This window comes from Cysteiniphilum halobium (genome assembly GCF_003574425.1).
Lineage (GTDB): Bacteria > Pseudomonadota > Gammaproteobacteria > Francisellales > Francisellaceae > Caedibacter > Caedibacter halobius.
Genome location: NZ_QLIU01000028.1, coordinates 1 through 57,671, shown reverse-complemented (window position 1 = coordinate 57,671; position 57,671 = coordinate 1). Strand labels below are relative to the sequence as shown.

Below are 57,671 nucleotides of genomic sequence, written 5' to 3'. Positions count from 1 at the left end.
AATTAATACATTTTTGTCGCCAGAAATTGGGGATGTTTTTTGACCTATTAAAAAGTGAATATGCTTTGTTCGAGACTATGATAAATAAGGAATCTAAAAAATAGTTGACTACGATAATTTTGCAGTCATGTATCGATACATCGCTGCAAAATTCTTTTGTGCGTTTATAAAAAGCATGTTATCGTAGCTATACTTATGCTTAACTTAAGTGTCATTTTTATGCAATTAAATACACGCTACGGTCAGTTTGGGGGTTGTTATGCGCCTGAGAGCTTGATGCCGATTTTGACAGAGATTGAGAAAGGCTTTATTACCATTCAACAAGATGAGTCTTTTCAATTAGAGTTTCAATGTTTATTAAAAGACTATGCAGGGCGTGAGACACCGATTACCTATATACGTAACTTATCAGATAAATATGGTGCTAATATTTATCTTAAACGCGAGGATTTGTTACATGGTGGTGCGCATAAAACCAATAATACTATTGGACAGATGCTATTAGCTAAATATCTTGGTAAAAAGCGCGTGATTGCTGAAACGGGAGCCGGTCAGCATGGTGTGGCAACAGCAATGACAGGTGCTATGCTTGGCCTTCAGGTTGAGATCTACATGGGCGCTGTGGATATTGCTCGACAAAAGCCAAATGTTGAGCGGATGAAATTATTTGGTGCCAAAGTCCATAGTGTATCATCAGGTAGTGCAACACTAAAAGATGCGATAAATGATGCAATGCGTGATTGGATTACCAATGCAGAAGATACTTATTACTGTTTTGGCACTGCGGCAGGACCACACCCATTTCCGGCGTTAGTGCGTTATTTCCAAGAAGTTATTGGTAAAGAAGCACGCGCGCAGATGCTTAAAGCAACTAATGCTTTGCCTGATGCAGTCATTGCTTGTGTCGGCGGAGGTAGCAACGCCATTGGCATATTTAGTGGTTTTTTAAGTGATGACAAGGTTGCCATTTATGGCGCAGAACCTGCGGGTAAAGGGCTTGAAACTGGTGAGCATGCTGCAACGATGAATAAAGGTGAGATAGGTGTATTTCATGGTATGCAGTCATTATTCTTACAAGACAAAGATGGGCAAATCAAAGAGCCATATTCAATCTCAGCAGGATTGGACTACCCAGGGATTGGACCTGAGCATGTTTATTTGCAACAGAACAAACGTGCTACTTATCTCACCATTACCGATGATGAAGCAATTGCTGCATTTGAAGTGTTATCAAAGAACGAAGGTATTATTCCAGCATTTGAGTCAGCGCACGCACTAGCTCTGGCGTTTCAATTGGCGCAGTCACAGTTAAAGGGTAAGACCATATTAGTGAATTTATCAGGGCGAGGTGACAAAGATTTACAAAGTTATTTTAGATATAAAGGGCTTTCCGATGAGTAATCGATTTGATAAATTATTTAAAGATCATAGCAAAAAAGTGCTTATGCCATTTTTTACACTGGGGGACCCCAATTTTGATGAAAGCTTGTATATTATCGATGTGGCAATTGATGCAGGAATTCAGGCGATTGAACTTGGTTTTCCATTTTCAGATCCCATAGCGGATGGGCCAACCAATCAGCGATCAATGGAAAGAGCATTAAAGTCAGGTATGACATTTGATCGTTGTATTAATATGCTTAGTATTATTCGCCAAAAGTATCCTAATATTGCAATTGGGTTACTTATTTATTATAACTTGTTGTTTAAGCAAGGCGAAAGTGCTTATCAGAAACTTCAAAGTGTTGGCATTGACGGTGTGGTCTGTGCCGATTTACCTTTAGAAGAGTCAAAAGAGCATGAAGATTTACTTAAGAAATACAATATTGGTGCGGTACAAATGGTTGCACCCAATTCATCAGATGAGCGTGTGAAACAATTGGCTAATCACAGTAGTGCATTTAATTATGTTTTAAGTGGTTTTGGTACCACTGGTGTAAAAAGTGAGATTGCACCGCAAACGATTACACGGATCAAGCATGTGCGCAAACTTATTAATCAGCCAATGGTAGTTGGGTTTGGTATTTCAAAGCCTGAACATGTTCACGCAGTATGGCAAGCCGGTGGCAATGCGGCGATTGTTGGTAGTTACTTTACTTCATTAATTGAGCAGCATTTAGATGATACGAAGTTATCAGCCGATAAGATACGTCAGTTTATTAAGGCATTGAAGTAATTAATAATAAAAAATAAATTGACTCAACTTCTTACCTCTCCCCTTGTGGGAGAGGTCGTGCAGCTTCTGCTGCACGGGTGAGGGGGTAATTGTAATTCAATTTATTTTTTATTGCACGTTGCACTCCTTGAGCGAAGTCGAAGGCAAGAGAAAGAAAAGAAACTAATGGCTTCGACTGACGTTCAGCCAACATTTATACATTGATGCTTCATAATAACTCTAGCAATATTTCTCCTAGCTTATTAATGGTCTTAATATCAGTGTTCAGTGGTGGCAACCAATAAATGGTATTCCCCAATGGACGCATTAGTGCGCCTTTTTCAATGACTCTTTGGTACAGCTTGTAACCTGCGCGTGGTTCTGTGGTTTTTAGATCCGCGGCAACAACACCACCCAGACTGCGAACGTTATGCAATTTTTGAGTATTTTGAGCAATTTCAAGCATCATATTATGCATCGTTGGCGCTAATGTTTTATTAACATAGTCAAGTATGTGCTCACGTTCAAAAATATAGAGTGTTTCTAAAGCAACTCTTGAGGCCAATGTATTACCACTATGTGTATGTGAATGCATAAAGGCCTTTTGTGTTGCATAATCATCATAAAAAAGGGCATAAATATCATCATGTGTTAAGCAAATACTTAAAGGGAGCATGCCTGAAGTAATGCCTTTGGATAAAGAGATAAAATCAGGTGTGATATCAGCATATTCACAAGCGAGCATTTTGCCTGTGCGCCCAATACCGGTCATAATTTCATCCGCAATTAAATAAATATCATTCTCTTTGCACCACTTAGCTAATCTTGCTAAGTAATCTTTGCTGTAAATCAGCATACCACCGGCACCTTGAATAAGAGGTTCAATAATGACAGCATTGAGTTGATCTTTAATTGCATCTAATTGCGCTTGTGACTTTTGCCAAGCACTCTGCGCATCACTCCAAAGCGGGTCATTAATACCTGTAACATAAGGAATATCTTGTAAGAAAGTGCACTCAAATAACAGTGATTGGTAAGCTTGCTTATACAAACCTAAGTCGCTCACACTTAATGTGGCACATGTTTCACCATGATAACCGTTTTGCAGTGCGGCAAAGTGAGTTTTATTTAACTGCCCTTTGATGACACGTGCATGAATACTCATTTTCATTGCCATCTCAACAGCACATGAGCCATCACTGGCAAAAAGAGCCTTATCAGTATGGGTAAGCTTGCATAGTTTTTGTGTTAGTTGTTCGATAACTGAGTTTGTTGTATTAGCTAAAATAGTATGCTCAAGTTCGCTTAATTGCTGCACTAAAGCTTGTTGTAAGTAGGGATGGCAATGACCCAGTGATTTACACCACCAACTTGAGATTGCATCAATTATTGGTTTGCCATTGTGATAGATAAAACTGCCTTGGGCTTTAGTAATGTTAAGTGGTGAGAATGTTTCATAATCTTTCATTTGCGAGCAAGGGTGCCAAAGATTGGTCGAATACATTTTTTGTAAACCTTATTTAAATTATAAGTTGACTAACGCGGCAAGTATATCTAGATTGTTGCCGATGTGAAAGCGTAACAACGTAAAAATAAAGGATAGCAGGAATGCCAACGATTAATTTAAATTATGCACAAAGTTTGTATTATAAACCATTTAATGCGTTATTGTTTGAAGCACAAACAGTGCATCGTGAGAATTTCGCCGATGAAATGGAGCTATGTGTATTATTAAGTATTAAAACAGGCAGTTGTCCTGAGGATTGTAAATATTGTCCACAAAGCGGACATTATAATGCAGGTGTTCAGAAAGAAAAGTTAATGGATGTGGAAAATATCGTAGCACAGGCTCAAAGAGCTAAGGATCTTGGTGCTAAGCGTTTTTGTATGGGGGCAGCATGGCGTAACCCACCTGAAAAAGCGATGCCGCAACTGATTGAAATCATTCAATCTATTAAGTCATTAGGGTTAGAAACCTGTATGACTTTAGGAATGTTATCAAAAACTCAAGCCACGAAATTAGCCAAAGCTGGCCTTGATTATTATAATCATAACTTGGACACTTCAGAGGCGTTTTATAAAGAGATTATTAGTACCAGAGATTATCAGTCACGCTTGGATACGCTGGAAGAAGTCGCAAATGCTGGTATGAAAGTTTGCTGTGGCGGAATTCTTGGGATGGGTGAGACGATTGATGATCGTTTGCAAATGCTGGTGACTTTGGCAAACTTAAAAACACCACCTGCCAGTGTGCCAATCAATCAGCTTATTCCAATACCAGGTACACCATTGGGGAATAAACTAAAAAAAGCAGAAATAGATAGCTTTGACTTTGTGCGCACGATTGCTGTGGCAAGGATCCTGATGCCAAGCTCAAAAGTTCGCTTATCGGCAGGTCGCTCGCAAATGAGTGATGAAATGCAAGCTTTAGCATTTCTAGCCGGTGCAAACTCTATTTTTTATGGTGATAAACTATTAACGGCAGCTAATCCTTCAAAAAATGATGATCTTAAACTTCTTAATACGCTCGGGTTTAAAATAACAAAAAACAGTGAGGAGCATCATGAGCTGCTTAGCGAATGATAGCCTTTATCAAGATCATTTAACAACAATTAAGCAAAACGGGTGTTATCGTCAACGCTTGTTTACGCAAATACAAGATAAGTTTATCCACATTGACCAACACACTTTAATAAACTTTAGTAGTAATGACTACTTGGGATTATCACAACATGTAGAGGTTAAGAAAAAGGCACAGCAAGCGATTGATCGTTATGGTATTGGCAGTACATCATCAGCTATTGTCTCAGGTAGTCATTATCTAATTGAGTCGCTAGAGCATGATATGGCAGCATTTGTCGGTTATCCACGCGCCTTACTGTTTAACTCAGGCTACCATGCTAATTTGGCGGTAATGAGTTTGCTAGCAAGAAAAGTAAAAGAAGCAAAGGATAGTCAGACAATTATTGCTGATAAATTAATTCATGCCTCTATTTTGGATGGTATTGCTTTGTCCGGAGCTAAGCTTAAGCGTTATCCTCATCAAAGTATTAATAGTTTACATGATATCTTACAAAGGCATCCAGAGGCTAGATATGTTGTAACGGAAGGTGTTTTTAGTATGGATGGGGATATTTCACCTTTAGCCAAGCTTGCTAGTGCGGGGAACACGCAGCTTATTGTTGATGATGCACATGGTTTTGGTGTGATAGGGCAATTGGGGAAAGGTGCCGTAAGTCATGCCAATTTAAATATTAAAGATGTACCCATCATGATAGTGCCATGTGGTAAAGCATTAGGTGCCATGGGCGCATTTGTTTGTGGAAGTGATAAGCTTATTACATTGTTGATGCAAACAGCGCGTAGTTATATCTATAGTACGGCACTTGCAACTCCAATTGTTGCTGCATTAAATGCCAGTTTACATCTTATAATGAAAGGTGATCACTTACGTGAAAAGCTGTTTGAGAATATTAGCTTTTTTAACCAATATGCGCAAAAGCTTGGACTTAATGTCGTTTCACATGATCTAACAGCGATTCGCAGTATCATAATTGGCGATAATCAACAAACTGAAAAAGTGCAAAGTATACTTAAAAATAAAGGATTTTATGTTTCCTGCATTCGTCCACCTACAGTGCCGCAAAATAGTGCACGATTACGCATATCGCTAACAGCATTGCATGATATGCATGATATTCAACAATTATTGGATGAATTGATGCGTGTTTTATAATATTCAAAATCATTTATTTTTATCGGGGTGGGGATTTAAAGCAAGTTTATGGCAAGTATTTCATCCTGAAATTTCAGCGAAGCAATGTGTAGATATGCCTTGTTTTGCAAGTGCAAATCAAGAGCAAGTATTGCAGTATTTATCTGTAAAACTAGCAAAAACAAAGGTCATTCATGCATGGTCACATAGTGGTTTGTGGTTATTGAAACTTATACAGCAAAATAAGCTGGAGGTTAAAGATAAAAGTATTTATTGCTATGGGTTGCCACTATTATGGCAGTTTGCCAGTGCTCAGAAACAACAGGCATTTGTACGACAATATGAATTAAATCCAAATAAATTATCACAGAAGTTTTTAAAACTTATTACTTTTCCTAAGTTTAATAAACTTGAAGATCTAATGCCGTATTGTCTATTACCGGATGCAGAGCAATACCACAGTCAATTAAATTATTTAAAGTGGATGTTTGCCTTTACTGAAACAATGACCGTAACGGATGCAGTTGCCTTGTGTAAAAAGACTGGAATTAATGTGTTTCTAGCAGAAAATGATTCTATTGTTAATAGTGTATTATTAGCTAAGTTATTTAATAGTAAGCTCATTAAGGATCACAGTCATCTGGAGCTATTACACTGTGCTTTGAATGAGGCCGGTGTATGTTAAAATCACCACGCATAAGCTTTAGTGCAGCTAAAGATAGCTACCATCAGCATGACCAAGTGCAACGTAAGGTAGATAAACATTTAAAAGGTATGGCATTTGAGTATCTTGTGCAATTTCAAAATACACAAAATATATTAGAATTAGGCTGTGGTGATGGCATTTCTAGTATTGATATAGCAAAAAAACTTATGCCACTGACTTATGATGCTGTTGATATTGCTGATGCTTTAATTGAAAAAGCCAAAGAGATATATATTGATAAATTGCCTATGTCAAAGCACATATTTAATTTTATGCAGGGTGATTTTAATCAATCACATTTTTGGCAATCATTACCTCCAAAAAAATATAACGTTATTTATAGCAATATGGCATTACAGTGGTCTAGCTGTTTATTGACGTTATTCAAGCGTATTGATCAAGTATTAACGATCAATGGCATATTTGTCTTTTCTATTCCACTTCATGGCACCTTTAAAGAACTTGAAAAAATTGTGCGTATTAATGCATTTACAAATCATCATGAGCTACAGTCTTTTTTTAAGATATTTGGTTGGCGGTGTCTAAACATTGAGAGACAAAGCATTCAATTAGAGTTTGTTAATAGAATGGCACAATTTAAACATTTAAAAAGCACGGGTGTTAATAGTTATTTAGGATGTAAAAAACCAGCAATAAAAAGGCTTTGGAAATATCTGCATGATGATAAGGATGAATTGACAACGTTAAGTTATGAGGTTGGATTGTATGTGATTATAAAACAATCTTTGTAGGGGTAATTCATGAATTACCCCTACGATGAAATATGTATCGTGCAATTTACGAATTGCCCGTGATGGTGTGTATATCCGACAATTGATGAATTCGGCATATATTAGGCGATTTGTGAACTGCTCTCATCACCTTAAAATTATATGGTTGGGTTATGTGTGATTATAAAATAATTCCTGTAGGGGTAATTCACGAATTACCCCGTGTATAATCAGGCAATTCGTGAATTTCCTCTACGGCGGGTTCTGTTATTACCAAATACCGTAGGAATGTATTGCATATGCCCTGTGGTAAAACATTAAACACAATAAGGAAAACAGATGAATATAACTTTATTAAAACATCATAAGAGAATCGCCATTATCGGTACTGATACCGAAGTTGGTAAAACTTATGTATGTGTATACTTGATGAATCAATTAAAGAAGCAGGGCTTAACAGTTGCTGGATTAAAACCAATGGCGTCAGGTGCCTTTATTAAAGATGGTCACTTAGTCAATGAAGATGCGTTGGCTTTGCAAAAAGCGTCTTCTATGTCACTTCCTTATGAATGGATAAACCCCAATGTCTATGAACCAGCAATTGCACCACACATTGCCGCAGAGCAAGAAAATAGCATATTAAATGTTGAAAAACTCATTGTGCAAACCAAACATTCTCTAGCACAAATCAATAGTGATATTACCTTTATTGAGGGAGCAGGAGGTTTATTAACACCGCTGAACTATCAGGAAACATGGGTGGATTACTTAAAGGTATTGGATATCCCTGTGCTTTTGGTTGTCGGTATGAAGCTTGGCTGTATTAATCATGCCTTATTAACAGAAAGCTATTTAAAACAACAGCAGATCCCTTGTATTGGCTGGATTGCTAATTGCATTGATCCTGGTATGCATGTTTTGAAAGAGAATATTCTAACATTGGAGCGAATGTTAAATATCCCTAAAATAACTGACATTCAATTTAATCTGTAAATGGTTAACGCATATGGGTGTTAATAGTCTGATTTTATAATGGTATTTGCTCTACTTTGATTTTTATTTGTTTATTTTCTTCCTTTTAAAGGCGCTATCATTTTTATGTAATTTTTATAACAATTGTCCGATATTTTTGTCGCGCATGCTCACTTTTTTCGGTAAATTACTGTGAGGACTGATGAATAGGATATTGCTGAATGTTATCAAGTACACTTAAATTTTCGGTGTATTACATTAAATTAAGGGGAAAGGTATGAAATCAACTAAATTAAAACGCGATTTAAAAACGCGTCATTTAACGATGATTGCGTTAGGTGGCACCATTGGTACTGGATTATTTCTTGCAAGTGGATCAGCGATTTCGCAGGCAGGACCAGGTGGCGCGTTGATTGGTTATGCGCTAGTTGCATTGATTGTATATATGTTGATGACCAGTCTAGGTGAGATGTCAACTTATGCGCCATGCACAGGCTCGTTTAACAAGTATTCAGAGAAGTTTGTCGATCCAGCGCTTGGATTTGCCATGGGTTGGAATTATTGGTTTAACTGGGCGATGACAATCTCTGCTGATTTACTGGGTGCGGGATTATTGATGCAGTTTTGGTTTCCTGAGATACCTGTGGTGTTATGGAGTGCTATTTTCTTTGTCATTATTCTTGCTGTTAATTTATTTTCGGTATCAATGTATGGCGAGTCAGAATACTGGTTGTCATTTATTAAAGTATCCTTTGTGATCATTTTTATTTTAGTCGGCGCGTTGGCTATTTTTGGTATTAGTGAGAATGGTCATGCTGTTGGGTTTCAAAACTGGCATGTTGCAGATGCGCCATTTAATGGTGGGTTGTTTACGATTTTAGGCGTGTTTTTGATTGCAGGGTATTCCTTTCAAGGTACTGAAATCGTGGGTGTTGCAGCAGGGGAAGCAAAAGATCCAAGAAAAGCAATCCCCAGAGCGATTCGTAGCACTTTTTGGCGATTAACCTTATTTTATATATGCGCATTAGGTATCATTGGCTTTTTGGTTCCCTATACAGCAAGTTGGTTAGCTAATCCTGAGTCTAATGTAGCCATGAGCCCATTTACCATGGTCTTTCAAAGTACTGGATTCACCTATGCAGCAACCCTCGTTAATATTGTTTTGGTAACTGCTGTTTTGTCAGCAGCTAATTCGTGTATTTATACGTCATCACGTACCTTATGGTATTTATCTAAATCTAAGCAGGCGCCTAAAGTCTTATCCAAAACCAATCGTCGCGGTGTGCCTGTCATTGGTGTACTAGTAACTTCTATTTTGGGTGCAACCTTTTTCTTAGCGTCTTTTATCGGTAATGGTGCAATTTTTAACTGGTTGGTTAACTTGATTAGTTTATCTGGATACATAGGTTGGTTGAGTATTTCTATTAGTCATTTACGTTTTCGCCGCGCATATATCAAACAAGGGCGCTCATTGAATGATTTGACTTATAAATCAAAGTTTTACCCATATGGTCCGATTATTTCGATTATTGCTTTGATTATTATGATGTTTGGCGCACAAGTCGAACAAGTAATATCAGGCACGGCAACGTGGGGGGCTTTCTTTGCAACTTATAGTGGGGTTATTTTATTTATTGTTTTATATTTGGGATACAAATGGCGTAAGCGTACAAAGTTTGCACGCTCTAAGACGTCTGATATTGATTTTTTCCATAAAGAAGCGCATCAAAGTGCATTTTAAGCCATATCGCTAATGATACGCGGCATTTTAATCAAAAAAATAACAGCCATGCTAGCAGTCAAATAGGCAAATAATACAACGATCATGCCGTTATGATAGCTAGAACCAACATATAGATAGTTTATTGCTGCTTGTGATTGACTTGCGCGGATGACATAGCCAACAAATGGCTGAAAAATAAAACCTGAAATAACAACGGCCATATTATTAAAACCAATAGCAGTAGCGCGATGTTCAAGTTTATTGTTGCATGAGACCAAAGAGAAGCTTAATGCTTGTCCAGCACACGCAGCACTTGCTGTAAAAAATAATATAATAAGGACTGTTACATTAGTAATTGGTGCTAACGTAATAAACCCAAAAGCAATGACACCAAGTACTGCGCAAAGAACAAGTATGGGCTTGACATGCCCCATTTTATCGGCAAGAAAGCCGAATAAAGGACTACCAACGGCAATGCCAACCCACATGAAAGTAACAATGGTTGCGGCAACTGAAAAAGGAACATTAAAATACTGTTCAACATAAGGAATGCCATAAAGTGAAGCAACAACTGCCATTGGCATCCACAGTAAACAAGCATAAATTGCAATCATCCACGTTTGAGATTGGCGAGCAACAGACTTGAAAGTAAGCCATAAACTTGTTACGGGTTTAGTTGTTAGATGTTTGTTGGGAAGCTTTAGATAGAAAAACATGATCATCAGTAGAATCAAACCAAAGCCGCTGATAATCATCATTGTTGCGCGCCAGCCAAAGTGATCAATCAGTGGGATAAGTGGTAAAGCACCACACATAGCACCCAATGCTGCAAGCATTTGAATAACACCTGCAATTAAAGTGAAATAGCGTTTACTCAAAACATGACTGGCAACGACAAGGACACCAATAAAAGCAAAGGCTGAGCCAAAGCCCATAAAAATACGTGCGCAAGCTGCAAGATAAAAGTTTGGTGCTAACCCAAATAGAAATCCGCCAATAACACAAATTAAAAGTGGTAGCATAATCACGTTACGTGCGGAGAATCGATCATAGATTAGACCTGTTGGAATCTGCATTAAAGTATACGTAATAAAATAAGCCCCAGAGGTGACACCAAGCCAGAATATATCAATGTGTAAGCTACTCATGAGGTTTTCGGTCATAATGCCTGGAGAGACTTGAAGCGCCATTTCAAAAAAAAGAAACAGTGCGGCTAAAATAAATACAAGTACTGATTTAAACATAAGGTTATCCTGTTAATTGTTTATGTATCTTCACTTAAAAATGCGAAATACCAAGATGCCTAATTAAAGATAAACTGACACTTGAATAACATAGGTTGACTGCAAAGTGCAGTAGATCTTAATTAAGCTTAATACATCGACAACAATAAAAGATATCAATAGAGATAGCAGCATAGACACTTAAGCTACATAACTGTGTGTGTAGATATTTATCATGCTGCATTTAAGTTTTTTTTACCCAAAAGGTCAGTGACTAGAAAGATAGACTACCCTGAAAAAAATAAAATACAAAATGTTTTTTGTATCTTGATTTAATTGAGATGTAATTGGAAATGAGAATCTTAGTAACTCCAGTTAGTAATTGTTTATTTTGATTTTACACGTTATAAACTGCGGGAAAACAAATTTTTAATCCGTTGACACAAACGTTAAAACACATTACCCTTTGCGCATATGATACCAAGCCAGTACTATTTTGATGTTAAAAGTCAGTAAACTTGCTGATTATGCTGTGATGATCGTGCTCAAATTTGCGCAAAATCCGCAAGGACTATACAGCGCCACTGATCTTATTAGCTTAACAGGGCTTAATTTGCCAACTGTGCGTAAAGTGCTTAAACTATTAAGCCTAAAGGGTATTTTGCTTGCCAAACGTGGTGCCGAAGGTGGCTATGCTTTGGCTTGCCATGTTAGTGAGATTTCAGTACTTGATATTGTTGAAGCAATTGATGGGAAATTGGCATTTACTGAGTGTTGCAGTGTAGGATTTGTATCATGTTCTGTAAACGATTGCCAGATGGGTGGGTATTGGCATGTGATTAACAAAAAAGTGCGTGAAACTTTAAGTACATTTAAGGTGCTGGAGTTAATGAACACAACATCTTATTAAGTTAAATAAACCAAACTAAGATAAGAAAACAGTAAAGAGATCATGCGACATGGCGGATGAAAAAATAAATAAAATGCTTGATCAGGAATATAAGCATGGCTTTGTGACTGAGATTGAACAGGAACGTTTTCGCGATGGCTTGGATGAAGATATTATTCGTCAGATTTCCAAGCGTAAAAATGAGCCTGAATTTATGCTTAAATGGCGTCTACAAGCTTACCATAAATGGCTAGAGATGAAGGAACCAACATGGGCGCATGTGAGTTATGCGCCCATTGATTATCAAGCGATTAGTTACTATGCAGCGCCCAAATCGGCAGCTGATAAACCAAAAAGCTTAGATGAAGTTGATCCGGAGTTAATTGAGACCTATAACAAATTAGGTATTCCTTTACATGAGCAAGAAATGCTCGCCGGTGTTGCGGTGGATGCAGTTTTTGATTCGGTTTCTGTGGTTACCACTTTTAAAGAAAAGTTAGCTGAAGCTGGTGTGATATTTTGTCCAATTTCAGAGGCGTTGCAGAAATATCCTGAGCTTATTGAGAAATATATTGGTTCAGTTGTGCCACAAACGGATAATTATTTTGCGGCATTAAACTCAGCGGTATTTAGCGATGGTTCGTTTGTATATATTCCAAAAGGTGTGCGTTGTCCAATGGAGTTATCAACGTATTTTCGCATTAATGCTTCTAATACTGGACAGTTTGAACGCACTTTGATTATTGCCGATGAAGGCAGTTATGTCAGCTATTTAGAAGGATGTACAGCACCAATGCGTGATGAAAATCAGCTGCATGCTGCAGTAGTTGAATTAGTAGCACTAAAAGATGCTGAAATTAAATATTCCACTGTCCAGAACTGGTACCCAGGAGATAAAGATGGTAAAGGAGGGATCTATAACTTTGTAACCAAGCGTGGTGTATGCAAGGGAGATAACGCCAAAATCTCGTGGACACAAGTTGAAACAGGTTCCTCTATTACTTGGAAATATCCATCTGTCATCCTTCGTGGTGACAATAGTGTGGGCGAATTTTACTCCGTGGCATTAACGCGTCATGCACAGCAAGCTGATACCGGTACTAAAATGATTCATATGGGTAAAAACACTAAGAGTACGATTATTTCAAAAGGTATTTCCGCCGGGCGCGCACAAAATGCTTATCGTGGATTGGTGCGCATGTTGCCAACAGCTGATAATGCACGAAATTTCTCACAATGTGATTCGTTACTCATAGGGCATGAGTGTGGTGCGCATACTTACCCGTATATTGAAAACAAATCAAAAACAGCACAAATTGAGCATGAAGCAACGACGTCTAAGATCTCTGATGAGCAACTTTTTTATTGTCGACAACGCGGTATGTCAGAAGAAGATGCAGTGGCGATGATTGTCAATGGTTTTTGTAAAGATGTTTTTAAGAAGTTACCTCTTGAGTTTGCCGTTGAAGCACAAAAGTTGATGGAAGTTAGCTTAGAAGGAGCAATAGGGTAGCTTCATATAGGGTGTTGAAAGGCAAGAGAAGTAGATAAGACTGTAAGAAAGTAAAAAAGTAAAATAAAAAGTAGAAAGATAAAAGCGAAGTAACGATATGTTGTTAGAGATTAAAAATTTACATGCTCAAGTTGAGGATAAAGTAATCTTAAAAGGGATTAATCTGCAGATTAAATCCGGTGAAGTACATGCAATTATGGGACCAAATGGTGCAGGTAAAAGTACTTTGGGTAATGTGCTTTCGGGTAAACCTAGTTATGAAATAACCAAAGGAGAAGTGCTGCTAAATGGTCAAAATATCTTTGAACTAGACCCTTCGGAGCGGGCACATGCTGGGATGTTTTTAAGTTTTCAATATCCTGTTGAAATCCCTGGAGTGAGTAACACACAATTTCTAAAAACGGCAGTCAATAGTACACGCAAAGCCAAGGGGCAAAGTGAGCTTGATGCCATGAGCTTTATGAAAAAATTACGTGCTAATATGGATATCCTTGAAATGGATCAAAAATATATGAAACGTGGCGTTAACGAAGGTTTTTCAGGTGGCGAAAAGAAGCGTAATGAAATGCTGCAAATGATGATGCTCGAGCCTAAAATATGTATTTTAGATGAGACAGATTCAGGACTGGATATCGATGCTTTGCAGGTGGTATCAAAGGGTGCAAATCACATGCGCAATGGCGAGCGTGGGTTTATTGTTATTACCCATTACCAGCGTCTGTTAAATTATATTGCGCCTGATTTTGTCCATGTTTTAGCAGATGGTAAAATTGTCAAATCAGGAGGGCGAGAGCTCGCACTTGAGCTTGAAGATAAAGGTTATGCTTGGATCAATGACTAAGGAGCACGATATGTTGCAATTAGAACAGCCGATTTCAAAGCTTAATCTGGCAGATGAGGCAATTAAACAGCGTGAAAATGCATGGCAAGCATTTATTGATCAAGGTTTTCCAAATAAAAAGAATGAACGTTGGCGTTATACCGATTTAACTTCTTTGTATAAAAAGTATGATATTGCTCAAGTCAAGCTTGGATTGAATACAAATCTTGACGAGACATTGTCAATGATTAATCTAAGTACTGATATGCATAATATTATCTTTGTTGATGGGCAGCTTGCTTATATTGATAAAATTGATGGTGTGACTATTCAGGATAGTTTGTCTCTACAGCCCCAGATAGAAAATGATGATGCGCTGTCTAATTTAAACATTGCCTCGTATTTAGGTGGTGTGACGATTCAGGTTAGGAAAAACACGCGTCTAACAAAACCTATTATTATGACTTATCTACATACTGATAATAGTCAGAAGATGCTGGTTAACTACCAGCATACTTTAGTAATTGATGAATATGTAGAGTGTATGATTTGTGAAAATTTTATTGCATTGGGTGACTCATATTCAGCAGTGAATATTTGTAGCAATATTCATCTTAAAGAGGGAGCCAAGTGCCGCTATGACGCTTTGGAAAGTAAAAGTGTAGAGCAGTTATTGGTTACGCATAAACTGAATATTTCCATAGGCAAAAATGCATATTATGAAACGTTTCAAATGGCAGCTTATGCGGCGCTTAAGCGTATTGAGTTTAGTGTGGATTTATACAGTGAGGGTGCTGTTTTTAATGCCAAGGGAATATATGCTTTGGCACATAACGCAAAAGTAGATTATCACTTTAACGTTAAACATAATGCATCCAATACACAAAGCGATGTCGCATTTCGAGGTGTTGTTGGTGGCAAAGCATCGGCAACTTTCAATGCAAAAGCCTATGTTGCTAAAGATTTACATAGCGTAAAGGCGCTGCAAAATAACCGTAATATTCAGTTGACTAATACTGCTGAGATCAATACCAAACCTGAGCTTGAAATTTATTCCGATGATGTCGTTTGTAGTCATGGAGCAACGATCGGTCAGCTTGATCCGCAAGTTTTATTTTACTTACAATCACGTGGAATTAATAAGGGTCAGGCAACGAGCTTGCTCATCGAGGGCTTTGTCAAGGAGCTTATTACTTTGCTTGATCGTGATGAATCAACGATTGAGAGTTATCTGAATAGCCTTGAAGGCCATATTAAGTATTTAGTTTAAACAAATGCACTAAAGGCTTTAGTATGTTTGACGAGATCAAAACTATGATAGCTATAACTTGCTACCTTTTCAGTGATAAAGGGATCTTCTTGCAATAATACTTTGATTTCCTCTAAGTTACCTGATGCCAGTATCACACCTCCGTTGTATAAGCTATTTGGACCTGAGGCAATAAATAACCCTTTTTCATAACCGCGATCTAAGAATGTGCGATGTCTTGAGCGAACTTGATCTACAATTTCAGCAGGTGCGGTATAGGTGATAGTAATAATATGGATTTGTTTCATTGGGTTAACTCGAACTAACATCATGTAAGGCTAATTTTGTCATAGTTATTAAGCTATTTGTACTTTTTTTTCAAGAAACTAAAGCGTAAAATGGCACCAGCAATTTTGCTTATTAGTGGTAAAGACAGTTTTCATGAAGTATTTTGATTTAAAAGCGCTAAAAAAAGATAAGATTTTCACTGAGTCACGCAAGCTTATGTCCCTATCGCTTTGGCGAAGGCGTTTGATCTTCTGGGGAGGGGCAATTCTTGTTGGGCTGATTTGTGTATTATTTGCTTATCTGTGCGATAACTTAAATGACAGTTTTAATGAGTTAAGTCAAGATCATCCATATTGGCCTTTGTTTATTATGCCGATTGGTTTTATGGTGATTATCTATTTGCTTAAAACGTATTTTGATGGTGCTGAAGGCAGTGGTATCCCGCAGGTGATGACCGCTCTTAAAGTCAAGAATATGCAACGACGCAGCAAATTGATATCACTACGTATTGCGTTGGGCAAGTTTTTATTAACTGCATTAGGCTTTTTAAGTGGTGCTTCGATTGGACGCGAGGGTCCAACTATTCAGCTAAGTGCATCGGTTATGCATTTTTTAGGGAGGTTGGAGAAGTTTAATCGTGAGGATACTGAGAAAGGCTTATTGTTAGCTGGAGGGGCAGCAGGGATTGCAGCAGCCTTTAATGCCCCTTTAGCAGGAGTTGTTTTTGCTATTGAAGAATTAGCTGGCTCTTTTGATAAAGGGATTACTGGTACCATGATCACTACGGTAGTACTATGTGGTTTTGTATCATTAGAGATTATGGGCAATTATGCCTACTTCGGTGCAAGCTCTGCAACCTTAGATATTTTAGGTGGTGGCTGGATTGTGCTTATTATTGTTGCTGTCGTTTGTGGTTTTTTAGGAGGACTCTTTAGTCGGATGCTGTTACTTCTATCAGCAGCTGTGGCGCAAATAGTTCGCAAGCATCCTGTGTTATTTGCAGGTAGCATTGGCTTTGTTATTGCCGTAATTGGTGTATGTACTAGTGGCGTGATCTATGGCAGTAGCAAAGAAACAGCAGTAGCTCTACTAAATGGTCATGAGGTACATGTGTCCATTTTCTTTGGATTGTGGAAAATGATTGCGACTTTACTGTCGTTTGTTAGTGGTATTCCAGGTGGTATTTTTGCACCATCGTTATCTGCAGGTGCTGGATTTGGGCATATGATGAGTGGTTTTTTTGATCCTAAATATGCAGGTGCAATTATCTTAATTGGTACGGTTGCTTATTTCTCAGGTGTAGTACAAAGCCCCATTACTTGCTTTATTATTGTGTCTGAGATGACGCAAAATGTCTCAAGTGGAATGCTTTTACCAATTATGTTGGCAGCACTTCTAGGCACAGCTTCCTCACGTGTAATTTGTAAAGAGCCGATTTATCATATGCTGTCACTGCGTTATTTAGATAAGTTGCGTGAACAGAAATAGAAAAAGAAGTTATTTAATAGGTTTTAGTTATTAGTGTTTGATCAATCATTATTTCATAAAAAACGTCAACAGTATGAGAGGCGTTTTGTGCATGACAGTTTTATAAAAAATGAAATCGCTGAGCGTTTATTAGATAAATTAAGCTTTATCAAATTAAATCCTGAACATATTTTTGTTGAAGGGTTAGACGCACATTTAGCAGTGATCAAAGAGATCTATCCAAATGCCGTAATAAATAATCATACGTTGGATAAAGAGGTGTCTTATGATGTGATTATTTCGCATTGTAAAATTCAGCAAGTGGCAAATATCAATGTGCAACTAAGAAACTGGCATAAGCAATTAAAACCGCAAGGGGTGTTGGTTTTTACCAGTTTTGGCAGCACTAGTTTACAAGAGATAAAAAAAGCCTGGCAGTTAATCGATGGCATGGTACACATCAATCAGATGCTGGATATGCATGATATGGGTGATGTGTTAAATAAAGAACAATACCAAAGTGTGGTGATGGATGCCGAGACGATTAAGTTTCAGTATGAAACGATTAAAACCTTGCTTGGTGATATTCGTGCATTAAATGAACCATTAGCAGATACGAAAATGCGTAAAACTTTGATAGGTAAAAACCGCTGGCAAAATTTTTGTCAGCGGTTGGAAAAGCTTGGATTATCAGCAAGCTATGAGGTGTTTTATGGTTATGGCTATAAGGGCAATGAATTGATTGCTAGAAAAGAAACCAATAGCGAGGCAATGATTCGTTTTGATCAATTAAAAGATGCGCTTAAACATAAAAAATAACTACTCACAGACAATTTCATCCTGAAAGGCAATGCCATCTTCTGCTCTCAAATCATTAGAGTTTACTATACAAGTTTTTCCATCTTTGGTTTCAAGGGTGAGTTTGTTGCCTAATATGACATCGATTTGTGCAAAGCCATCGTCATCTGTTTCAGATGGCTCGAGTCCGCCAGTGACTTTGGCATAGCTGAGTATTTCACCTTGCATGTTGACAAAGTTGCCCATAATTAAAATGGCGGGTTTAGCATTGAGCTCAATGGTTTCTATATTGCCTGGGTAAAGTGTAACATCGCGATCATTATGAGGAACACTTAATGTCACCTCATGTGATTGTACTTGCACATTATGCTCTTTGTAGACTGACATTGGCACGAAATAACTTTGATTATTATCAATTACTGCATTTTCTTTGCCATCAACATAGATTGTGTATTTACTAGGAATATCTGCATTAATATAGATAAGTACACCACTGCGATTGTCTGAGCCACTAACTCCCCAGTTGGTCATTGGTGTATACGCAAGTGAGCTTGATGTCTGAATGTTGTAGCTAATGACAGGCTTATTATGTTTGGATTGTGCTAAATTTAGCTGCTGTAAAGTATTAAAGTATCGGTTGCTGGTGCTTGCGTATTGTGAGTAGTATTGAGTGTTATGGTTAACTTCAGTACTAAGCCCTATATCATTTTGATAGTCATTCCCTGTAAACTCTTTGCCAACGTTGAATTTAACATTCTCTTCTCTTTGTATTGGCTTTTCACTTTGTTGACTTATTTGACTTTCAAGACCTGCGACCATATACCAGCCATTTTGCGTACCAAAGCTCCATGTCAGTTGCAAGAAGGCGCTTTTGTTACTCTCTGAGTGATCCAAGGATAGTGAAAGTGTCAAGTAGTTGTTATCACCAAAGCTAAAGGTTTTAGAAACGTCAAAGCCAATATCGTGTTGGAAATTATTATCAACATAGGCATAGCTTAATGAAGTTGTGAAATTAATCTCATGCCAGTTAAAGGATAGTGATGTGCCGATATTTGTATTACTAGTCTGTGTGTCTTCAAAGTATTGATTGATATAATTGCTACTATTGTCTTTAACCCAAATTTGTCTAAAAAAAGTATTTAGTGTCACGCCTGAGATATTGCCAGCAACAGAGAAAGCAAGACCAAGATCACCAAAATTACTTACTGCAAATGAGTTATAAAGGCTTAAATGTGATAACTCCATCATTAGCATAAACTCGCCAATAGCTTCTTGTTGATTAAACATTGTCAGATGTTCACCAACACCAAAAGATTTACTTAAGCGCTGCTTAGCCTCAAAAGTTAGGACATTAAGATCAGTTAATGTAGGAAAAATTGTACCTGAAATAAGCTCAGCTAAACGACCATAGCTAATATAATAATTAGGTAAAGTCAAAAGTGGCAGAGCATTTGTTTTAATAAAGTAGACTTGTTTATTGGAGGTTTGGTTGGTTAATGTGCGTGTTTCAAGGCGCAGCATATAGGCGCCTGATGGAAAGCTGCGTGTATCAAGAAAATGATTTCCCGGTGGAAAGTATTGCGTATCGATCAAGGTATTACCTCGGTAAACATCAACATAACTTGGTACAATAATATTGACTTCAACCGGCGTGGCAATTTGCTCATTTAGATTGGTTAAAAGCTCAAGATTGGTTTGTAAGCTAGCACCAACAATTTGCAAGCTTGGGATAATCATCGTGCCTACTGTGTCTTGCAAACCTAGAGATAGATGATATTGTTTATGACGCCAATTTAGATCGAAATCACGAAATTGAAACTGCTTAATCGGCGGTTGTCCAGGGGTAATAGAGTAGGTGAAGTTATCCTTGTAGTCTAAATGCCAGTTACCATAACCTAAATAACCGTTGTGATTTACAGCCATTGAGTGGTTTTGATCATTATTACCTGATAAACCAAGCTGCAATAGATTAAGCGTGCCAAAGCCTGCGGTCGAGTTTTGTAAAAATTTAGCAGGAACAGCATCTTGTGCCAGAAGATATTTAGGATTAATAAAAAGTTGTGCGCGATAATTGTTGCGATCAAAAATAACCCCCAGTACTTGTGGGCGAATAAAGCCGCAATTGGAGCCATTACTGCAATTACGGTCGGCATTGGTTTTTTGTGATGTTGATATTTCCTCTAGTAGCAAATGTTGTGCAGTTTTCGTGATATACGGTTTAAGTTTTTGTAAAATAAGATCAGGCTCATCAAACGTAATCTCATCATCATTAAAAGTTGCAGTTGTTTCTAATAGTTTTTCTTTACCAAAAACAATAGTGACAAGACTTGTTTCATCATCTTCAATAAAGTCTTCAAAGCCAGGCGGTAAGTCTGATGCGGCAGCCACTTTAGGGACGATGCCAACAAACAAACAGTGACTTAATATAAGGCCAAAATATATCAAAAGGCGTTTTATTTTCTTTTTCCCGCAATAGGGCTGATAAAAAGTCATAACTTATCTGCTTTGCAGAATTAATGAGAGTTGATAACGCCCAGCCTTAGCATGTTGAATCGTATACTTAGAGAATTTAATCGCAATTGTTTCATAGAGTTGACATTCATTAAAGTCATGATTATTCGTTTGAATACCTTGAATTTGGTTGTAGGGTATTTCAATTTTGTTAATTAAAATCTGATAGGGAAGGTTGCCTTGATTATCTAAACCTTTAGCAATGAAACTACCCTCATTGGTAGTAATGCGCAAAGGAAAGCGCTTATTACCTTTGTGATAAGCACAGAAAGTTCCTAAAGAGATAATTTGATCTCTACCTTTAGTGATCATATCTGCACTAATAACAACTTTTTCATTAAGTGTCAGATTGCCAACTACAAAGCGCGGATTTTCCTGCTCCTTTTTGGCTGGGCGCTCATAGTATTTGGAGTTGTTTTTAAACTGATAGGCGTTTACTATCATGGGGGGTACAGTAGCAATAAAAAAAGCAAAATAAAGATATTTGCCTAGTTTGGTCATTTAATCTGCCCCTATTTACGATCAATTATTAGCTGATTGCAATATTGGCAATATAATGGATAGATCCCTGAACATCAATCCCTGCTGCATCCTCAGCAACCTCTGTTTTGTCATTAGCTGATTTTTTATACTCACTAATAACGAGTTGGAGTTTCATTGGTTTAGTGACATTACCTTTTTTACGCACAGAAATACGCTTATTATTGCCAGAGCCTAAATTACGAATCAAGATAGGACTAATAATAACAGGTAGTGTTTTAAGTTCATTATTGCTGTAGGTGATGACGTGTTCAGGGTCGGTTACATTTTTGACTTGCACAATAAAAGTCCCACTTTCATTGCCAATATTGGTTAATGGAATATAGTCACGTTTAACTTTTTGATTGATCACAATATTCGGTTTAACAACATCAAGTACCGCACCGGCAAATAGTGATGATGTAGCGGTAATGAATAAAAAAATACTTGCAAGGATACGCGTTAATTTCATAGTTTATTCCTTTTTAGTAAGTTTATGTATAACAAAAAGGGACTCTAAAAAGATATCCCTTAAGTTCTTACCTATGTACTGAAAAAATTAATTGAATATGTGTTGTTATGCAACACTTAAATTCAAAGAGGCACTATATGTCCCTGCTTTAGCATTGCGAATATCCGTACCTTTGAATGTCATGAAAACGGCTTCTTTTGTTTTGCAACCAGATGGCAAATCATTGGCATCAACAGTTAATTCATTTTTACCGTATTTTACGGCGGTTTTATTGATGACAAGTGTATAAGGTAGCTGACCTTCACCTTTGGTGCCAACAACGGCAAACTTCTTCTCATTGTTTGAAACATCAACCGTTACTTTGCCATTTTTATCATTGGTGTATGTGCAAAACTCAGCTAATTCAAAAGTTTTGTCTTTGCCTGCAGCAACATCAGCAGATGAAATGACAATCTTTTGATTCATGCTTAGATCACCTAGAATGTTCTTGGATTCAACAACTACCTGTGATTTGCCTGCTTCTTTAGCAAAAGCTGAAGTGGATAACAAAGCACCTATTGTTAATGCTACGACTAAAACTCTCTTCATAAATTATGCTCCTTTATTTCTTATTATTTTCCTGAAGATTTTAGATAAAATCTAATCTACTGATACGTAACTTATAACAATTTGTGTAACAGCACATTTATTATTGCGTAGGTTTATTAATTCTGTAAAGTGATAACAAACAAAAAATGCCAGTACTCGTCTGGATAGGGTAGGAAATTCTGTGAAACGAGCTAGCAATAGGTTACACTAACTTTGCTTTAAAATGTTAAGTTAAATAGGAAGTATTGACAGTTATGTCAAACAGACCAAAAAGATCACTATATCAAGAAAAAGATTATTATCGTGGTGTATACGAGCCGCATCCAAAAGAGCATTTCTCTGCCTTTCGTCGTGATTATGCGCGTGTGATACACTCGGCTTCTTTTCGGCGCTTGCAAGGGAAAACGCAGATTTTTCCATGTTCTGAGAGTGAGTTTTTTAGGAATCGTTTAACCCATTCGCTTGAGGTGGCACAAGTTGCTAAATCCATTGCAACAGGAATTAATTTGCGTTTTGATTTAGATTTAGATACTGATTTGGTTGAAACAGCAGCTCTGTGCCACGATATTGGACATCCGCCATTTGGACATAATGGTGAAAAAGCATTACATGACAAAATGCGGGAGTTCGGTGGCTTTGAAGGCAATGCACAAACCTTGAGGCTACTAGCAAAAACCGAGAAGAAAGTTTTTAAAGGAGAAGGTCCTATTCACTCGGGAAAAGATAATCGTTTTGGCTTGAACTTAACGCATCGCACGCTAGCAGCAATACTTAAATATGACAAAGAGATTCCTAGCTATATTATCAATTTAAGTGACCAACCAATAAAAGGTTATTATGCCAGTGAACAAGCCATGGTCGATAAAATCAAACAACATGTATTATTTGGCTATTCTCATGATATTTTGCATGGGCGCAAATTTAAAACGATAGAATGTTCAATTATGGATTTGGCGGATGATATTGCTTATTCGACTTATGATATTGAAGATGCATTTAAAGGTGGCTTCCTAGATCCTTTATCAATGGTTAATGCGGAGGAAAAAGTACTGATAAAAGTGCAACAACAAGCTAAGGTTGATGGCCTTAATTTGTCCATTGCCGATATTAAGATGATTTTAAAGTCAATTTTTGAAGGTATTATAGATTTTGACGCCAAATTTGATGTTGTTTATCAACAGGCAAAAAAGCTTGCAAATTCAAGTTATTTGCGCACAAAATTTACGTCAAATCTTGTCCATTATTGTATTTCACATGTCGCTCTTAATTATGATGAAGCTTGTCCGGTATTATCTTCGGTTTATCTTGAACCTGATGTTTACAAGCAGGTTGAAGTATTAAAGCTTTTTGTTTACTTTATGGTGATTAGCTCTCCCAAGATGAATGTTGTGCGTTATCAAGGACGTGAGATTATTTCGTCATTGTTTGATATTTTAGTTAACTCACAGGTAGAAACGTCACTTTTGCCTGAGGATATTGGTGAGATTTTCTATGCTTTTGATCCGGATGATCAGGTTAATCGTGCGCGTGTGATCAGTGATTTTATTGCTAGCATGACCGATCGCTATGCGATTGAACTACATAGTCGCTTAACATCCTCATCCACACAAAGCATTTTTAAACCAGTTTAAGTTTTTTTGGCTTATGTATATTAGCACACTCAATATCTTTCAGTTTCGTAATTTAGTTAATGCATCATTATCATTACATCCATGTGTGAATATTATTTGTGGACAAAATGGCAGTGGTAAGACATCCATTTTAGAGGCGATTTATTTTTTATCGATGGGGCGTTCTTTTAGAAGTTCTCAGCTTGCCCGAATTATTGCGCATGAAAAGGATAATTTTCAATTGTTTGTTAAATTTTATGATGTACATCAATCAGGTGACTTGATGGAAAAAACGCTTGCTAGTATGCGTGATAAACACAGTAAAAGTGTAGTGAAACTAAATGGTGAGGATGCACAATCTCAAGCACAGTTAACGCGGGCACTCCCTGTACAGTTATTTAATCCTGAGAGCTTTAGCTTAATTAACAGTGGTGCACAACAACGCTCAAAGCTTCTAGATTGGGGCGCTTTTTATCATAAACCAGAGTTCTTAACATTATGGCAGCAATCAAAACGCTTGATTAAACAGCGTAATGCTGCATTAAAGCAGGGCTATCCATTAAACTATATTGAAATTTTAGATCAAGAGCTTATTGCTAAATCAGAAAGTTTAGATCAGGCACGCCTTGAATATTTTGAAATTTTAATGCCAAAAGTAATGGAAATTCTTAAAGAATTTAATAGTGCGCTTGCAATTGATATGAGCTATTACCGTGGCTGGTCACAGGATAAAAATTTAGCAGATGTATTAACATCAAGTTATATGAGTGATAGCAAAACTGGCATCACCAGTCATGGTGTGCATCGAGCAGATTTGCGCTTCAAAGTCAAAGGGCATCCAGCACAAGATATTCTCTCGCGTGGTCAACAGAAGATTTTAATATCAGCCTTGAAATTAGCGCAAGGTGAGATCTTTTCAAAAGAGCATCAAACTGGTTGTATTTACCTGGTAGATGACCTGCACTCAGAGTTAGATCAAATACATTTAGAAAAAGTGCTCATGAAGCTTATGCGTATTAATGCACAAATCATTATGACGGCAATCAAGCTTGAACATTTACAAAGTCTACTAAATGGTGTTGAGTTTTCACATTTCCAGTTAGCAGATAATGCTTGTGAAAAACTGAAGAAAAGCTAGCAAGAGCACAACAATAACATGGTTGTTTTTTATAATTATGCTCAAGTTTGGCAGTTTTTGAGACAATCTATAATTGCAAATGCGCAACATTACGGTGCAGAACCATGTTGCGCAACATTTTTTAGTTGACAATTGTTGCGCATTTAGTATTATTAAATTTTGCAGGCTAATCTGGAGGGAGATGATGCAGTGGAATGCTTTAGGATTTAGTGACAACCCGTTTAATACGGACCCAATTAGGCAAGCGACATTAGATTTGTACGTTGGTCGTGATAAAAGCGTTGCCACTTGTAAAAATGTCCTAGCAGAAAAAAACGTGTTACTAATAGTCGAAGGCGCAAGAGGGATAGGCACCACGTCGTTTGGCAATTACCTGAGATTCAATTCTCAAGCACAGAAAAAATACTTTACACCGTCGAATGAAATAAGAGTCGGTGCGGGCTGGAATATCGAGACATTATTGGCTGTCGTAGTTGGCAATATCGTGCGTGAACTTGATATCTTTCAATCAGAGCTTGTTGCAAACAATAAAAAATTTCAAGATGCCAAGGCGCTCACGATGCGTATTGCTGAGACATACCGTTCCTTTGGTATTGATGCACTGGGCTTTGGATTAAGTTATGGAAAAAATGCGGGTATCGCTTCTCAACCTAGTATTGTGCCAGCAGCAATTTTAGGACACCACCTTGAGGATTTAGCCAATTTAGTGCAATCCCTTGGTTATGAATTTGGTATTTTGCTGCAATTAAATAATTTGGATGTTGGTGCTATACACGAAGCAAAACACTTAAAATACTTATTTAATGAGCTAAGAGACTATATCCAAACTGATATAGTAAGCTGGATGTTGGTCGGTGATGTTGGCTTAAGACGGTTTATTGCACAACAAGTTGACCGACTAGATGATATCGTCAGTTATGAAGTAAAAATTGACGCTTTATCAGAACAGGAGTTTCTAAATCTGGTCAATCAACGTGTCAGTTTCTACAAAACACATAAAAATGCAGAAATGCCTGTTGATCAAGAAGTGTTTTTGCACCTCTTTAAAATAACCAAGGGCAGATTACGATATGTGTTTGGACTTCTTAAGCGGCTGCTTAACGAGCTAAGTGTTGGAGACCTGACAGACCGCTTAACGCTTGATATTGCAAAGCCTATGGTGACAAAGTTGGCACAGGAGAGAATTGCACAATATGACGTTACTCCAAAAGAATTAAGTCTATTACAAATGATTGTAAAAACAGGCCATGGTAATGCTAGCAAGCTTTCTGTTGAGTTGGGGCAATCACGCCAGGCTGTATCACGGGCATTGGTCAATTTGCTCGAAATAAAGCTGTTGACTGTCCAGCAGTCAGGACGGGATAGAACTTATTATCCTGTACTTGAAGCAGAAATAGCTTACTCAAGTGAGGAGTAGTCGAATTTTCAGTAGAGAGTTACGGTTTGAAAACCAGTTTTTGCAATTTTTCATATCGAAACCGTAACTTTTTGTTGGTTCGCTCCCGCTGGTCCAAATAAATGCCAGTCTTTTGTTACTTATCTTCTATGCTATGGCATATAATCATTGCTAATACATTGTTAGGTGAGATGCTAAAGAGGTTAGGATGAACTACAAACGCTATCAACGTCACTTTCCGGTGATGGGAATTAAGGGACAGCAAAAATTACAAAATGCGCGAGTTTGTATTATTGGTTGTGGTGGCATTGGTTCTCCGGTGTCGATGTATTTGGCAGCAGCTGGTATTGGAACACTCGGGCTTGTCGATTTTGATGTGGTAGAGTTATCTAATTTGCAACGACAAATTTTATTTACTGAAGATGATTTTGGCACTGCTAAATCAACGGCTGCAGTAAAGCATTTATCAGCGATTAATAGTGATATTACGTTAATTGAATATAATAAACGCCTAGACTTTGAATATGCTTGTGCGCTTTTTGAAACTTATGATTTAATCATCGATGGCAGTGATAACTTCCAAACGCGCTATGCTGTAAATGATGCTTGTTGCAAACTTAACAAACCCTTTATAAGTGCTAGTGTGCTTAAATCACAAGCACAATTGAGTTTTTTTGACCCTACGAAGTCTTGTTATCGTTGTTTGTATCCATCACCGCCACCAGCGCATTTGGTACCAAATTGCTCAGAGGCAGGTGTCTTAGGGGCAAGTGTCGGTGTTGTTGGTACAATGGCGGCAAATATGGCTGTTAATTTCTTTTTAGGCAAAGAGATTAACCAATATTTGATGATATTTGATAGTGATGCATTAGCTTGGCAAAGTTACGCGTTTAAGCGCAATCCAGATTGCAAAAGTTGTGTAACACATGATTTTGGTCTTGAGCAAAACAATAACACAGTGATTGAAGTAAAGAAGGCATATCAGCTTGATCCAGAGGCATTGATTATCGATGTTCGCGAAGCATGGGAGCTTGATATTGCTTCCTTAGATGTTGAAGTAGATCATTTGCCATTGGCGCAAGTCTTGCAAGGTGCTATTCCAGAAGATGTGCGTAAAGCACAAAAAATTATTGTGATTTGTAAATTAGGTGTTAGAAGCCAAAAAGCCGCGCAAAAGCTGATTGAGCTTGGCTTTAAAAACGTCTATAACTATGAAGGTGGCATTACTCGCTATTTTGAAGAACAGCAAAAAGAGATGTGTTATTAACTTATTATAAAGTGAAGTCGTATTGAAAAAACAAAAATTAAGTGAAAGGAAAGTGATCTATGGAAAAAGATTATTATCAGCTTTTAGGCGTGGCAAAAACAGCGACTGATGCTGAGATTAAAAAAGCCTATCGACGTTTAGCGAAAAAATATCACCCAGATGTCAGTACAGAGCCCAATGCTGAAGAGAAGTTTAAAGAAGTACAAGACGCGTATGAAGTTCTTAAAGACACAGAAAAACGTAAGCTATATGATCAATATGGTGCTAATTGGCAGCATGCTAAAGAGGGTGGCTTTCATCAAGGTAGAAATACGCAAGGGCAGAGTCATCACCAGCAACATTTCTATCAAGGTGGTGATTTTGGTGGCTATGAGGATATTTTTAGTGAGTTCTTTCGCCAACAGCATAAGGAGCGTCAAGGTCGCAAACAAGGTTTTGCAATGAATGGACAGGATTTACATACCAAGGTTGAGATTAGTGTGCATGATGCTTTAGCTGGTGTTGAACGCGAATTGCATTTTGCTTATCAAACGGTTAATGAAGAAGGACGTATTATTGAGAAAACAAAACGTTTAAAAGTTAAAATTCCTAAAGCAGTTGGTAATCATCAACAAATTCGGCTGAAAGGTCAGGGGGAAGCAGGTGTCGGTGGTGGATTAAGTGGCAATTTATATCTTGAGATTATTGTTCAATCTGATAAACAGTACAAAGTGGTGGGCAACGATATTTATAGTCATATTCCAGTTGCTCCTTGGGAGGCGGCATTAGGGGCTGAGATTAATGTGCCAACACCACATGGTCATATGAAGCTTAAGGTGCCAGAGCATACCCAAAGTGGTAAGAAAATGCGTTTGACAGGCAAAGGCCTGGCAGGTGGTGATTTTTATGTGGTTTTAGATGTTATCTTACCACCAGCGGTATCAGCAGCACAAAAAGCCTTTTATCAAAACATGGCCACTGAAATGGCATTTGATCCACGTAAAGATTTATTAGGAGCATAAAGATGGCAGAGATGATCGTAGCAGGAGATTATATTAGTATTGTTGAATTGTCAGAGATGCTATGTGTGCCACAGACTATCATTATTGAATGGATTGAACATGATGTAGTGAGAGCTAAAGTGCAGTCGGATATTTATTATGTCTCAGCATATGATATTGCACGCGCTAAATCAGCAATGCGTTTAATGCGTGATTTGGGTGTTAATTCATCCGCTATTTCAATTATCTTAAGTTTAAGAGAGAAAATAAAAGCATTAGAAGCTGTTATTCCCGTTGAATTACGCTAGATCGTTTATCATTTCCTGCTTGTTTTGGCAAAAAATACATACTAGAATACCGCCGACGACAGGGGGCTTTTTGCTTGAGAAGGTTTTACCTAATAACCCTTTGTCTTTGAACGAGTTAATTCTAGCGTAGGAAGTCTCTGAGATTTGCATTATGCATGCGCTTTATTTGTCTTCTTGCGTATATTAAGAGTAAAGCCAATGGGGAGATCAAAGTGTGATCGGTCATATCAGTATTAATATTTCATTTATTATTTATTGTATTTATTTCTTGCCGCAGATTATTCATAATCAGTTAAAACACCAAGCAGGACATATTAGTCATGGCACACATTTGTTGATGGTTATTGCTAATGTTTTAGATCTTATTTATGGGTTTGGCTTTGATTTACAGTGGCAGTATAGAGTGGTCACTATGCTAACTTTAGGATGTTTACTATTTCAACAATGGCAAATATATCGCGATAGTGAAAGAACAAAGAATGAAAAGAGAAAAAAAGCTAAAAGCTATAATTTTCACATTATATGTTTGCTTGTTATTGCTGTGGGTATTGCTTTAGTAAGTCTACATAATTTAAACGATACCATGTTAGAAAACATTGGCTTTATCAGCATGTTTTGCTATGCGGTTTATTGGTTGCCACAAATTATTAAAAACATAAAAGAGAAAAATGCCACAGCGTTTAGCCTGATTTTTTTGGTATTGAATGTACTGGCATTAGTCTGTGATGAAATATCCGCCTTAAACTTTGGCTGGCCACTGCCAAGTATTATCAGCCCAATCATTATCTTAAGCTTGTTATTTATCATGGTGGGGCAGTACTATTATTATCAACGCCTGAGAATGATTATTAATTAGTACTAAATTAGTGCTATATTGAGCCTTTTGATATACAAATCAAGAAACTTCAGTATGCTAAGCACAAATAAGCTTAAGTAAAGATGTTTCAAATATGGCAGTTTCTGAAGTAGAGCGCTATCAAGAAAGTAAAAAAGTTACCATCATCGGGATGTTTGTCAATACAGCCTTGGCATTGTTAAAAATGTTGATTGGATTAGTGGGTGGGTCTCCTGCATTATTCGCTGACGGTGTGCATTCATTTTCTGATTTGTTAAGTGATATTATGGTGTTGTTTGCAGCCAAACACGCTAATAAAGGAGCAGATAGCAATCACCCTTATGGTCATGAGCGTATTGAAACCTTAGCGACGGTTATTTTATCGATTATTTTAATTTTGGTTGCTTTACTTATTACTTATCATGCCCTAGCTAATTTGTTTGCTGGAGAATTAATAACTCCCGATCAATCGACAATTTATGCTGCCATTTTTTCAATTTTAGCCAATGAAGGGCTTTTTCGTTATACGATGATCACTGCTAATCGTATTGATTCTGACCTTTTGCGAGCTAATGCTTGGCATAGTCGATCAGATATGTGGTCATCCGTTGTTGTGCTTATTGGCTTAATCGGTAGTATGCTTGGCTTGATGTGGATGGATGCATTAGCAGCAATCATCGTATCTATTTTGATTGGTAGGATGGGTATTAAGTGGTGCTATAAAGCATTGTCCGAGTTAGTAGATACTGGTGTCGATGATACGTTATTGCATCATATTGAGAAAATTATTAAAAGCATCGATGGTGTGAAACATTATCACCGTTTGCGTACACGTAAAATGGCAGGGCAAGTTATGCTTGATGTGCATATTCTGGTTGACTCACACATCACGGCATCAGAAGGACATTATATTGCTGAACATGTTCGAGGCGCTTTAACCTTAGCGATTGATAATATTAAAGATATCACAGTGCATGTTGATGTTGCCGAACATCCTGAGCAGGTAGTTAATCCCAAAGAGATGCCACCGGCGCGTAAAGAAATTTTGCAACAATTAGCAACCTATATTACCAAAAAGCATCAAAACGTCGATTTATGTCAAATTGAGATGTTTGTTTATTACTATCCTAAACGGATTGAGCTATACTTATTGGCGCCGGCTAAGGAGCTGGAGATATTGCAATTAATTGATATGCATGATTTTCAGATCGATGGTGTTGGATCAACTAATGTGAAGCTGTTTGGCAGTAGCAAAAATATGGATGATACATGTCCCGAAATGTATGGGTAATGACTGTATACCAGCCAATATTTTTTGTCTATCGAATGCCTCAACATAATGAATAAAAGATAAGGATGATGTAGATATGCATAGCTTGGTATTTGTGTTCTTTTTAGTGTTTTTTGGCGCGTCAGTCTTTGCGACGTTGGCACTTTATACACGACAAGCTATTATTGTTGCTTATATTATTTTGGGATTGATCGTTGGACCACACTGCTTGGGATTAATATCTGATACCACAACCGTGCATGAGATATCGGATATTGGTATTATGTTCTTGTTGTTTTTACTGGGACTTAATTTAGAAATCAAAAGCATGATCAAAATGCTTGGTAAAGCGATGTTTGTTTGTATTGCCAGTAGTGTGATTTTTATTGCAGCTACCGTGTTAATTTGTCACTTCTTTGGGATTGGTGCGCAAGGCTTCATTATCGGTGCAGCTTTGATCTTCTCAAGTACGATTATTTGTTTGAAACTGTTACCAACGACAGCATTGCACCATAAACGTATTGGCGAATTAGTCATTGCCATTTTACTGATTCAGGATTTAATTGCAATTTTGATGATCACCTTTATCAGTCTCTGGTCATCACAAACTGAAAGCTTTCATTTATTTTCGTTAATTAAATTATTGCTTGCGTTACCCGTACTAGGTGGTGTTGGTTTTTTAGCGCAACGCTATTTCTTGTTTAAACTATTTAAAAAATTCAGTCGTTTCCAAGAGTATATATTTTTATTATCTATTGGTTGGTGTATTGGTATGGCACAATTGGCGATTGTTTTTGGTTTATCTAATGAGATTGGTGCATTTATTGCTGGTGTCACAGTTGCAAGCTCACCGATTGCCAAATATATCTATGAAAATCTAAAACCGCTGCGCGATTTCTTTTTGATACTTTTTTTCTTTTCCGTAGGAGCAGGGTTTCAAATTGCATTACTACCTTCAGTATGGGGAGTTGTTTTAGCCTTAACACTATTGATCCTAATACTTAAACCTATACTTCATTTTGTAACCCTATGGCTAGTACGTGAAACGCCAAAAGAGTCTTTTGAGATTGGTATGCGTTTGGGGCAGGGCAGTGAATTTTCACTGATGCTAATTGCATTAGCTAATACCGCAGGAATTGCCACGATAAGTTCTGAGATTATCGTTGAAGCAGTAGCTATTTTAAGCTTTATTGTGTCATCTTATATAATTGTATTGAGTTATCCAAGTCCAATCGCTGTCTCAGATCGTTTAAGAAGAGATTGATGTTGGCTGAGCGTAAGTCGAAGCCATAGTGCAATTCAATCTTAAGTCCACCCTTCGACTGGGCTCAGGGTACGGTTTATAATTAACGTTGGCTGAGCGTAAGTCGAAGCCATTGCGCAATTGAATCTTAAGTTCACCCTTCGACTATGCTCAGGGTACGGTTCATAGGTGGAAGAAGCTTCACATTAGGTGGGATTATCTAGTGACAACCAGACTCTTTGCTATTAACCGTTACAGCACAGCCTTTGCTACAGGCTTTATTTAACTCTATTTCGAAGCGAAACTTATGTGAGAAATATTTCATCGCAAGCACCAATAGAATCATGTAGATCACCATGGCAATAATCCAACTAAGTGCATGTAGTGGGTCAGTTGCTAATTGTGCCAATTGATAGACAATAACTGCAGCAACATAGGCAATCGAAGTACTCCAGATTACAGATAGCCATGCCCATCCACGTGTTGCCTCACGTGCCATCGCACCGATGACAGAGACGCAAGGAACATACAAAAGAACAAACAACATATATGCAAATGCCGCAGCTAATGAACCAAAGGCAGTAATCATCGAGCCCATTGCTGTCTTATCCATATTAGCATCTGCCTCGTTGGCGGCAAATGGGTTGATAAATGCACTTAAATTCATGTTTTTAAAGCTATCAACAGTATCGTGCCAAGAAGCAGCAATTCCACCCCAGAAATCAAATTTTTCACTAGCAGCATTAGCTAAACTCTGTGGTTTTTCCTGTGTATAAAGCGTATTTAATGTGCCAACGACGACTTCTTTAGCTAGTGTGCCGGTCAACAGACCAACGGTTGCTTGCCAGTTATCTTCAGTTACTCCCATAGGCTTTAATATTGGCGTAATTGTGCGTCCAGTTTGCGCGAGAATTGAATCCGGTGAACCGCCGGCAACGATAATACCATTGGTTTGAATGCTATTTAAGGTACCAATCAAAACACAAATCGGAACGATAACTTTACCTGCTCTAAAAATAAAGCGCTTTAAACGGTTCCAACTATTTAGGCCTATGGTTTTAACGTTAGGCAGGTGATAAACGGGTAATTCCATTACAAAAGGTGCGCTTTTGCCAGTTAATAAGGCAAGTTTTACAATATATCCGGTAATAATGGCGCCTAAAATGCCAGAAATATATAGACTAAAGACAATTAAAGCACTGTTTTGTGGGAAAAATGCAGCTGCAAACACAGCAAAGATCGCTAGGCGCGCACCACAAGACATAAACGGTGCCATCATGATAGTCATTAAGCGATCGCGACGTGTCTCTAATGTTCTTGTTGCCATGACTGATGGGACATTGCAACCAAAGCCAACAATCAGTGGTACAAAGGCTTTACCAGGTAAACCAATCGCTTGCATAAAGCGATCCATGACATAAGCCGCACGCGCCATATAACCCGAGTCTTCCAAAAAGGATAAGAATAAAAACATACAACCAATTTGTGGAATAAAGGTTAAGACGGTGTTAATTCCTAAACCGATACCCTGAGCAATAACTGCGACAAGCCAAAGTGGTAAGCCAAGATAAACGCCTAAATGCGTCATGCCTTCAACAAATATCACACTGGATGTGTTATCAAATAAAGGCTGTAAAGCACCACCAATGGTGATTGAAAATTCAAACATTAGATACATGACAAATAAAAATACTGGAATACCTAAGTATTTATTCATGCATAGCTTGTCGATTATTTCAGTTGTTTTATGTTGTGAAATCTGGCCAGTTTGAGTGCTTTTGTTGACGATATCAGCAATAGCTTGGTAACGTGCACTCGACAGTGTGATATCAGTTGTGTGATCAAGTTTTAGCTCAAGCTTTAGTGCTTGTAAGCGATTAAAGTCGGTAGGTGAAATCAAATATTTAAGCAAATAGTTGTCTTCAGCAACTGAAGTACTTAACCATAAACTGGGATAATTATAATTAGTCTTAGTGATTTGGGTAGTAAGCTTATTAATAGCTTCAGGGTAATAATTGCTAAGGTCATAACTTGAGATGTGTTGAGACTTAAATAATGCGGTTTTCAACGCACTAATACCTGTTTTTTTGCGCCCAATGACGGGGATAACAGTGCATCCTAATGTTTGCTCAAGTTTATGATAATTGATGACTATACCTTTTTTGCTGGCAACATCAATCATATTAATAACTAGAATTAACGGAATACCCGTTTCTATTAACTGTGTGGTCAGATATAGGTTACGCTCAAGGTTTGATGCATCAATGACATTGATAATTGCATCGGGCTTCTCTTCAACAATAAAGCGCGCAGCAATTTGCTCATCAATAGATGACGCATCACTAGCGGTTAAGGTATAGATACCCGGTAAATCAATAATTTCTAGCTTTTGATTATTTAATTCAACTTTTCCTATTTTTTTATCAACGGTTACACCACTCCAGTTCCCAACCTTTTGTTTAAGGCCAGTTAGTGCATTAAAAAGTGTTGTTTTACCACAGTTTGGATTACCGATAATTGCATATTTCATTGCACTTTTACCTGCATGTAGAGAATTTCTGACTTGCGTAATGACACGGAGAAATTTTTAATTGAAATATGATATGGATTACCAAACAGTGCTTTTTTAGCAATATAGAAGGTTTCACCAGGAATAAAGCCTAAGGATAAAAGTTTCTGCATATAATTACGTGGGCAATTATCATTAAAGCCAAGGATTTTATAATTTTGTTTCGTTTTGATATTCATAAGAGCTGGTATATCAAGAAAGGGTGATTAATTGTAAACACTAGTTGATATCAAGTCAACTTAATTGAGAAAGGTTATCATTTTTGTTTGGCTATTTCGGCAACGCGTTTCCCCAAGGCTTTTGCTAAGGTAATCTCATCTTGAGAAATTGCTTTATCGGAGTTGATCCCATTATAGTGACTTAAGCCATAAGGTGTTCCTCCCGTTTGTGTATTTTGTAGTGACGGTTCGCTATAGGGGATGCCAACAATCATCGCACCATGATGCAAAAGTGGTAACATCATCGAAAGCAGTGTCGTTTCCTGACCACCGTGCAAGCTTGCCGTAGAGGTGAAAACAGCCGCAGGTTTATTGATCAATGCACCTTTAAACCATAAGTCACTGGTAGTATCAATAAAGTATTTAAGGGGAGCTGCCATATTACCAAAGCGCGTAGGGCTACCCATGATAATACCTGAGCAGTTAACAAGATCTTCTTTAGTAACATAAATTGCACCACTATCAGGGATGTTACTTTCGGTTTTTTCACAATTTGTTGACACATTTGGCACGGTTCTAAGTATTGCTTCCAAGCCGCCAAGTTCAACACCCTGAGCAATTTTCTCTGCCATTGCTTTTGTTGAACCGCCTTGACTATAATAAAGTACTAAGATGTTTTGCATAAAAGGATCCTTATGACTGAGTTAATACAAAACTATAGTAAGCGATTTAGCCGTTTCTGGGTATCGGTGTTTAGGGAATATTTACAACAAAATTGTTTAACCAAGGCATCAAGCTTAGCTTTGACAAGTCTTTTTGCACTCGTTCCTTTATTGATGGTGTCAATTTCAATTTTAAGCATGTTGCCAGCATTCAAAAGCATTCAAGGGGAGTTTCAGCAGTTTATTTTACATAATATGCTGCCAAGCTCAGGAGAAGCTGTAAATGAGTATCTAAAACTCTTTATGAAGAATCGTGCGGGACTGCCAATTACGGCAGTGGTAGTACTGTTTTTTATTAGCATTATGATGATGCGCTCACTAGAGAAAGTATTAAATGACATCTGGCAAGTCAAAAAAGAACGTCCTTTATCACAGGCTTTTTTACTGTATTGGGCGGTGTTGAGCTTGGGGCCTATACTTGTTGGTGCAAGCCTAGGCTTAAGTTCGTATTTATTGTCATGGCATTGGTTGAATGATGGCTTTAGCCAGCTGATGCGCTTTTTGCAGGTTTTACCTTTTATTTTTAACTTAATTGCTTTTACGTTTATTTATCAAGTCGTTCCATATACGCGTGTTAAGTTCAAGCATGCGCTATTGGGTGGCCTAATGATGGCAATTGTGTTTGATTTAGCGAAAAAAGTATTTGCATGGTATGCATTAAACTTGCCAACGTATGAGATGCTTTATGGTACTTTAGCGATTATTCCATTATTTATTTTATGGATTGCAATTTCATGGCAGCTGTTTCTACTCGGTGCCATTGTCGTGCGGATGTTAAGTGTGCCATCAGCGTTACGAGTGAAGCAGAAAACACCGCAATTTAGCTTGGCTATTGATGTGTTGCGTCTTTTACATGTCAAACAAAAAAGCAAATATCCCATTGATAAAGAAGAATGCACGAAGCATTTACCACATGTTGATTTAAAGCGATTAGATTCAGTACTTATAGCATTAGTTAAATATCAATATGTCAGCATTACTCAAGAGCAAAAATATGTCTTAAGTTGTGACTTATCACAGGAAAAACTCAATGATTTTTATCAAAATATGCATAGCTTTTTGTCACTTAAAGATGATCGCAATCAGGCGTTAAATGGCTTAAGAAAAACCATTTATCAGCAAATGGATAAGCCTTTAATTGATTTTATTTCGGCATTTTAAATGACTTGTAATTGTTAGTTATCAAAGTGCAATGCATTTAACACAGCTTTTGGATTGCTGGCAATTACTTTCAGTAATACTAAGGTTGCGCCGGAGGGTTTTTTTCGCTTTTGCTCCCAGTTCTGTATTGATTTTAAGTTTAAACAAAACTTTGCTGCAAAATCATGCTGAGACATATGTAGCGATTCACGAATATTTTTAACATCAATATCATCAAAACTGTGTTGTTTTGCATTTTTAACGAATCCTTTTTGATAATATATGGCTTCTTGTAATCCTTGTTTAATCTCTTGAAATGCACTCATTTTTCACCTCTTTTTAAGTAGTTCAACCATAATGGCTAAATCGTTTCTTTCAGCTTTATTTAAGTTTGCCTCCTCACTCTTTTTGAACATGGCAATTAAATATAGTGGCATAGTTTCATTGTAATAATAGTAAATAACACGTACGCCACCACTTTTACCACTGTTTTCAGTTGCCCACCGTAGTTTGCGAATGCCTCCTGTTCCCTCCATAATCACACCAGATTCAGGGTAAACTGCCAAGTAGTCTACAAGTGCTTTTTGATTATCTGCTGTAAGACATCTGCTTGCTTTTTTATGTAGCTTGGAAGTTCAACAATTGTAATCATTAGGCGATTCGCTATGTTTTTATTAAACTAAATTTATACGCCTTGGGCGTATATGTCAAGTTATAAGCTATGATCGATTACTGACATTCAACGGCAAAGTGATTACACTGTAGCAATTGATAGTAAGGAATGAAAACTTCATGGCAAAAACTTTTCTTTTTTATGATTTGGAAACAACAGGAATCAACAAATGTTTTGATCAAATCATTCAGTTTGCTGCAGTGCGTACTGATGAGGCGCTAAATGAAATTGAGCGTTATGAGTTTTTAATCAAATTAAATCCAGACACGATTCCCAACCCCGAGGCATCAATTACCCATCATATCTCGATTGAACAAGCTAATAGTGGATTGTTTGAGTATGAAGCGATTAAAAAAATTTATATCTTGTTTAACACACCTGAAACAGTGAGCTTAGGCTATAACACTTTAAGCTTTGATGATGAGTTCTTACGCTTTGCTTTTTTTAAGAATTTATTTCCAGCTTATGATCATCAATATAAGAATAATTGCTCACGCATGGATTTATATCCGATTGTTGCTTCCTTTTATTTATTTGCCAATGAAGTGCTTAGCTGGCCTATTAACGATGAGGATAAAGTGTCATTGAAATTGGAAGATATCAATGCGCAAAATGGTCTTTATAGTGAAGGGCGCGCGCATGATGCGTTAACCGATGTATTGGTTACTTTGGAATTGGCACGTAAATTAAGATCACACCAACCTAAAATGTGGGATTATTTAACTGCGCGCTTTAATAAAACCGAAGATCAAAAAATACTGTCACAATTGGATATTGGTCTGAGTATTAATGGCGAGGATTACCAACAAGCTTTAATGATTTCAGGTCGCTTTGGCTACAGTGAGCGCTTTATGCTGCCGGTGCTTAATTTAGGGCAACATTGGCATTATAAAAATCAATGGTGTTTTTTACGTCTTGATTATGCTGAGCTTACCGAGGTGAATTTAAAGAATTTATCAGAGCACTTTTTAACTGTGAATAAAAAATGGGGTGATTTGCCGCTGGTATTGCCCGCTAAAAAGCGCTTTTTAGCGCATTTATCGCCTGAGCGTATAGCATTGATTAAGCGCAATAAAGAATTCTTAATTCAAAATCCGAGTTTATTTGTAGATATTAAAGAATCCGCATTAGATTTTAAATATCCAGATATTGAGAATATTGATGTTGATGCTTCCCTTTATACCGCAGGATTCATGAATTATGCTGAACAAGCGCTATGTGCGCATTTTCATCAAAAAGCAGTTGCTGATAAAGTGAAATTAATGCAGGAGATGAATCGCGGGTTCTATGAACGCGCTTTGCGAGTCATTGGTAGAATGGCACCAGATGAACTAACACCTGAGATGCAAATTGAGTTTCAGGAATATTTAGAGAAAATTGCAAGCTTTGAGGCTGAGAATATGCCTGTTGATTTTAAAGGAGGAAGAAAGGTTTCTATTCCTGAGGTTTATGAACGCATCCAAAAACTACGCGAAACCGACCTTACTGAAGAGCAGTTATATTTATTGGATGAGTTAGAGGCGTATTTGTCTTTGTGAAAAAATAATAACCGTATATGCTTGGAATGTAGGGGCGTTGCCCTGTTATGATGTATAAAAAAGTTGTATTAGTTAGCACCTCTCCCCTTGCGGGATTGCTCGTGCAGCTTAAGTTGCGCGGGTGAGGGAGTAATTAAAACTCAACTTATTCTTAATCTATGCTACACCCACTTTGATAAGGTAATAAAAATGTTGCAATTAGATAGCGATGGTTGGTTAAATGAAGCCAACATTATAAAATCACCCAATTACAATGCGCGCCCAGATAATATAAAAATTGATTTGTTGGTTATTCATTGTATTTCCTTGCCAGAAGGGCAGTATGATAACCATTATGTTGAGTCGTTGTTTTTAAATAAACTGGATTATAGTTTAGATCCAAATTTTAAAGATCTTGAAAACCTTAAAGTTTCAAGTCATTTTTATATTACAAGGCAGGGTGAGATTATCCAATTTGTTGCAACCAAGGACCGCGCTTGGCATGCGGGTGTGAGCTGTTATAAAAACAAAGACAATTGTAATGATTTTTCCATTGGTATTGAGCTGCAAGGCACCGATAAAACTGCTTTCACCAAGGTGCAGTACAGTAGTTTAATTAAATTAACAAACGCAATCGTTCAAAGATACCCTGAGATTAAAGGTAATATTGTTGGACATAGTAATATTGCGCCACAGCGCAAAACCGATCCAGGTTGTGAGTTTGACTGGACTTATTTTCTGAACAATATAAGAGACTGATGATTTACAAGTGGTATAGTGAGTAAAATTTTTACTGTAAAAGAAATATTTTTTTGTTATATTTGTCGCCTTTGAAAATACAGTTCGCAATTCGGAGCGTTATGACTTCCACTTCGTATCAGGAAAAACTGGCTCAAATGTCACTGGCAAAATCTTGGGCAGTAGTAATTTTAATTTCATTTTTCTTTTTTTTTGAATTTGGCTTAGGCAATGCTTTTAATACATTGACCCCCGCTATTTTAAATGCTTATCCAGATTTAACACCAGTAAGTGTCAGCTTTATTGCGAGCTTGTATTTTTATACGAATATCCTTTGTTTAATTCCTGCAGCATATATCCTAGATAGATTTTCTCCACGTTTAGCAATATCAATTGCCTTATTAGTTTGTGCTTTGAGTATTTTTGTAATGACATTAACAACAAGCATTTATGTAATGGGTATTTCTCGTTTGTTTATGGGTATGGGGGCAAGCTTTAGTCTTGTCGGTTGTATTCGCATTGCAACAAACTGGTTTCCAGCAAATCGCTTAGGTTTTGTCATTGGGATTATTATTGCAATTGGTATGTTGGGTGGCTATGCTGCACAAGCGCCAGTTGGCTATTTGCTTGATGCATTTGGTTTAGAACATACTTTACATGTGATTAGCTTGTTTGGTTTAGTTTTAGCAGCGCTTATTTTTATTGTTGTGCGTAATGCGCCAAAAGTATTAACAAAAGCACGTACGATGCAAACCAAAGCCTTGCGATCAGAGTCTATCTTAGCAACCTTAAAATTGGTTTTATCCAAGCCACAAAATTGGTGTGCTGGCATTTATGTTGGTTTGATTAACATTGGTACATGGATGTTAGGTGGCATGTGGTCAAATGAATATTTGATGAAAACCCATGACGTAAGTATGTTAGAGGCGCGTTCTATTACTGGCTATATTTTTTTAGGAATGATCTTTGCTTATCCTTTTTGGGGTTGGCTGACAGAGCGTATGCGTCGCCGTAAACAACCACTGATCTTAGGCGGAATGGCCTCAGTGATTATCATTGCTATTATTATGTTTTGCACAGTCAGTGTTACACAATTATCGGTATTATTTTTCTTATTAGGATTCGTCACTAGCGCACAAACGGTTGCTTATCCGTTTGTTGGTGAAACAAATCCAATGAAAAACAACGCAATTGCAACAAGCATTGTATCCATGAACTCTTTATTATGGGGTGGCGTGATCGCTATGCCACTATTTGGCGTGATGACGACTTGGTTTAATCACAGCAAAGGCTTGGATGATATAGCAGCTCCTGGACTTAATTTTGGTATGGGGATTTTGCTAATTGGTTTTATCATTAGTATTATATTTGCTTTATTCATTAAAGAGACGTATTGTAAGCGTCAAGTGGACTAAGTAAGGGAAAATATGCAATTTCTTGAATTTGAAAAACCAATTGCCGAACTAGAAGCAAAAATTGAAGCATTGGCTAAGTCCAATGCGCATAGTGAAGATGTTCAACAGGAAATCGAGAAATTACAGGGTAAAACAGCCGATTTAATGAAGAAGATTTATAGTTCATTAAGTGATTGGCAGATTATTCAATTAGCGCGTCATCCTGAACGCCCGTATTTTTTAGATTTACTCAATAAGATTTTTACTGATTTTCAGGAGTTACATGGTGATCGCGCTTTTGCAGATGATAAGGCTGTTGTTGGTGGTTTAGCTAAACTTGATGATCAAGCTGTGATGGTTATTGGTCAGGAAAAGGGACGTAAAACAAAAGATAAATTGCGTCATAACTTTGGTATGATGCATCCAGAAGGGTATCGCAAAGCGCTGCGTTTGATGAAACTTGCTGAGAAATTTAATGTCCCTGTAATTACTTTTATTGATACCCCTGGGGCTTATCCAGGGGTTAAAGCTGAAGAGCGTGGGCAAAGTGAAGCCATTGCACGTAATTTGCTTGAAATGTCAAAGCTGAATGTCCCTGTTATTTGTGTGGTTATTGGTGAAGGCTGTTCAGGTGGTGCCTTGGGTATTGGGGTAGGTGATAAGCTCGTCATGCTTGAATATAGCTATTTTGCTACAATTTCCCCAGAAGGCTGCGCTTCGATTTTGTGGAAGACAGCTGAAAAGGCGGCAGATGCAGCTGAAATTATGGGCATTACTGCCAAGCGTTTAAAGGAACATGAGATTGTTGACGAAGTCATCAAAGAGCCTTTAGGTGGTGCGCATCGCAATATCAATGAAGCAGCCAAAGAGATTAAACTAAGCTTACAGCGTTTATTGAGTGATTTAAGTGCTTTATCTAATGATGATCGCTTAGCAAAACGTTATAACAAATTAATGTCGTTTGGTGCGTTTGAAGGGTAAATATTTAAGAGTTTCCCAGCCATTTCTTTAGTTTTTCTTCGGCTTTTAATACATGTTTCTCTAGTTTTGGAAATCGATGCAATAATCGATGAAGCCATTGTCTTACTGGTGGAATCAGCCATGAAAGTACAATAATTCCTGCAAAAAAGAATACAAATCCCGGAATGATCGGCAAAATCGCGCCAAGTAAGGCTAATGTGAACAAAGCGATTACGATGACAATGAGTAAGGTTTTTTTAAAGATAACACGCATGATTTATGTTCATTGTTTATTATCATCAAATAGATAAAGATAGTCGCCATAGCCTTTTTGTAGCATCTCATCTTTAGGAATAAATTTAAGTGCTGCTGAATTAACACAGTAGCGTAATCCTGTTGGCTTTGGCCCATCATTAAAAACATGACCTAAATGTGAATCTGCAATTAATGATCGGACTTCCGTGCGTACAATAAAAAAGAACTTACGATCTTCTTTCTCTTGAATATATTTTGCATCTATGGGACGTGTGAAGCTTGGCCAGCCTGTGCCTGAATCAAACTTGTCAGTCGAGCTAAAAAGTGGCTCGCCGGAAACCACATCAACATAAATACCTTCACTTTTATTATCCCAATACGTATTATCAAAAGGTTTTTCTGTTGCCTCTTTTTGTGTCACTTGATATTGCAAAGTCGAAAGTGTACGGAGCTTTTGCTTTTTCATTTCAGCATTAAAGTGCTGATAATCCGTAGCCATTGTCATACTCCCTATACTCATTAATATGAATCCCATGCCAAGATGACGTTGATACATTGAGGATCTCCAATTAGTTATATGGTTATATACCCACCGCAAAATGATTTACGATGGGTATATTCTAGCAGGGCAATCGCTATAAAGTCACAATTAATTCTAATCACAAAATCAGTAATGTATCAATTTTTATACATAGTAATACGTTATTGAAACGGATTTTTTACATCTTACTAAATATAATGTCATTCATTCGATCATGTTGATCGTTACATAAATATGTCGAAATTTTTATCTATAAGGAGTAAGAAAATGACAAAAGAAGTTCAACAGAAAGCATCATCTTGGCAGAAGTTTAAAAAAGAATATGTGAAATTCTGCTCATTACAAGCACAAGCATCATTGTATTTATAAGGCAGCTAGCTATGTAGAAAGGTAAAGATGGTTGGATTAACATTAAGCTTTTTTACCACAAAATAGGTTAATACAAGATTCCAGAAAATCATTGCAATGGCAGAAGCAATTGCAACACCATAGGCATGTAAACTTGGAATAAGAATAATACCTAGTACGATATTAATGATAAGCGCAATATAGAAGACGCGACACGTTGTTTTCTCAAACCCTGCCATATTCAAGATGGTAAAGACACTTCCACATAGTACGTTGACGGCTTGGCCAATCATCAATACACAAAATAGCGAATAAGCCTGAGTATAAGCTGCACCATAAAGCATGGTAATCCAATAGCCTGCAATAATCAAAGTCACCATTCCAAGTGCCGAGAGTCCACAGATAATACGTGTATATTCGGTAATCTTGGTTTGAAATGCTTCTCGCGTGAGCATTTTATAATCATTGGCTACTTGTGCCATAATATTGGCACTAACTGCATTTAAGACAAATACAACCAAAGCACTCAGTTGCAAGGCAACTGCATAATAAGCAATATTCTCATTGCTAGAGAATATTTTAAGTAACACGATATCAATTTGGCTTAACAGCAGATTTCCCCATTTTAGTAACATAAAAGAAACATTACTACCTTGTGGTTTATGACTTTTAAATCCATACTTCACACTTACTTTCAACCATAAGGCAAGCATATAGAGAGTAATGGCCGCAAACATAGAGCCGACAAGTAGTGGCGCATTATGAATTTCAATTACGATATAAATGCCAATCATTATCAACATAATAAGGCGCATGACGAATTGGATTAAATTGGCGTAAATCACTTTTTTATTGGCAACATAAAAAGATTGTAAAAGATTAGCAATAAAAAAAGGCAAGGCAAACAAAAAGGCAAAAACTTCAACAAAGCTTGCATTAGAGTCAAATAAATAGATATAACTAAAACAGGCAATGCAAGCAAATAGAAGAATGAGTAACCCGCGGCGCCAAAACCAGTTATGCAACTGAAAAACCTCTTTAGTGCGTATGATATCAGTATTATCCGACCATCCCCAGCTACGCGCCAAAATCCCATCGGCACCTAAGGTAGCAATTACAGCTGATATAGTTGCAATAGTTACCCCAAACATATACTGTCCATACGCATTAACAGATAAATAGTGTGCAAGCAAAATGGCAGAAGCAAAGGCTGTCATTTGTCCTAAGGCTTGTACAAACATGGTACCTAAGGATTTAACTAGAATCTCATTGTGAAGTAGTTTTTTCGCTTTTGTTATTAACATTATTAAATGCATCTTTTAGGTTTGGGTAAGCCTGCAATTTTGGCAGCTTGTACAGCAGGAGAGGTTGGAAAGAGCGTTTGTAAATAAAGGCTATTACCAATGTTATTACCATATTGCGCTTTGAGTGATTTAACCAAAAGGCGAATAGCTGGTGCTGTACTATGTGTCTTATAGTACTCACGTAGGAAATAAATAACTTGCCAATGTGCATCAGTTAGTGTGATGTTTTCTTCTTTAGCAAAGGTATAAGCTATATCAGGTGACCACTGTGTGTGATCTTTTAAAAAGCCGTGATCATCAAGTAATTCAATAAATTGGGTCATTAAAGGAAAGATAGCGTATGTTCAATCGGTGTATAGTAGAGGAATTTGCTTTGATAGTGAAGTCGAAATTAAACAGTCAGGTTGTATAAACCTGTTTCTATATTAGCTATAATCTGTTTGTATACCCAAGAGAATGGTAGCTGATCTGGGTTGAAATTATAAACATGGACATCCCATTGTTTCCTTGACTTACCATAATAATCAATCACTAGGTTTAAATAACACGGTGCATTACTATTAGCGTTTAAGGTATAAAATGAGTCAGCAGACATTACTTTAAAGGCGGGTAATGGGTATTTCGAATTATTGGTAGTAACCCAGCATTGTTGAATTTCTGTTTGTGCGGGTAAAACTACTCTTTCTCGAGAGTAAAAATATATTGCGGTAATGCCTTTCTCACGATGAAGTTTTGTTAATAATTTAAGATAATTACTATTAATGTACTGGCTTAATAGTAATGAAATGCGGTGTGAAGAGGCATCTGTTTCTTCACATGTATGGCGTGTACAAGATGTCAGTGAAAAAGTGGTAATCAAAAGAATAAAAAAAACAGGTAGTAAACTAAACCATCTTGATGCTTCTCTAAATGCTAAAAATTGCTTATATAAAAGTGTCAATATGATTCGCAAAATAAATTAAGTCCTTTAATTTTAGTGAAAAATATATCAACAGGTAAAGCTAAAAGGCAACCTAAATGTTGCCTGAAATAAATACTTTACTTGCTCAATTTTTCTTTAATTAAATCACCAATCGTTGTTGGTGCCATTTGTTCAGCTTTGTAGTTAGTTTTAGCTGATTTTTCCATGTCTTCATCTAACGCTTTGATAGAAAGATTGATGCTACGGCGTTTAGTATCGATATTACTAATGCGTGCTTCAATTTCTTGATCTACTTTCAGAACATGGCGTGCGTCTTCAACGTGTTCACGTGAAATATCAGCAACACGGATGAAGCCTTCTACTTCAGGTGCAAGTTCAACGTTAGCACCGTTTTGCTGAACGGCAGTAATAACACCAGTTACTTTAGCACCTTTGTCATTTGCAGAGGTGTATTGTGTAAATGGATCATTAGAAAGTTGCTTAATACCTAGAGCAATACGCTCACGCTCAATATCAACAGAAAGCATAACAGCTTCGATTTCTTCGCCTTTCTTCAATTGCTTAACAACGTCTTCAGCTTTGTTCCAAGCAACATCAGAAATATGTACAAGACCATCGATATTACCATCTAAGCCGATAAAGATACCAAAATCAGTGATAGAGCGGATCTTACCATGCACTTTATCACCTGGTTTATGTGCATCAGCAAATGCTTGCCATGGGTTGATAATGCATTGCTTCATGCCAAGAGAAATACGGTGACGTGAAGCATCGACTTCTAGTACCATAACTTCGACTTCTTGACCTAAAGAAACTAGTTTATGCGGGTTAGCGTTTTTGTTTGTCCAATCCATTTCAGAGGTATGAACAAGACCTTCAATACCTTCTTTGAGTTTAACAAAACAACCATAATCAGTGATGTTAGTGATTTTGCCCATAAGCTTAGTACCAACAGCAAGTTCTTCAGCAACGCTCGCCCACGGGTCTTCGCCCAATTGTTTAATACCAAGAGAAATACGGCCTTTGTCATTATCGAATTTAATGATTTTAACATCGATTTCATCACCTAGTGCTAACATGTCGCTTGGATGTTTAATGCGGCTCCAAGACATATCAGTGATGTGCAATAAGCCGTCAATGCCACCAAGGTCAATAAATGCACCAAAGTCAGTAATGTTTTTAACAACACCTTTAACAACTGAGCCTTCGTTTAACTTCTCGAATAATGCCTCACGATCTTCTTGTGTTTCAGCTTCGATAACTGCGCGACGAGATACAACGATGTTGTTACGTTTAGTATCAAGTTTAACAATCTTAAGTTCAATATCTTTATCTTCTAAGTGAGAAATATCGCGCAATGGACGAACATCAACAAGAGATCCTGGTAAGAATGCACGTAAGCCTTTCACTTCAACTGTATAACCGCCACGAACGTGGTTTGTGATACGACCCAATACAGTTTCTTGATCATTACATGCTTTTTCAAGAGCATCCCAAACTTCAATACGCTTCGCTTTTTCACGCGATAGGCGAGTTTCACCGTTGCTATTATCTAATGCATCAAGCACAACATCTACTTGATCGCCAATTTGAACTTCAATTTCGCCTTGATCGTTTTTGAATTGATCAAGAGAAACGATAGATTCTGATTTTAAACCTGCGTCAATCCAAGCAAATTCACGATCAATCGCAACAACAGTTGCTTTAATGATCTTGCCAACACGCATTTCAGTTTCTTTCAGTGAAGCTTCAAAGAGGTCTTTAAAATTTTCAGTCATGGTTTTAGTTCCAATATATCTTAAGCCAGTGGTTAGTTATACATTGAGTTTACTGCATTCACTGGAAAACTGCATAAACTCAGCCCAAAAGGTGGCAAAATTCTAAAGGATTACATTGATATTTTCAATGAATTGTTGCCGTTTTGTGCAAAAAAGTCTTAAGTTAAATGATGGATATGTTTTCTATTGGCTGAAATAGTCTAAGTGGTATAGGCTAAAGCGCATAAACTTTTAAAAGAAAGATCATAAAAGCAAATATGAATAGTTATCTATGTTTTGATTTAGGGGGCACTTATACTAAGTATGCACTCATTAACACAAAAGGTCAGATTGTTTTATCAGATAAATATCATACTGGGGAAATTACCGATCCGGAGTTATTACTTAAGCAGTTTGTATTACGCTTTTTTGCGTTAAAGAAACAGTATCATATCATTGGTGCTGGCTTTTCTTGTCATGGGATTATTGATCCTAAAAGGGGATATATTGCCTTTGGCTCACCTTATGTTAAAGCATTAGAAAACTATCCGTTAGTTGAACGTTTTAAACAAGAAACAGGCATGACATGCGTGGTGATTGAAAATGATGTAAATGCCGCTGCTATCGGTGAAGCAGCGTATTGGCAGGAGAGCCATTACCAGAACTATCTTTTTTTGACATTAGGCACGAGCATCGGTGGAGCGATTATTCTTAATGGTCAATTATATCGAGGAGTTAATAATGCCGCAGGTGAATTCGGCTATATGGTGACACATGCGCAAGCTAATAAGCTAGGTAGTGTGAACAAAGAAAGTAAGGGAAAAAGGATGTTACCGGGTGCTTGGGAAAGTTATGCCTCAGCCAACAAATTGTTGGATATGTATTGCGCTGCAACACAAAGTGACAAGGTCAGTATTGTCGATTTTAAAGCACAATTATTAAATAGTAATCCTGTGGCAGTGCAGATTTTTGAAGAGTATTTGTATGAGCTTATAATGGGGCTTGTTTCATTGACGCATGTATTAGCTCCTGAGCTGATTATTATTGGAGGGGCTATTTCAGAAGAGAGTTTTTTTATTGATGCAGTGAAGCAATATTTTCAGCAGAATGTATTACCTTTTTATCGAGAAACCAAAATTATGCCAGCGCATCTGGGTAATCAAGCTGGCGTCCAGGGAATTGCATGTTTGTTAAGCAAAATTAAAGTATGTTAATTATTATTTGTGTGAAGTTCTTGACGAATGTAGTGACTTTGGTTATGAATAAGAGCATCGGAAGTTAAATAACAAAAAATTAAAAAAGAAACAGACATTTAAACATCTTTAGATGGTTATCAGCATGAAGCAAAGAATGAACACGATGTTTAGGTGTAGGAAGGAGTAGTAAAATAATGGCAAATCAATATTCTCAGAGCTTTGAAATCATTCTGTCAAAGAAGTATGGACGACCGGCAGAAGAAGTGTTAAAGGATTATTCGAATGAAGGCTTAAGTTACGAGGACGTTGCTGGCAAATTTGGGTTCAAAACTACCACTGTCCGTAAATGGTGTCGCAAGTATAATATAGAGCTTTTAGGGCCTACGGATGGAAATGCAGCAAAAGCTTACGAAACGCTTTATCAATCAAGTCTCAATGCTGTTTCAGTCAATACCTATAATGTATTATATCGCTCTTGGTCAATTGATCATCAGTACTTTACAGTTGATCGAAAGAATTAAAAACTTACATAACTAATAAATCTTAATCAACTCGATCAGTAGTGTGAGAATTATTGTAAACAAGAAAGACGTTGATAATAGGAATGAACAGAGCCTTAGGCTAAGATTGTTAGTGGTTAAGTGAACGAGTGAGTTAATGACTCTAAAGCTTACAAATAGCCAACCAAGTACCAGAAAATAGCCGATCTTCATCAACTCTGGGTTCAATAAGATAATCATAAAACAGATATAAAAAAGCATGGGCAGTTGAAATAAGTTATCAAGATGCCTTGAGGTGATTTCAAGCCAAGGGTGCTCTTTTTTGCAAAAATCCATTGTGCGTAGATCATCAAGAGAAATTTTGTTTTTGCGAATGGCTTGAATTCGACTAAATAAGGTAATAAAAACACTGATAATGGTAAGAATCATCATCACAATAATTGGTATTGACCAGGCAGTTGTTGACATCACTACACTCCATTTACATTATTGCTTAGTTATTTAATGACTGCCATTTTTCAGGTGTATATGTCTTCATAGCAACGGCATGTAGTTCACCTGAGGCAATATAATCATTAATTGCTGCATAGACCATTTGCTGTTGTTTGACTTTGCTAAGAACACCAGTAAAAAGATCACTGATAATGGTTGCATTGAAATGCACATTATCATCACTTTCAATCAATGCTGTGGTATTACTACCTAGTTTATTTTCGATTAAGGTTTTTAATTCTACTGTATTCATATCATAAATCTCTTGTTTGTTATTTGTTGTCGTTAAAATACATTATTTAATAAAAGGTGAAAATAAATCATCTAGACCATGAATGCTAATCAATGATTTTGTATTTTCAGAAACAGGACCTAGAAACTGCAAGGCAATATTATTACTTTGGCAATAATGAATAATGTGCATAAATAGTGCAATACCCGCGCTATCAATTTTTTGAATGTCCTTAAGCTCAATTTCAAGCGAAGATTTTACAGATTTAAGGGCACGATCTAACGCTTTCTCAATGTTTGATGCATTGCTAAAGTTAAGGTTTCCTTGCAGAATAAAACTATTTGGACTTTTTACTGATAAGCTCATTGTTCTTTTTCTCAATGGCAAGGTTAATATCTTTAAGGGTTTTATAATCTTTAAACTGTGCTTTGAAGTTATCTAATATGCTGACACCAGCAACGGAAAGATCGTAAATTTTCCACTTAGGTGCAGCCCTTTTTCCTGCTTCATTTAACATTTTAATGCTCAAATCAGAAGAGGATTTATTTTGTAAATTAATGATTTTGCCGGTTACAACAATCAGACGTTGCTTTTGCCAAGAATTATTACTAAAAGGAAATATTTGGATATCATAATTGCCTGCTTGAGCAATGTTTTCAGCATATGAATATGCCAACATTTGGGTAATTTCAGTAATGAATTTTTGATGCTCTTTCTCATTAGCAGCTTGCCAACGTTCTTTACCTACTAACAGTTGTGCAATAATGTTTGTTGCTAATAATGGCATTACATGATTATCAATTAATTGAATAAGCTCTTTGGGGTTTTGGCTTAACTGTTTCTTTGATTGAATCAAGGTTTTTTGTGTTTCAACAATAGATTGTTGCAATAATGCTATCGGAGTGGTGTTTTTTGTGGGTTTGCTAATGTCAGCAGTTATTTTTGTGGCTGCAGAGGTCACAGTTGTAGCAGGTTTAGTCTCAGATGCGAAGCTCAACTGCATACCACTGAGTACTAAAGAAGCACTTAAAAACATCATAATCTTTTGTGTTTTATCCATATTATTTGCTGTTTTTATCATATAACTTATTTCTTATTTCCAGAACCTGATACAAAGGTATTCACCAATGAGTTTAGATTAATGGCTGAAGAGGTATTTGACAACTCTATCGTGCTACCATTTTCTAAGTATTTGCTGTTGTATAGTCCGGGGATATCCATATCTGATGGATATAGGGCAATAAAGCTATCACCTAAAATGCCGCTGGTATCAATAGCAGCGCCATAGCTACTAGGAATGTTGTTATAGCGTTTGTTGATATTTAAAGTGACATTAGCAATAAAGCCATTGTAACTTGGCGTGAGTGTGATGCTGTTGACTTTACCAATTTCAACGCCAGCAATACGTACTGCTGCTCCTGGACGTAAACTGCCTATATTTTGGAATTGAGCATTGATTTGATAATATTTGTTATCAAAACCAGAGAGCGAAAGTCCACTCACTTTTAATGCCATAAAAATAAGTGCAACAATGCCAAGGAGGACAAAAACACCTACTAATAGCTCATAAGATTTTTTATACATTTTTAAACTCCTTTGAACATTAAGGCGGTCATAAGAAAGTCTAGACCTAAAATTGCTAAAGACGAATAGACAACAGTTTTTGTTGTTGCTTGAGCAATACCTGCGGAATTGGCACGACAATTATATCCTTGGTAAAGTGAGACAATTGCAATTGCAATACCAAATACCAGGCTTTTTAAAACACCATTCATCACATCATCATAAAATAACACTGAAGCCTGCATATTGCCCCAGAAAGTTCCACTAAAAAGACCAAGCAGTTTGACACCAATAAGATAACCACCCCAAATGGCGACAGTGGAGAAAAATAAATTTAAAATAGGTACGCTTAAAACACATGCCCAGAATCTAGGAGCTAAAACAAAGCGCACAGGATCAACCCCCATCATATTGAGGCTAGCTAGTTGCTCTGTTGCTTTCATTAATCCCACTTCAGAGGTAAGCGCACTTCCTGCACGTCCGGCGAATAATAAAGCGGTGACTACTGGACCTAACTCGCGGATAATACTTAAAGCAACCATTGGACCTAAAGCTGATTCGGCACTGAATTTAGCAAGTGTATAAAATCCTTGTAACGCTAAAACAAATCCAATGAATAACCCCGACACTAGAATGATTAAAACCGAGTTTATGCCAACGTGATATGTTTGTGCAATAATACTGCGTGGGTTACAGTGGCCGAAAATCATTTCAAATGTAAGTAATATTGACTCGCCAAGATTAGTAATTGTGTTTAAGGTGTTGCGACCAAGCAGTTGGATTATTCTTAGCATTAATCACTTCCTTATTGCAATGTGCTCAAAAAATCAGGTGCGGGATAATCAAACGCGACTGGGCCATCCGCGCTACCGGATAAAAATTGTGAGACAAATGGATCTTTACTGTTTCTAATGAATTCAGGTGAGCCTTCAAGCATGACTTGTTGATTGGCGATAATAATAATATGATTCGCAATGCTCATGACCTCATTGATATCGTGTGAGACGATCACTGAAGTCATGTGTAGTGCGTCATTGAGCTGTTTAATCAAGGTTAAAATTACCTTTAAAGAAATTGGATCTTGTCCAGTAAATGGCTCGTCATAAAGCATAAGCTCTGGATCCAAAGCAATGGCACGCGCAAGAGCCACGCGTCGCGCCATACCACCTGATAACTCGCTTGGCATCATGTTAGTAGTACCACGCAGTCCAACTGATTGGAGCTTCATCAGTACTAAGTTATGAATCAAACGCTCACTTAGATTGCTATTTTGACGCAAAGGAAAGGCAACGTTATCAAATACTGACAGTTGAGTAAAAAGAGCGCCTGATTGGAATAAAACGCCCATTTTTTTACGTAAGTCTAGTAATGATTTTTTATCCAATTGATTTAGGTTATGATCAAGTACATGAATATTACCACTTTGCGCTTTTATCAAGCGGCCAATTAAGTGTAAGAGAGTAGTTTTTCCAGTGCCGGAAGGACCTAGTATTGCTGTGATTTGGCCCTTAGGAATGGTGCAACTTAAGTTTTTATAAATGCATTTTTCCCCACGGAAAAATGCAACCTTATCAAAGCTTACGGCAAAGTGATGATGAGACATTAGGCGTTTAATACTTGTTTAGGTTGGCTTGACTCTTCAGGAATTGTAACATTAAGCTCAAGTACAGACCTATCCCCTTGGCTATCGATATCAATTTTTATGTCATTATGTCCGATATTGACATATTTTTTGACAACTTCAAGAATGTCGTCTTGTAATCTATTGATGAAGTCAGGTTTTTTATTGCCAGAGTGTGACTCATTTCTTTGATGTGATACGATGATCTGTAAACGTTCTTTAGCAATATTTGCACTGCTATTTGTCTTTGGTTTATTCTTAAAAAAATTAAACAACCCCATGCTACTTTCCTCCAAATAAACGCTTTAACAGACCAGGTTTTTCTGCGCTAATAAAGCGAAGTGGCTTATCATGACCTAAGAAGCGCTCAACGGCATCAACATAGGCTTGGCCAGCTTCACTATCCTGATAAGCCGTCACAGGTACACCTGAGTTTGAGGCTTGTAATACCATTTTTGATTCTGGAATAACACCAAGTAAAGGAATGGACAAAACATCTTTGACATCTTCAAGTGACAACATTTCACCTTGTAGAACGCGTGTTGGGTCGTAGCGTGTAATTAAGAGTTTGGCATCAACTGCCTCGCCTTTTTCTTTAGCTTTGCGCGTTTTACTTGATAACACACCAATGATGCGATCTGAGTCGCGCACAGATGAGACTTCTGGATTGGTAACCACAATCGCTTTATCAGCATGTAGCATTGCCATTAATGCACCTTTTTCAATGCCTGCAGGTGAGTCACAAACGATATAGTCAAAATTTGCTTTAAGCTCTTGCATAATATCTTCTAAGCCAGCCTCTGTTAACGCATCTTTATCACGTGTTTGCGAGGCAGGTAAAATATAAAGATTTTCAGAGCGCTTATCTTTTATCAATGTTTGATTGATATTAGCTTCTTTGTTAATAAGGCTAATTAAGTCATAAACAACGCGACGTTCGCAGCCCATGACTAAATCAAGATTTCTCAGACCGACATCAAAATCAATAACAACGGTTTTAAAGCCTTTCATGGCTAATGCTAATGATATCGCGGCACTGGTTGTGGTTTTACCAACACCACCTTTACCTGAGGTGATGACCACAGTTGTGGCGCGTGGCTTGGTATTTTTAGTTTGTGTAAAATCTGTGCTCACAGTATTTAATCCTTGATTCAATTGTTATTTTCTTAAAGTGTGGGGTAGCCTAAATTTGGCTAATCATGATTGTACCGTCTTTTAGCTGTATTTGATAGCCATTATTGTCATTTCCAAGTGCCTCAATAGGTTCCTCAAAAATTTTATACTGGCCAGCAATTGATACAAGATCTGCTTCTAATTTGTGACAAAAAATTCGCGCATTGGTATCACCATCTAATCCAGCTATTGCACGGCCACGCAATGTACCATACACATGAATATTGCCACTGGCTAAAAGTTCAGCGCCAGAGCTTACTGATGATAAAACAATCAAATCACCATTTTGTGAGATCAATTGCTGACCCGATCGCACACGTGAGCTGATGATTTTATGTTGTGAAGCTAATACTTTGTTGACCGAAACTGTAGGAGCGGGAATGTTTTTGCCTTCTTTGAATATTGGAAAACCTTTTGCTTGCAAAGCATCAGCCAAGGTTTGATCTGGTAATCTAAAGCCAACAGTAAGTAGAGTATGTTTTCTTAACATGCCGGTTAGACTTTCAATAAACTCGATTGTTAGTCCCGTAGTTAAAGCAGTTAATTCAATGACCATCGGTGTGTTATTAAAGAATTGTGGCGCTTGTTTTATCTTGGTAGTGATTTGTTTTTCAATGTCATCAAGATCAGTGCTTAATATTTGCAATACACTTAACGTAAAGAGACTTCCTTTGATTTGAAAAGCTGCCGGCATTTTGTTTCCCTTGTTATTTTTTTTATTTTTTAATACTTTACCAATAATGGCAGAGCAAAAGCATTATTGCATCGTTAAAATATATCGATTTTATAACGAATATCATCATAATTGGCAAGGCGAATTGTGTTTTTAGATCATAAAATATGGTAAAAGGACGGAAAAGTTGCAAACACGAACAAGTAAAGCAAAGCAAACAAAAAAAACAAGAAAAATAAATAGGGTGGTTGGCTTTCATGCTACACTTAGCTTGCTATGGTTGATGCTGTTTATTATCGTAAGTTGGTTATCATATGGGCAAAGTGCACATCTAAATAGCGTGTTGGCAAGTCAGTTATTTTGGCAGTATCAATTAATCATCTGGGCTGCTGCAACACTTGTTGGTGGCGGATTAGGTGTTAGTGGCGCCATTTTGCAATTGGTATTACGTAATCCGTTAGCCGATGCCAGTATCTTAGGCATTTCATCAGGAAGTCAGTTTGTTGGGCTTATGCTATTGTTTATCTTGCCCGCTTATTTTGTGGCACTTACACATTACTCGTATTTGCTTTTTTTCCTTGCTTGTGTGTTTGGTGCATTCATTGTACTTATTATATTTTTATTGGTGATTAGCTTGCAGGATCGGCTTGCTAATATTGCTGTGGTGATTTTGCTTGGTGTTGGTGTTTCAGCCATTTTTAGTGCGTTAACGGCGTTGATTATGAGTTTTAGTCAGGCACAAACATTGCAACAAATTACTTTATGGCAGTTTGGTGGCTTTGTAAATGTCACTTGGCAGCAGGTGATATTATTAGCTATTATTACCTTGATATTTTGTGGTTTTGTCTATTGTAAGCATCAGGCATTTGATTTATTAAGTCTTGGTGAGTCTGAAGCGATGATGATGGGGCTTAATGTCAAAAGATTGCTGGTACATCTGGTTGTGCTATTGGCATTCTTAATCGCCGCCATTGTTTCGGTTGCAGGCCCCATTGCCTTTTTAGGACTTGTCGCACCGCATATTGCTAGAATGTGTATTGGTACAAACAAGATGAAGTATTTGTTTATGAGCAGTTTTTTGTGTGGTGCAATCTTAATGTTAATCAGTCAGTTTTTATCACAAACATTACTTTATCCAATGATCATTCCTGTTGGTGTGATTACTGCTTTAATTGGTGCGCCATTTTTAATTTTCTTAGTGATTCGTGCATTGGCGGGCAAATAGCATATACCTATCGTAAAATGGTCTATGGTGGCTATAGATTGTCATAAGGCGACTATGTTATGATACGCGCTAACTTAAAACCAGACTATTGATTACTATGAGTCGTTTTCAACAAAATATTATTTATGCAGGAATTTTAATTGCCGTGATTGGCTTTTTTTGGACGATTGTACCTAAGACGAAATATGAAGCGCATGCGGTGTACTTGCCGCAAACCAAAGAAGTCTACTCGCCAGTGAAGCTTCAGGATGTAGAATTTTATGCTTCAGAGGATATGAATTTAAGAAAGGCGGTACCGGTTGTGACAGGCTTTAATGAGTCACCAATTGGTATTATCCGTGTTGATACGCATTATACGAGCAAAAAAGAAATCCAAACAGCGTGTGAGCAGAATGTGCAAAAAGCCAAAGAAGTCGCAGCACAATATGGTGCAACTAAAGTTGTTGGCAATTGTATGGCTTCTGGTAAGACAGGACCTTTAGATGGTGCGAATTTTTACGCCTACGCTTATCATTAATCATTAGGTATTTTCAGCATATATGTCAAATAACCCTAAGTCTTTACGTATTGTTTTTGCAGGAACACCTGATATTTCGGCAACGGTACTTAATGCTTTAATTCAAGAAAAATATAATATTGTCGGTGTTTTTACACAACCAGATCGAGCCAAAGGGCGTGGCAAAAAACTGGAATACTCACCGGTCAAAGCTTGTGCTTTGACACATAATATTCCTGTATTTCAACCACTATCTTTCAAAAAAGAGCCAGAAGTAATCAAGCAATTAGCGGACTTAAGTGCTGATGTCATGGTAGTTATTGCCTATGGTTTATTATTGCCAAAGATGGTACTAGAAACCCCAAAGCAAGGTTGCATTAATATTCATGTATCGCTTTTACCAAAATGGCGAGGTGCCGCCCCTATTCAGCGTGCAATCGAAGCAGGAGATAACAAAACGGGCATTACTATCATGCAAATGGATGTGGGTCTGGATACCGGTGATATTTTGCATGTACTTGAAACGCCTATCTTAGACAATGACACCAGCTTAAGCTTACATAATCGCTTAGCAGAGCTGTCAGTTCCTGCTGTTTGCACTGTGCTTAAAGAAATCGCAGAACATAAACTAAATCCTCAAGTACAGCCAGAAGGTGCCACGTATGCGCATAAGCTTACCAAAGAAGAAGGGTTGATTCACTTTAATAATCCTTGCAAGGTAATTGATTGTAAGGTTCGCGCCTTTACCCCTTGGCCAAGTGCTTATATGATGATTGATGGTGAAGCAGTGAAATTTACCGATGTTGAAATCGTTGAGCAGATGACAAACTTTGCGATGGGGACGATTATTTCAGTGGATAAAAAAGGCCTTAAAATTCAGGCACAAGACGGGGTTGTTAATATTGGTTCATTGCAGTTTCCAGGCAAAAAAATGCTGTCTTTAGCAAGTATTCTTAATGGTAAGGATTTAAGTTATCTTGTAGGAAAAGTAATTTAAACTGGATGTTTAAATCAAGTGATCAATCAAGAGAAAGTTAAAAAAAGATCTTAACGCCATGTTCAACTTTTTAAATTCCTAATTTTTCAAACTGTATGATTGAATAGCCTTTACTTTTG

The 57,671-nt window shown here is 37.3% G+C and carries 62 protein-coding genes (1 of these 62 running past the window's edge); 34 read left to right on the top strand and 28 right to left on the bottom strand.

The genetic code is table 11. The annotated features are described in order from the left end of the window. The 3 genes from DNK85_RS06575 to trpA form a co-directional block, all read left to right on the top strand. A protein-coding gene (locus tag DNK85_RS06575; RefSeq protein WP_119328780.1) for an FUSC family protein crosses the window boundary here: on the top strand, positions 1-104 show its 3' end. It extends 817 nt beyond the left edge of the window; only the last 104 of its 921 coding nucleotides appear in the window; its start codon lies off the left edge, out of view; it ends in the stop codon at positions 102-104. A gap of 115 nt (positions 105-219) precedes the next feature. Then, positions 220-1,401 carry a tryptophan synthase subunit beta gene (gene trpB, locus DNK85_RS06570; RefSeq protein ID WP_119328791.1) on the top strand — a complete coding sequence of 394 codons (1,182 nt, stop codon included), beginning with the start codon at positions 220-222 and terminating at the stop codon, positions 1,399-1,401. Then, positions 1,394-2,176 carry a tryptophan synthase subunit alpha gene (gene trpA, locus DNK85_RS06565; protein WP_119328779.1) on the top strand — a complete coding sequence of 261 codons (783 nt, stop codon included), beginning with the start codon at positions 1,394-1,396 and terminating at the stop codon, positions 2,174-2,176. Before trpB ends, trpA begins: the two co-directional genes overlap by 8 nt. 208 nt (positions 2,177-2,384) lie before the next feature. On the opposite strand, the gene bioA is transcribed toward trpA, so the two are convergent. Beyond that, complete coding sequence (bioA, locus tag DNK85_RS06560) at positions 2,385-3,659, bottom strand: adenosylmethionine--8-amino-7-oxononanoate transaminase (protein ID WP_119328778.1); 1,275 nt, start codon at positions 3,657-3,659, stop codon at positions 2,385-2,387. A gap of 104 nt (positions 3,660-3,763) precedes the next feature. Here bioA and bioB point away from each other — a divergent pair, with 104 nt between their 5' ends. The 6 genes from bioB to DNK85_RS06530 all read left to right on the top strand — a co-directional run bounded on the left by bioB (position 3,764) and on the right by DNK85_RS06530 (position 10,020). Next, positions 3,764-4,738 (top strand): biotin synthase BioB, encoded by a 975-nt coding sequence (gene bioB, locus DNK85_RS06555; RefSeq protein ID WP_119328777.1) that lies wholly within the window; start codon positions 3,764-3,766, stop codon positions 4,736-4,738. Continuing rightward, the gene (locus DNK85_RS06550) at positions 4,719-5,891 is read left to right on the top strand and encodes an aminotransferase class I/II-fold pyridoxal phosphate-dependent enzyme (protein WP_119328776.1); all 1,173 of its coding nucleotides are present in this window, start codon (positions 4,719-4,721) and stop codon (positions 5,889-5,891) included. The genes bioB and DNK85_RS06550 overlap by 20 nt, the downstream gene beginning before the upstream one ends. After that, positions 5,881-6,555 carry a hypothetical protein gene (locus DNK85_RS06545; RefSeq protein ID WP_119328775.1) on the top strand — a complete coding sequence of 225 codons (675 nt, stop codon included), beginning with the start codon at positions 5,881-5,883 and terminating at the stop codon, positions 6,553-6,555. Before DNK85_RS06550 ends, DNK85_RS06545 begins: the two co-directional genes overlap by 11 nt. Continuing rightward, positions 6,549-7,328, top strand: coding sequence for a methyltransferase (locus DNK85_RS06540; protein WP_119328774.1), 780 nt, complete (start codon positions 6,549-6,551; stop codon positions 7,326-7,328). The genes DNK85_RS06545 and DNK85_RS06540 overlap by 7 nt, the downstream gene beginning before the upstream one ends. A 318-nt stretch (positions 7,329-7,646) precedes the next feature. After that, positions 7,647-8,300, top strand: a complete 654-nt coding sequence (bioD, locus tag DNK85_RS06535) for a dethiobiotin synthase (protein ID WP_119328773.1) — start codon at positions 7,647-7,649, stop codon at positions 8,298-8,300. Positions 8,301-8,556: 256 nt separating this feature from the next. Further along, positions 8,557-10,020, top strand: coding sequence for an amino acid permease (locus DNK85_RS06530; protein ID WP_119328772.1), 1,464 nt, complete (start codon positions 8,557-8,559; stop codon positions 10,018-10,020). Here the strand turns inward: DNK85_RS06530 and DNK85_RS06525 are convergent. Beyond that, positions 10,017-11,246: an MFS transporter gene (locus DNK85_RS06525; protein WP_119328771.1), complete on the bottom strand. Its 1,230-nt coding sequence runs from the start codon at positions 11,244-11,246 to the stop codon at positions 10,017-10,019. The two genes, DNK85_RS06530 and DNK85_RS06525, sit on opposite strands and share 4 nt — an antisense overlap. 478 nt (positions 11,247-11,724) lie before the next feature. Here DNK85_RS06525 and DNK85_RS06520 point away from each other — a divergent pair, with 478 nt between their 5' ends. The 4 genes from DNK85_RS06520 (at position 11,725) to sufD (ending at position 15,717) form a co-directional block, all read left to right on the top strand. Continuing rightward, complete coding sequence (locus tag DNK85_RS06520; protein WP_119328770.1) at positions 11,725-12,135, top strand: SUF system Fe-S cluster assembly regulator; 411 nt, start codon at positions 11,725-11,727, stop codon at positions 12,133-12,135. Positions 12,136-12,184: 49 nt separating this feature from the next. Further along, positions 12,185-13,627, top strand: a complete 1,443-nt coding sequence (sufB, locus tag DNK85_RS06515) for a Fe-S cluster assembly protein SufB (protein WP_119328769.1) — start codon at positions 12,185-12,187, stop codon at positions 13,625-13,627. A 97-nt stretch (positions 13,628-13,724) separates the two neighbouring features. Next, entirely contained in the window at positions 13,725-14,468 is a 744-nt protein-coding gene (sufC, locus tag DNK85_RS06510) for a Fe-S cluster assembly ATPase SufC (protein WP_119328768.1), read from the top strand. Between the two features lie 10 nt (positions 14,469-14,478). Next, on the top strand, positions 14,479-15,717 hold the full coding sequence (gene sufD, locus DNK85_RS06505; RefSeq protein WP_162896564.1) for a Fe-S cluster assembly protein SufD: 1,239 nt from the start codon (positions 14,479-14,481) through the stop codon (positions 15,715-15,717). Here the strand turns inward: sufD and DNK85_RS06500 are convergent. Then, a complete protein-coding gene (locus DNK85_RS06500; RefSeq protein WP_235842398.1) occupies positions 15,714-16,028 on the bottom strand; it encodes a YciI family protein in 315 nt (104 codons plus the stop codon). The two genes, sufD and DNK85_RS06500, sit on opposite strands and share 4 nt — an antisense overlap. 109 nt (positions 16,029-16,137) lie before the next feature. Here DNK85_RS06500 and DNK85_RS06495 point away from each other — a divergent pair, with 109 nt between their 5' ends. Together DNK85_RS06495 and DNK85_RS06490 are read left to right on the top strand one after the other, a co-directional pair. Next, positions 16,138-17,472 carry a chloride channel protein gene (locus DNK85_RS06495; protein WP_119328766.1) on the top strand — a complete coding sequence of 445 codons (1,335 nt, stop codon included), beginning with the start codon at positions 16,138-16,140 and terminating at the stop codon, positions 17,470-17,472. A gap of 33 nt (positions 17,473-17,505) precedes the next feature. Continuing rightward, positions 17,506-18,270 carry a malonyl-ACP O-methyltransferase BioC gene (locus tag DNK85_RS06490; RefSeq protein ID WP_119328765.1) on the top strand — a complete coding sequence of 255 codons (765 nt, stop codon included), beginning with the start codon at positions 17,506-17,508 and terminating at the stop codon, positions 18,268-18,270. Here the strand turns inward: DNK85_RS06490 and DNK85_RS06485 are convergent, their stop codons facing one another. The 4 genes from DNK85_RS06485 to DNK85_RS06470 form a co-directional block, all read right to left on the bottom strand. Next, positions 18,271-20,742, bottom strand: coding sequence for a TcfC E-set like domain-containing protein (locus DNK85_RS06485; protein WP_119328764.1), 2,472 nt, complete (start codon positions 20,740-20,742; stop codon positions 18,271-18,273). 3 nt (positions 20,743-20,745) lie between these two features. Continuing rightward, on the bottom strand, positions 20,746-21,261 hold the full coding sequence (locus tag DNK85_RS06480; RefSeq protein ID WP_119328763.1) for a hypothetical protein: 516 nt from the start codon (positions 21,259-21,261) through the stop codon (positions 20,746-20,748). 28 nt (positions 21,262-21,289) lie between these two features. Next, positions 21,290-21,751 (bottom strand): hypothetical protein, encoded by a 462-nt coding sequence (locus tag DNK85_RS06475; RefSeq protein WP_119328762.1) that lies wholly within the window; start codon positions 21,749-21,751, stop codon positions 21,290-21,292. A gap of 105 nt (positions 21,752-21,856) precedes the next feature. Continuing rightward, a complete protein-coding gene (locus DNK85_RS06470; RefSeq protein WP_119328761.1) occupies positions 21,857-22,339 on the bottom strand; it encodes a hypothetical protein in 483 nt (160 codons plus the stop codon). 254 nt (positions 22,340-22,593) lie between these two features. On the opposite strand from DNK85_RS06470, the gene dgt reads away from it, so the two are divergent. The 9 genes from dgt (at position 22,594) to DNK85_RS06425 (ending at position 32,407) form a co-directional block, all read left to right on the top strand. After that, positions 22,594-23,970: a dGTP triphosphohydrolase gene (gene dgt, locus DNK85_RS06465; RefSeq protein ID WP_119328760.1), complete on the top strand. Its 1,377-nt coding sequence runs from the start codon at positions 22,594-22,596 to the stop codon at positions 23,968-23,970. Between the two features lie 13 nt (positions 23,971-23,983). Beyond that, positions 23,984-25,087 (top strand): DNA replication/repair protein RecF, encoded by a 1,104-nt coding sequence (gene recF / locus DNK85_RS06460; RefSeq protein WP_119328759.1) that lies wholly within the window; start codon positions 23,984-23,986, stop codon positions 25,085-25,087. A gap of 181 nt (positions 25,088-25,268) precedes the next feature. Next, positions 25,269-26,504 (top strand): MarR family transcriptional regulator, encoded by a 1,236-nt coding sequence (locus DNK85_RS06455; protein WP_162896563.1) that lies wholly within the window; start codon positions 25,269-25,271, stop codon positions 26,502-26,504. Positions 26,505-26,691: 187 nt separating this feature from the next. Next, positions 26,692-27,750 carry a HesA/MoeB/ThiF family protein gene (locus tag DNK85_RS06450; protein WP_119328757.1) on the top strand — a complete coding sequence of 353 codons (1,059 nt, stop codon included), beginning with the start codon at positions 26,692-26,694 and terminating at the stop codon, positions 27,748-27,750. Positions 27,751-27,809: 59 nt separating this feature from the next. Further along, a complete protein-coding gene (locus DNK85_RS06445; protein WP_119328756.1) occupies positions 27,810-28,751 on the top strand; it encodes a DnaJ C-terminal domain-containing protein in 942 nt (313 codons plus the stop codon). A gap of 2 nt (positions 28,752-28,753) precedes the next feature. After that, positions 28,754-29,038 (top strand): chaperone modulator CbpM, encoded by a 285-nt coding sequence (locus DNK85_RS06440; protein ID WP_119328755.1) that lies wholly within the window; start codon positions 28,754-28,756, stop codon positions 29,036-29,038. Positions 29,039-29,252: 214 nt separating this feature from the next. Continuing rightward, a complete protein-coding gene (locus DNK85_RS06435; protein ID WP_119328754.1) occupies positions 29,253-29,894 on the top strand; it encodes a PQ-loop repeat-containing protein in 642 nt (213 codons plus the stop codon). Between the two features lie 94 nt (positions 29,895-29,988). Then, a complete protein-coding gene (locus DNK85_RS06430; protein WP_119328753.1) occupies positions 29,989-31,164 on the top strand; it encodes a cation diffusion facilitator family transporter in 1,176 nt (391 codons plus the stop codon). A 76-nt stretch (positions 31,165-31,240) separates the two neighbouring features. Then, a complete protein-coding gene (locus tag DNK85_RS06425; protein WP_119328752.1) occupies positions 31,241-32,407 on the top strand; it encodes a cation:proton antiporter domain-containing protein in 1,167 nt (388 codons plus the stop codon). 199 nt (positions 32,408-32,606) lie between these two features. Here the strand turns inward: DNK85_RS06425 and feoB are convergent, their stop codons facing one another. The 3 genes from feoB to wrbA form a co-directional block, all read right to left on the bottom strand. Further along, complete coding sequence (gene feoB / locus DNK85_RS06420) at positions 32,607-34,916, bottom strand: Fe(2+) transporter permease subunit FeoB (RefSeq protein ID WP_119328751.1); 2,310 nt, start codon at positions 34,914-34,916, stop codon at positions 32,607-32,609. Next, the gene (locus DNK85_RS06415; RefSeq protein WP_119328750.1) at positions 34,913-35,134 is read right to left on the bottom strand and encodes a FeoA domain-containing protein; all 222 of its coding nucleotides are present in this window, start codon (positions 35,132-35,134) and stop codon (positions 34,913-34,915) included. The genes feoB and DNK85_RS06415 overlap by 4 nt, the downstream gene beginning before the upstream one ends. A 77-nt stretch (positions 35,135-35,211) precedes the next feature. Next, a complete protein-coding gene (gene wrbA, locus DNK85_RS06410; RefSeq protein WP_119328749.1) occupies positions 35,212-35,796 on the bottom strand; it encodes an NAD(P)H:quinone oxidoreductase in 585 nt (194 codons plus the stop codon). A 12-nt stretch (positions 35,797-35,808) separates the two neighbouring features. On the opposite strand from wrbA, the gene DNK85_RS06405 reads away from it, so the two are divergent. Then, positions 35,809-36,996 carry a YihY family inner membrane protein gene (locus DNK85_RS06405; RefSeq protein WP_119328748.1) on the top strand — a complete coding sequence of 396 codons (1,188 nt, stop codon included), beginning with the start codon at positions 35,809-35,811 and terminating at the stop codon, positions 36,994-36,996. A gap of 14 nt (positions 36,997-37,010) precedes the next feature. Here DNK85_RS06405 and nadS read toward each other — a convergent pair whose 3' ends face one another. Further along, entirely contained in the window at positions 37,011-37,301 is a 291-nt protein-coding gene (gene nadS / locus DNK85_RS06400) for a NadS family protein (protein ID WP_119328747.1), read from the bottom strand. A gap of 3 nt (positions 37,302-37,304) precedes the next feature. Continuing rightward, positions 37,305-37,511, bottom strand: a complete 207-nt coding sequence (locus DNK85_RS11770; protein WP_208123151.1) for a type II toxin-antitoxin system RelE/ParE family toxin — start codon at positions 37,509-37,511, stop codon at positions 37,305-37,307. Positions 37,512-37,767: 256 nt separating this feature from the next. Here DNK85_RS11770 and DNK85_RS06390 point away from each other — a divergent pair, with 256 nt between their 5' ends. From DNK85_RS06390 to DNK85_RS06375, 4 genes are all read left to right on the top strand, one after another. Next, the gene (locus DNK85_RS06390; protein ID WP_119328746.1) at positions 37,768-39,186 is read left to right on the top strand and encodes an exodeoxyribonuclease I; all 1,419 of its coding nucleotides are present in this window, start codon (positions 37,768-37,770) and stop codon (positions 39,184-39,186) included. 189 nt (positions 39,187-39,375) lie between these two features. Next, positions 39,376-39,924 carry a 1,6-anhydro-N-acetylmuramyl-L-alanine amidase AmpD gene (gene ampD, locus DNK85_RS06385; RefSeq protein WP_119328745.1) on the top strand — a complete coding sequence of 183 codons (549 nt, stop codon included), beginning with the start codon at positions 39,376-39,378 and terminating at the stop codon, positions 39,922-39,924. Between the two features lie 101 nt (positions 39,925-40,025). Next, a complete protein-coding gene (locus tag DNK85_RS06380; protein WP_119328744.1) occupies positions 40,026-41,318 on the top strand; it encodes an MFS transporter in 1,293 nt (430 codons plus the stop codon). Between the two features lie 12 nt (positions 41,319-41,330). Next, positions 41,331-42,278: an acetyl-CoA carboxylase carboxyltransferase subunit alpha gene (locus DNK85_RS06375; RefSeq protein ID WP_119328743.1), complete on the top strand. Its 948-nt coding sequence runs from the start codon at positions 41,331-41,333 to the stop codon at positions 42,276-42,278. Between the two features lie 4 nt (positions 42,279-42,282). Here DNK85_RS06375 and DNK85_RS06370 read toward each other — a convergent pair whose 3' ends face one another. The 6 genes from DNK85_RS06370 to rpsA all read right to left on the bottom strand — a co-directional run bounded on the left by DNK85_RS06370 (position 42,283) and on the right by rpsA (position 47,405). Beyond that, positions 42,283-42,531 carry a DUF4564 domain-containing protein gene (locus DNK85_RS06370; RefSeq protein WP_119328742.1) on the bottom strand — a complete coding sequence of 83 codons (249 nt, stop codon included), beginning with the start codon at positions 42,529-42,531 and terminating at the stop codon, positions 42,283-42,285. A gap of 9 nt (positions 42,532-42,540) precedes the next feature. After that, entirely contained in the window at positions 42,541-43,068 is a 528-nt protein-coding gene (msrB, locus tag DNK85_RS06365) for a peptide-methionine (R)-S-oxide reductase MsrB (RefSeq protein ID WP_407919665.1), read from the bottom strand. Between the two features lie 359 nt (positions 43,069-43,427). Beyond that, entirely contained in the window at positions 43,428-44,705 is a 1,278-nt protein-coding gene (locus DNK85_RS06360) for an MATE family efflux transporter (RefSeq protein ID WP_235842397.1), read from the bottom strand. A gap of 2 nt (positions 44,706-44,707) precedes the next feature. After that, positions 44,708-45,028 (bottom strand): TusE/DsrC/DsvC family sulfur relay protein, encoded by a 321-nt coding sequence (locus tag DNK85_RS06355; RefSeq protein ID WP_119328740.1) that lies wholly within the window; start codon positions 45,026-45,028, stop codon positions 44,708-44,710. A gap of 68 nt (positions 45,029-45,096) precedes the next feature. Beyond that, entirely contained in the window at positions 45,097-45,657 is a 561-nt protein-coding gene (locus tag DNK85_RS06350; RefSeq protein ID WP_162896562.1) for a hypothetical protein, read from the bottom strand. A gap of 86 nt (positions 45,658-45,743) precedes the next feature. Continuing rightward, on the bottom strand, positions 45,744-47,405 hold the full coding sequence (rpsA, locus tag DNK85_RS06345; RefSeq protein ID WP_119328738.1) for a 30S ribosomal protein S1: 1,662 nt from the start codon (positions 47,403-47,405) through the stop codon (positions 45,744-45,746). A 257-nt stretch (positions 47,406-47,662) separates the two neighbouring features. Here rpsA and DNK85_RS06340 point away from each other — a divergent pair, with 257 nt between their 5' ends. Together DNK85_RS06340 and DNK85_RS06335 are read left to right on the top strand one after the other, a co-directional pair. Next, positions 47,663-48,598 (top strand): ROK family protein, encoded by a 936-nt coding sequence (locus tag DNK85_RS06340; protein WP_119328737.1) that lies wholly within the window; start codon positions 47,663-47,665, stop codon positions 48,596-48,598. Positions 48,599-48,774: 176 nt separating this feature from the next. Further along, positions 48,775-49,101 carry a helix-turn-helix domain-containing protein gene (locus DNK85_RS06335; RefSeq protein WP_117001236.1) on the top strand — a complete coding sequence of 109 codons (327 nt, stop codon included), beginning with the start codon at positions 48,775-48,777 and terminating at the stop codon, positions 49,099-49,101. A gap of 12 nt (positions 49,102-49,113) precedes the next feature. On the opposite strand, the gene DNK85_RS06330 is transcribed toward DNK85_RS06335, so the two are convergent. Genes DNK85_RS06330 through minC form a run of 10 tightly spaced genes read right to left on the bottom strand, consistent with a single transcriptional unit; the run spans position 49,114 to position 54,855 of the window. Next, a complete protein-coding gene (locus tag DNK85_RS06330; RefSeq protein WP_119328736.1) occupies positions 49,114-49,548 on the bottom strand; it encodes an MAPEG family protein in 435 nt (144 codons plus the stop codon). A gap of 25 nt (positions 49,549-49,573) precedes the next feature. Next, on the bottom strand, positions 49,574-49,825 hold the full coding sequence (locus tag DNK85_RS06325) for a BolA family protein (protein WP_119328735.1): 252 nt from the start codon (positions 49,823-49,825) through the stop codon (positions 49,574-49,576). A 42-nt stretch (positions 49,826-49,867) separates the two neighbouring features. Beyond that, positions 49,868-50,170, bottom strand: a complete 303-nt coding sequence (locus DNK85_RS06320) for an STAS domain-containing protein (RefSeq protein WP_119328734.1) — start codon at positions 50,168-50,170, stop codon at positions 49,868-49,870. Further along, the gene (locus DNK85_RS06315) at positions 50,142-50,885 is read right to left on the bottom strand and encodes an MlaC/ttg2D family ABC transporter substrate-binding protein (RefSeq protein ID WP_119328733.1); all 744 of its coding nucleotides are present in this window, start codon (positions 50,883-50,885) and stop codon (positions 50,142-50,144) included. The genes DNK85_RS06320 and DNK85_RS06315 overlap by 29 nt, the downstream gene beginning before the upstream one ends. A 5-nt stretch (positions 50,886-50,890) precedes the next feature. Further along, a complete protein-coding gene (gene mlaD / locus DNK85_RS06310) occupies positions 50,891-51,388 on the bottom strand; it encodes an outer membrane lipid asymmetry maintenance protein MlaD (protein ID WP_119328732.1) in 498 nt (165 codons plus the stop codon). Between the two features lie 2 nt (positions 51,389-51,390). Beyond that, entirely contained in the window at positions 51,391-52,161 is a 771-nt protein-coding gene (mlaE, locus tag DNK85_RS06305; RefSeq protein WP_119328731.1) for a lipid asymmetry maintenance ABC transporter permease subunit MlaE, read from the bottom strand. Positions 52,162-52,172: 11 nt separating this feature from the next. Then, complete coding sequence (locus DNK85_RS06300; protein WP_119328730.1) at positions 52,173-52,970, bottom strand: ABC transporter ATP-binding protein; 798 nt, start codon at positions 52,968-52,970, stop codon at positions 52,173-52,175. Continuing rightward, a complete protein-coding gene (gene minE, locus DNK85_RS06295; RefSeq protein WP_119328729.1) occupies positions 52,970-53,269 on the bottom strand; it encodes a cell division topological specificity factor MinE in 300 nt (99 codons plus the stop codon). The genes DNK85_RS06300 and minE overlap by 1 nt, the downstream gene beginning before the upstream one ends. Before the next feature lies 1 nt (position 53,270). Beyond that, positions 53,271-54,122: a septum site-determining protein MinD gene (gene minD / locus DNK85_RS06290; RefSeq protein ID WP_235842396.1), complete on the bottom strand. Its 852-nt coding sequence runs from the start codon at positions 54,120-54,122 to the stop codon at positions 53,271-53,273. Positions 54,123-54,171: 49 nt separating this feature from the next. Further along, positions 54,172-54,855, bottom strand: a complete 684-nt coding sequence (gene minC / locus DNK85_RS06285; RefSeq protein ID WP_119328728.1) for a septum site-determining protein MinC — start codon at positions 54,853-54,855, stop codon at positions 54,172-54,174. A 166-nt stretch (positions 54,856-55,021) separates the two neighbouring features. Between minC and DNK85_RS06280 the strand changes: the two genes are divergently transcribed. The 3 genes from DNK85_RS06280 (at position 55,022) to fmt (ending at position 57,552) form a co-directional block, all read left to right on the top strand. Then, on the top strand, positions 55,022-56,059 hold the full coding sequence (locus tag DNK85_RS06280; protein ID WP_119328727.1) for a FecCD family ABC transporter permease: 1,038 nt from the start codon (positions 55,022-55,024) through the stop codon (positions 56,057-56,059). A 97-nt stretch (positions 56,060-56,156) separates the two neighbouring features. Then, positions 56,157-56,576, top strand: a complete 420-nt coding sequence (gene fvfA / locus DNK85_RS06275) for a Francisella virulence factor A (protein ID WP_119328726.1) — start codon at positions 56,157-56,159, stop codon at positions 56,574-56,576. A 22-nt stretch (positions 56,577-56,598) separates the two neighbouring features. Next, complete coding sequence (fmt, locus tag DNK85_RS06270) at positions 56,599-57,552, top strand: methionyl-tRNA formyltransferase (protein ID WP_119328725.1); 954 nt, start codon at positions 56,599-56,601, stop codon at positions 57,550-57,552. Positions 57,553-57,671: the final 119 nt, after the last annotated feature.

Coding starts and splice junctions, on each gene's coding strand:
- trpB (WP_119328791.1), top strand. CDS start 220: ATGCAATTAAATACACGCTACGGTCAGTTTGGGGGTTGTTATGCGCCT.
- trpA (WP_119328779.1), top strand. CDS start 1,394: ATGAGTAATCGATTTGATAAATTATTTAAAGATCATAGCAAAAAAGTG.
- bioA (WP_119328778.1), bottom strand. CDS start 3,659: ATGTATTCGACCAATCTTTGGCACCCTTGCTCGCAAATGAAAGATTAT.
- bioB (WP_119328777.1), top strand. CDS start 3,764: ATGCCAACGATTAATTTAAATTATGCACAAAGTTTGTATTATAAACCA.
- DNK85_RS06550 (WP_119328776.1), top strand. CDS start 4,719: ATGAGCTGCTTAGCGAATGATAGCCTTTATCAAGATCATTTAACAACA.
- DNK85_RS06540 (WP_119328774.1), top strand. CDS start 6,549: ATGTTAAAATCACCACGCATAAGCTTTAGTGCAGCTAAAGATAGCTAC.
- bioD (WP_119328773.1), top strand. CDS start 7,647: ATGAATATAACTTTATTAAAACATCATAAGAGAATCGCCATTATCGGT.
- DNK85_RS06530 (WP_119328772.1), top strand. CDS start 8,557: ATGAAATCAACTAAATTAAAACGCGATTTAAAAACGCGTCATTTAACG.
- DNK85_RS06525 (WP_119328771.1), bottom strand. CDS start 11,246: ATGTTTAAATCAGTACTTGTATTTATTTTAGCCGCACTGTTTCTTTTT.
- DNK85_RS06520 (WP_119328770.1), top strand. CDS start 11,725: ATGTTAAAAGTCAGTAAACTTGCTGATTATGCTGTGATGATCGTGCTC.
- sufB (WP_119328769.1), top strand. CDS start 12,185: ATGGCGGATGAAAAAATAAATAAAATGCTTGATCAGGAATATAAGCAT.
- sufC (WP_119328768.1), top strand. CDS start 13,725: ATGTTGTTAGAGATTAAAAATTTACATGCTCAAGTTGAGGATAAAGTA.
- sufD (WP_162896564.1), top strand. CDS start 14,479: ATGTTGCAATTAGAACAGCCGATTTCAAAGCTTAATCTGGCAGATGAG.
- DNK85_RS06500 (WP_235842398.1), bottom strand. CDS start 16,028: ATGATGTTAGTTCGAGTTAACCCAATGAAACAAATCCATATTATTACT.
- DNK85_RS06495 (WP_119328766.1), top strand. CDS start 16,138: ATGAAGTATTTTGATTTAAAAGCGCTAAAAAAAGATAAGATTTTCACT.
- DNK85_RS06485 (WP_119328764.1), bottom strand. CDS start 20,742: ATGACTTTTTATCAGCCCTATTGCGGGAAAAAGAAAATAAAACGCCTT.
- DNK85_RS06480 (WP_119328763.1), bottom strand. CDS start 21,261: ATGACCAAACTAGGCAAATATCTTTATTTTGCTTTTTTTATTGCTACT.
- DNK85_RS06475 (WP_119328762.1), bottom strand. CDS start 21,751: ATGAAATTAACGCGTATCCTTGCAAGTATTTTTTTATTCATTACCGCT.
- DNK85_RS06470 (WP_119328761.1), bottom strand. CDS start 22,339: ATGAAGAGAGTTTTAGTCGTAGCATTAACAATAGGTGCTTTGTTATCC.
- dgt (WP_119328760.1), top strand. CDS start 22,594: ATGTCAAACAGACCAAAAAGATCACTATATCAAGAAAAAGATTATTAT.
- recF (WP_119328759.1), top strand. CDS start 23,984: ATGTATATTAGCACACTCAATATCTTTCAGTTTCGTAATTTAGTTAAT.
- DNK85_RS06455 (WP_162896563.1), top strand. CDS start 25,269: ATGATGCAGTGGAATGCTTTAGGATTTAGTGACAACCCGTTTAATACG.
- DNK85_RS06450 (WP_119328757.1), top strand. CDS start 26,692: ATGAACTACAAACGCTATCAACGTCACTTTCCGGTGATGGGAATTAAG.
- DNK85_RS06445 (WP_119328756.1), top strand. CDS start 27,810: ATGGAAAAAGATTATTATCAGCTTTTAGGCGTGGCAAAAACAGCGACT.
- DNK85_RS06440 (WP_119328755.1), top strand. CDS start 28,754: ATGGCAGAGATGATCGTAGCAGGAGATTATATTAGTATTGTTGAATTG.
- DNK85_RS06430 (WP_119328753.1), top strand. CDS start 29,989: ATGGCAGTTTCTGAAGTAGAGCGCTATCAAGAAAGTAAAAAAGTTACC.
- DNK85_RS06425 (WP_119328752.1), top strand. CDS start 31,241: ATGCATAGCTTGGTATTTGTGTTCTTTTTAGTGTTTTTTGGCGCGTCA.
- feoB (WP_119328751.1), bottom strand. CDS start 34,916: ATGAAATATGCAATTATCGGTAATCCAAACTGTGGTAAAACAACACTT.
- DNK85_RS06415 (WP_119328750.1), bottom strand. CDS start 35,134: ATGAATATCAAAACGAAACAAAATTATAAAATCCTTGGCTTTAATGAT.
- wrbA (WP_119328749.1), bottom strand. CDS start 35,796: ATGCAAAACATCTTAGTACTTTATTATAGTCAAGGCGGTTCAACAAAA.
- DNK85_RS06405 (WP_119328748.1), top strand. CDS start 35,809: ATGACTGAGTTAATACAAAACTATAGTAAGCGATTTAGCCGTTTCTGG.
- nadS (WP_119328747.1), bottom strand. CDS start 37,301: ATGAGTGCATTTCAAGAGATTAAACAAGGATTACAAGAAGCCATATAT.
- DNK85_RS11770 (WP_208123151.1), bottom strand. CDS start 37,511: ATGGAGGGAACAGGAGGCATTCGCAAACTACGGTGGGCAACTGAAAAC.
- DNK85_RS06390 (WP_119328746.1), top strand. CDS start 37,768: ATGGCAAAAACTTTTCTTTTTTATGATTTGGAAACAACAGGAATCAAC.
- ampD (WP_119328745.1), top strand. CDS start 39,376: ATGTTGCAATTAGATAGCGATGGTTGGTTAAATGAAGCCAACATTATA.
- DNK85_RS06380 (WP_119328744.1), top strand. CDS start 40,026: ATGACTTCCACTTCGTATCAGGAAAAACTGGCTCAAATGTCACTGGCA.
- DNK85_RS06375 (WP_119328743.1), top strand. CDS start 41,331: ATGCAATTTCTTGAATTTGAAAAACCAATTGCCGAACTAGAAGCAAAA.
- DNK85_RS06370 (WP_119328742.1), bottom strand. CDS start 42,531: ATGCGTGTTATCTTTAAAAAAACCTTACTCATTGTCATCGTAATCGCT.
- msrB (WP_407919665.1), bottom strand. CDS start 43,068: ATGTATCAACGTCATCTTGGCATGGGATTCATATTAATGAGTATAGGG.
- DNK85_RS06360 (WP_235842397.1), bottom strand. CDS start 44,705: ATGTTAATAACAAAAGCGAAAAAACTACTTCACAATGAGATTCTAGTT.
- DNK85_RS06355 (WP_119328740.1), bottom strand. CDS start 45,028: ATGACCCAATTTATTGAATTACTTGATGATCACGGCTTTTTAAAAGAT.
- rpsA (WP_119328738.1), bottom strand. CDS start 47,405: ATGACTGAAAATTTTAAAGACCTCTTTGAAGCTTCACTGAAAGAAACT.
- DNK85_RS06340 (WP_119328737.1), top strand. CDS start 47,663: ATGAATAGTTATCTATGTTTTGATTTAGGGGGCACTTATACTAAGTAT.
- DNK85_RS06335 (WP_117001236.1), top strand. CDS start 48,775: ATGGCAAATCAATATTCTCAGAGCTTTGAAATCATTCTGTCAAAGAAG.
- DNK85_RS06330 (WP_119328736.1), bottom strand. CDS start 49,548: ATGTCAACAACTGCCTGGTCAATACCAATTATTGTGATGATGATTCTT.
- DNK85_RS06325 (WP_119328735.1), bottom strand. CDS start 49,825: ATGAATACAGTAGAATTAAAAACCTTAATCGAAAATAAACTAGGTAGT.
- DNK85_RS06320 (WP_119328734.1), bottom strand. CDS start 50,170: ATGAGCTTATCAGTAAAAAGTCCAAATAGTTTTATTCTGCAAGGAAAC.
- DNK85_RS06315 (WP_119328733.1), bottom strand. CDS start 50,885: ATGATAAAAACAGCAAATAATATGGATAAAACACAAAAGATTATGATG.
- mlaD (WP_119328732.1), bottom strand. CDS start 51,388: ATGTATAAAAAATCTTATGAGCTATTAGTAGGTGTTTTTGTCCTCCTT.
- mlaE (WP_119328731.1), bottom strand. CDS start 52,161: ATGCTAAGAATAATCCAACTGCTTGGTCGCAACACCTTAAACACAATT.
- DNK85_RS06300 (WP_119328730.1), bottom strand. CDS start 52,970: ATGTCTCATCATCACTTTGCCGTAAGCTTTGATAAGGTTGCATTTTTC.
- minE (WP_119328729.1), bottom strand. CDS start 53,269: ATGGGGTTGTTTAATTTTTTTAAGAATAAACCAAAGACAAATAGCAGT.
- minC (WP_119328728.1), bottom strand. CDS start 54,855: ATGCCGGCAGCTTTTCAAATCAAAGGAAGTCTCTTTACGTTAAGTGTA.
- fvfA (WP_119328726.1), top strand. CDS start 56,157: ATGAGTCGTTTTCAACAAAATATTATTTATGCAGGAATTTTAATTGCC.
- fmt (WP_119328725.1), top strand. CDS start 56,599: ATGTCAAATAACCCTAAGTCTTTACGTATTGTTTTTGCAGGAACACCT.